Here is a 55648-nt window from a genome sequence, read left to right as displayed (position 1 = left end):
CAACGAAGTCGCGCGTTACCGGCGCGTCCACATCCGCGCCGGCCGCATCGAAGGCATAGGCCGTCATCCCCGCCCAGCCGACAGCGGCGACGACGCCGGCGAAGATGACGAGGCGTGGCTCGAAGCGCAGCGCCCTGATGGCGATGAAGAGGAAGACCAGGAGGAAGGTCGGCGCCTTGAGATAGAAGGCCGCCGGCTGCTGGTACTGCAGGTGGAAGGACCAGATGAGGCCGTAGAGCAGCGTGAAGTCGATGACGGTAAAAGCCGGCACCAGCCAGCCGTGCATCCGCCCGCGACGGGCGAGCGCGACACGGATGAGGCCCAGAACGAGAAAGATGCCGCCGACGACAGGCACGGGCCGGAAGGCGCCGATGGCGTCGAGCGCCTTGGGCGAGACAGCGTAGAGCACGTTGAAGAAGACGGCGATGGCCACGACGAGCCAGGCCGAGAGCACCTCCGCCTCGCGCGTTTCGCCGTCGACGATGCGCTGCGCGCGCTCCGGCAGGCGCCCGAAAGCACCGAGCGCGCCGAGCCGTCGCCCGGCGGAACGCGTGCTGGCTGTGCCAAGATCACCGACGGCCATGCGTTCGTTCCGCCCGTTGCCCTCGCCGGTTCCATGTTAGCGCCAGCGGATGCCGAGGCGAACGGCCGGCGCCTTCAGGAATTGCTCTGCGCGAGGCGCGCGTTGGTGCGTTCCAGCCGCTTGGCGAGCTCCCGCATGACGGCGATCGACATCTGCGGGAACTGGTTGAGCAATTCGAGAAAAACCCTCTTGTCGATGCGCAGGGCGACGATGGGCACCGCCGCCGTCACGGTCGCCGAGCGCGGCGTGTCGGACAGGATGCCCATCTCGCCGACGATGTCGTTGCGGGCGAGCTCCGCGACCTTCAGCGGCCCCGACGGCGTGTCGAGCGTCACGTCCGCCTGGCCGTCGAGGATGACATAGGCGGCATCGGCCGCATCCCCCTGCCGGAAGAACGGCTGGCCGGCGGAAAAATGCACCCGCTCGCCGGTGAAGGCGAGGAGCTTGAGCCGCGCGGGATCGATGTCCCGGAACATCGGCACCTGCCGCAGCGATTGAACTTCCGAATCCAGTGTCATCCATGTCCCCCTGCAACATTGGCCGCGGCGGCATCGGCCTCCCGTCCCTCCCGTCCGGCTGCCGGGCTGCGGCGGAGTTCCGCCCTCGCCCCATCGAAGACGATGAGCGCATCGAACCCCTCGGCCTGTTCTTCGTCCCGCAACACCGCGACGAAGCAGCGGTTCTCGAAGGTGGCGAGCAACCCTTCGCGGATATGCCGCGCCTGCTCCTCACCATAGGCCGCAAGCCCGCCATCGAGAATGAATATGTCGGGTTTCTTGACGAGACAGCGCACCAGATTGACGCCGGCCCGCTGATGCGGTGCGAGAAGCCGCCCGCCGGGCCCCACCTGGAAGCCGAGTCCTACCTTCTCCACCTCCTCGCGCAGGCCCAGTTCGTCGACGACGGCGCTGACCACGCGCATGACGCGCGACTGGGCATCGGCGATGCCGTGCGCGATGCGGCCGAAGAGCAGATTCTCCCGCAGGGGCGCGGCATCGCATACCGACTCGGGATCGTAGAGATCGAGCTGGCGCGCCCAGACGGAGCCGTCCAGCGCCGTGCGGAAGATGACGCGCGCCGCGACAATGGCCTGCCTGAGACGATCGTCGAGAAGGCCGAGGCGGTGGCGCGGCTCGATATAGTCAAGCGCGAGCGCGAGGAGCCGTGCGCGGTCCTCGCTGTTGAGAGCCTTCAGCCCCTTGGCCGCGACACGCCGCAGAATGTCCTCGAACTCCGGCAACTCGTCGGCATCGATGAAGGAGAACTGCTCGAAGAGGGGATGACCGGGCGGCAGGTCGCGGAAGATCTCGGTCATCGTCTCGGTGATGCGTGCGCCGATGGCGACGAGATCGTCCATCAGCGCACCCCGGTCAAGCGCCTTGCGCACCACCGGATTGACCGCCCGCCCCCGCCCCGTGAAGGCCGGCCCCACGGCGACGCCGAACAGGAGGTTCTCGCCGATGCTGGCCTGGGCATTGTAGCGGCCGGGATCGAACGGCTCGACCAGGTTCTCGAGGCCCTGCTCGGCAAGCATGCTGCGCAGGCGGCGGCGGGCCTCGACCACCTTCTCTGCAAGATCGGGCATACGCTGGCTGGATACGCGGCCGAGTAGGCCGAAGCGATAGACGTCCTCGCGCATGCCGATCCGGCCGAGCGCCCCGAGCAGCAACCCGTCGAGACCATCGGCATCCTCGACGCCCAGCCGCTCGTAGTCGATCCATTCGTCCTCAAGCCGGTCGATGGGATTGCCCGTGCGCTCGGCCTCCATGCGCCGCCGGCGCGCCTGCGGTCCGTCGTCGGTCAGGCGCCTGATAGGCCGGTTGCGCAGGCCATAGATGAGGTTTTCCCGCAGCGAGCCGGGGAAGAGGGCCGGTTCCGGCCCCGCATAGGCGAGGTGCCGGCCGAGTTGGCCCTCGGAAATGCGGCCGAGGTCGCGCCCGCCGATCGTGACACGCCCGGCATATTCGTCGTGCCGGCGGGCGAGCACCCGCGCGAGTGTGCTCGGCCCCGGGCCGCCGTCGCCAATGATGGCGAGCCGCACCGGGAAAGGCAGTGTGAAGGAGAATTCCTCGACGATCGGCGAGCCGTGGGGGTCGGCGATGCGCAGCCGCTCCGCGGCGATCGGTCCCGCGAGCGGCCCGTCCTCCTTCTCCTGCGCCACGAAGACGTCGAGCGGCACGAGCTTGTCGGGCAGGAACTGCTGGATGATCTGGTCGTACTTGATCTGCACGTCGAGGCGCTGCTGGTCCCAGTCGATCAGCTCCTTGAGTGGCGGCGGCAGGTCGCGGTAGGCGCCGATGACGGCGACCAGCTGGCCGATGTCCAGCTGGCCCTTAAGCGCGAGATAGCCGCCGATGGCATAGAAGAGGAAAGGCGTGATCTGCGCGAGAAGATTGTTGATGAACTTGACCATGAACTTCCACTTGTAGATGCGGAAGCGCAGGTCGAAGAGATGATGAAGCCGGTCGCCAATCTCCGCCTTCTCCCAGGCGGTGGCGTCGTGAACGTGCACGGCTTCCATGCCATCGACGATCTCGGCGATGCGCCCGGCGAGCTTGCGCGAGGCGATCTGGCGCTCCTTGCCGAGGCGCAGCTGGACCCGCCGCATGCGCGGTATGATAACGAATTGTACCCCCACCACGGCCGCTGCGAGCAGGCCGAGCCAGACGTTCTGGATGAGGATGAAGGCCATCGCCGTCGCGGCCTGGGTGCCAAGAAACAGCGGCTGGACGAAGGCATCGCCGATGAAGCCGCCGATAGGCTCGACCTCGTCCTTGATGATGGTCGCCGTCTCGGATGATTTCACCGTGCGCAGGGTCGAGGGCGTGAAGCGCAGCGTCGTCGCGAAGAGATCGAATCGCAACCGGCGCAGCATCCGCTCGCCGAGTGCCCCCTTGGCGACGTTGATGACGTATTTGAAGGCGCCGTTGATGAGGACGAGGGTGAGGAACAGCGTCGACAGCCCGAAGAGCAGGCCGAGTTGATCGACCGAGAAGCCCTCGAACAGCTCGATCGTGCCCCCTCCCATGAGGGGCGGCAGGTCGAAGGAGATGATGAAGAAGCGGGCTTCGGTCCTGCCTTCCGTGAAGGCACCGCCCTGAATGGCCTCGTTGACGATGCGCTTCGGCAGTTCCAGCGACCAGAAATAGAACGGCAAGGAGGCGATGACGACCGCGAAGATCGCGAGCTGTTCACGCTTGGAAAATCGCCAAATGTAGCGAAACAGGCTCTTGTCCAAGCCTTTCTCCTTGATTCAAGGCGCGGGCGTTGCCACTGTCGAGGACGGGGACGCGCGCCCGGCTGCATGCTAGAAGAAAGAGATGAGGGCGCAAACGGCCCTTATCCCCCATGGCCACATTAATCGAGACTGATCAGGAGGCTGCCGATGCGGGCAGCAGAGACGGGCACCTTGTCGCTGAACTCCGGGCAAGATGGGTACAGCCCGCGTGCCGATCAAGACGGCCAGCACGCGCGTGTCCTCATCTACAGCCATGACACGTTCGGCCTCGGGCACCTGAGGCGCTCGCGCGCCATCGCCAATGCGCTCGTCGCCGAGCGGCCGGGCGTGTCCGTGGTCATCATCTCGGGCTCGCCCGTCATCGGCAATTTCGAGTTCGGCTCCGGCGTCGACTACGTGCGCGTGCCCGGCGTCGTGAAGCAGCCGGACGGGGACTACCGCAGCCTCAATCTGCATGTGCATCTCGAGGATGCCATCGGCCTGCGCAGCGCCATCATCGAGCAGACGGCGCGCACCTTCAGGCCGGACCTCGTCATCGTGGACAAGGAGCCGACGGGATTCCGCGGCGAGATCGTGCCGGCGCTGGAGCGGCTGCAGGGCACTGGTGCGCGTATCGTGCTCGGCGTGCGCGACGTGATGGACGAGCCCGCCCTCCTCGTGCCGGAGTGGGAGCGCAAGGGCGCCGCCGAGGTGCTGGAGCGCTATTACGACGAGGTGTGGGTCTACGGCCTGCGCGAGATCTACGAGCCGCTTGCAGCCCTGCCGCTCGCCAACGATATCGCCGAGCGCATCACCTATACCGGCTACCTGCGCCGCAGCGTGCCGCAGGAGCCCGGCCTGACGCGCTATCCCAAGATGACGAAAGGCCCTTTCGTGCTCGTCACGACGGGCGGTGGCGGCGACGGGGACGACCTCATCGACTGGGCGATCTCCGCCTATGAGAGCTCGACGCCACCGGAAATCCCGGCGGTTGTCGTCTTCGGCCCCTTCATCAACCGCGACACCCGGCGCGGCTTCATGGAGCGCATCGCGCGCAACCCCAAACTCGACGCCATCGCCTTCGACACCAAGCTCGAGGTGCTGATGAGCCGCGCCACGGCCGTCGTCGCCATGGGGGGCTACAACACGTTCTGCGAGGTGTTATCGCTCGACAAGCCGACCCTGATCGTGCCGCGCACCAGCCCGCGGCTCGAGCAATATATCCGCGCCGTCGAGGCCGAGCGGCTCGGCCTCGTCAACATGCTCGTCCATGAGAATGGCCATCGCGACCCGGACCGCATGGCGCGCGCCATCGACCGGCTCGCCGACCAGAAGCGGCCGTCCGAGGTGACTGTGCCCGGCCTTCTCGACGGGCTCGACGTCATCCAGCAGCGCTTCTCCTCCTGGTTGGAACGGCGCGCCGCGCGGGCCATGACCCAGGCCGCCGAATAGCCCCGCATGACGATGTCCGGTTCTTCTCGCGGCGTCTCGCCGCCGGCGCGCATCGCCATCGTGGTGAAGGGCTATCCCCGCCTGTCCGAGACCTTCATCGCCCAGGAAATCCTGGGGCTCGAGCAGCGCGGCCTTGCCCTCGCCATCTGGTCGCTGCGCCATCCGACCGAGCGCATCAGCCATCCGATGCACCGGCAGATCGCGGCGCCTGTCACCTACCTGCCCGAATATCTCTACCAGGAGCCGCTCAGGGTCCTGCGCGGCGCCCTCACCGCTCTCGCCAATCCCCGGCTCGGGAAGCTGATCGTCGCCTTCTGGCGCGACCTGAAGCGCGACTTCACGCCCAGCCGCGGCCGACGCCTCGGGCAGGCACTCGTCATGGCCCGCGAACTGCCGGCCGACATCCGCCACCTGCATGTCCACTACCTGCACACGCCCGCCTCGGTCGTGCGCTATGCGAGCCTGCTCCGCGGCCTGTCCTTCAGCTTCTCGGCCCATGCCAAGGACATCTGGACGACGCCGGACTGGGAAAAGCGCGAGAAGATCGCCGACAGCACTTGGGGCGTCACCTGCACAGAGACGGGGCACAGCCACCTCGCCGCGCTCGCGCCGGACGACGGGCGTGTCCACCTTGTCTATCATGGGCTCGACCTATCGCGCTTTCCCGTCCCGCCGGCCGAACGCCCGGCACGCGACGGCAGCGATGCAGCCGACCCTGTGCGGATCATCTCCGTCGGGCGGGCGGTGGCGAAGAAGGGCTATGACGACCTCCTTTCCGCTCTCGCCGCGCTGCCGGAGGGGCTCCACTGGCGCTTCGCCCATGTCGGCAGCGGCGACATGCTCGCGAGCCTCAAGCGGCAGGCGGCGGCCAGGGGCATCGCCGACAAGGTCATCTTCCTCGGTGCCAAGGCGCAGCCCGATGTGATCAATCTCATGCGCGAGGCCGACATCTTCGTGCTGCCGGCCAAGGAGGCGAAAAGCGGCGACCGCGACGGGCTGCCCAACGTGGTCATGGAAGCGGCGAGCCAGGGCCTTGCCGTCATCGCCACCGATTTTTCCGGCATTCCCGAATTCATCCGCCACGACCGGGAAGGCTGGCTGACGCCGCCGGGCAACTGGGAGGCGCTCGCCAACGCCCTCAACCTGCTCGCGCGCGACCCTGAGGCGCGCCATCGGCTGGGGACGGCCGCCTTCAACCGCCTGCGCGACGACTTCTCGGCCGATGGCGGCATCGACCAGGTCGCGGCGCTGCTGCGCAGGAGCCTCGGCGAGAGGCCTGCCGAGGTCCCCGTCGCCGAGGAGGAGGCGCGGCCGTGAGCGGCGGGCCCGTGGCCTTCTACGCTCCGCTCAAGGCGCCGGACGATGCGACGCCGTCCGGCGACCGCCGCATGGCGCAGCTCCTTCTCGCAGCGCTGGAACGGGCCGGCTACGGGCCGGAAATTGCCTGTCGCCTCAGAACCTTCGACGGGGCGGGTGACAAGACGATTCAAGAGCGGCTGCGGGCCGAGGGCGAGCGCGAGGCGGAGCGGCTCGTCGCGGACTATCGAGTGCTCCCACCGGCTGAGCGGCCACGCGTCTGGTTCACCTACCACATCTATTACAAGGCGCCCGACTGGACCGGGCCGCGCGTGGCCGCGGCACTCGGCATCCCCTATGTCGTCGCGGAAGGCTCACGAGCGGCCAAGCGCGCCGGCGGGCCGTGGGCGCTGGGGCACGAGGGGGCCGAGCGTGCCCTCGACGCCGCGCGCCTCATCTTCGTCATGACGGAGAACGACCGGCCGTCGCTGGAGGCCCTGCGTCCTGCCGGACAGGAGTTGGTCAACCTGCCGCCGTTCGTCGATGTCGCTGCGGGGCCAAGCGCCGATGCGCACGGTCACCCGATCCTCCCCCGCGAGGGGGAGGTGGCGGCGAAGCCGACGGGGGGGGCGCCTCGCGCAGGCCGAACCCCACCCGTCTCGCCCCAATGGGGCGAGACACCCTCCCCTCGAGGGGAGGGATCAGCCAGGCCTGCCCGCCTGCTCACCGTGGCGATGATGCGGCCCGGCGACAAGCTGGCGAGCTATCGCCTTCTCGCGGAAGCGCTCGGCAGGCTCGGCGAGCGGCCGTGGCAGCTCACAATCGTCGGCGACGGCCCCGAGCGAGCCATGGTCGAAGCGCTCTTCACGCCCTTCGGCGAGCGGGTGCGCCTTGCCGGGCGCGTGGACGATGCGGGCACCCTCGCCCGCCTCTATGCCGGTGCCGACCTCTTCGTCTGGCCGGCCGTCAACGAGGCCTACGGCATGGTGCTCCTCGAGGCGCAGGCCGAGGGCTGTCCGGTCGTCGCGGGTGACGAGGGCGGCGTCGCAAGCGTCGTCCGCCACGGCGAGACGGGCCTTCTCACCCCGGCGCGCGATGCGGATGCCTTCGCGGCCGCGATCGCCAGCCTCATCGACGACCACGCGCGGCGCAGGCAGATGGCCGCGGCGGCGCGCCGTTTCGTGCATGGCGAGCGCTCCCTCGGCCATGCCGCCGTGATCATTGCGGATGCCCTTTCCGCCATCGGAGTGCGGCCTTGAAGCGCCACGTCCTCATTGCCGTCACCCATCTCCTCGGCGCCGGGCATCTCACCCGCATGGCGGCGCTCGCCCGCGGCCTCGCCCGTGCCGGCCACCACGTCACCCTCGCCTCCGGCGGCATGCCGGCGCCGCTCGTGCGGCTCGACGGCGTCACGCTGCTGCAATTGCCGTCGCTGCGCTCGGACGGTGTCGATTTCCGCACCCTGCTCGACGCCGAGGGCAACAAGGCCTCGCCGGCCCTGATGCAGGAGCGGGCCGAGCGTCTGGCAAAGGCAGTGACGGAGGGGCGGCCAGACGTCGTCATCACCGAGCTTTTTCCCTTCGGCCGCAGGATGTTGGCGGCGGAATTCATCAGATTGATTCAAGCGGCGCGCGCCCTCAAGCCGGCGCCGCTTCTGCTCGCCTCGGTGCGCGACGTGCTGGTGGCGCCGGCGCGCGCCGAGCGCATCGCAGAGGCCGAGGCGCGGCTTCTCGCGGCCTATAACGGCGTGCTCGTGCATGGCGATGAGGCCGTCCTGCCGCTCTCGGCATCCTGGCCGGAGAGCGACAGACTGCGACCGCTCCTCCATTACACCGGCTATGTCGACGAGGGCGCCGACCGCCCGCAGGCGCCCGCGACGGATGCCCTGCCGGAGGGCGATTTCATCCTCGTCTCCGGCGGCGCCAGCGCCGCGGCCATGCCGCTCTACCGCGCGACGATCGCGGCGGCCGGCCTCCTGCCCGAGCACCCCTTCCGCCTGCTCATCGGCCAGAGTGTGGCCCCGGCGCTGTTCGACGAGCTTGCAATGGCCGCCCCGGCCAATTGTACCATCGAGCGCGCCCGCCCCGATTTCAGGACCCTGCTCGCGCGCTGCGCCGCCTCGGTGAGCCTTGCCGGCTACAATACGGTGACGGATCTCATCCGCACGCGGGCGCGGGCCGTGCTCGTCCCCTTCGAGGAAGGCAACGAGACCGAGCAGCGCCAGCGGGCCGAGCACCTCGCCGCCTCGGGCATCGCCGAGCTGGTGCCGCAAGCGGCGCTCAGCGGCGAGCGACTGGCGGAGGCCATCGCCCGAGCGCTCTCGCGGCCACGGCCCCAGGCGCTCGCCGTCGCGCTCGACGGGGTCGAACGAACGACGACGATCATCGAAAGGCTCTGCGCAGGCAGAAGTCGGGCCGCTGCGCCCGCCATCGTCAGCCGTGACGAGAACCGTGCTTGGGCCGAACTCGACGAGGCGCTCGATGTCCTCGCGCGCACCGGGCGGCGCGTCGGGCTGTGGTGGCGCGACGATGACGCGGTCCAACCCTCACAGGCCCTCGACAGGCTGCTCGTTCTCTCCGCGCGAACGGGCGTGCCGGTGGCGATCGCCGCGATCCCGTCGCAGGCGGGGCACGACCTTGCCGTGCGCCTCGCGGCGGCCCCCCAGGCAAGCGTGTTCGTGCACGGTTTTGCCCATGCCAACCATGCCCCGGCGGGCGAGAAGAAAGCGGAATTCGGGCCGCACCGCGACCGGGCTGAGATGGAGCGCGAATTGCGCAGCAGCCTCGCCATGGCGCGGGCCATCTTCGGCGAGAAGCTGGTGCCGGTCTTCGTGCCGCCCTGGAACCGCTGCGTCCCGGCACTCGCCCCCACCCTCGCCCACACGGGCTATGCGGGCCTGTCCCTCTTCGGCGATCGGACGGCACCGGACATGGCCGGCCTGCCGCTCGTCAACACTCATCTCGACCCCATCGACTGGCACGGTTCGCGCAGCCTCGCGGAGCCGGCGCGCCTGCTTGCCGGTCTCGCTGAGGCTATCCGGCGGCGTGCCGGCGGCATTGCCGATGCGGATGAGCCCATCGGTCTCCTCACCCATCACCTGGTGCACGACGAGGCCGTCTGGGCGTTCTGCGAGCGGCTTCTGACCAACTTGCGGAACAGCAGTGCCGTCGAACCCGTTTCAGCGCTTGCCCTCTTCGGCCACACGCCGCGACGCTGAACGGTGCCGCAGGCCTGAGGGACCTTGTCCGCAGCGGGTATATTTCCGTGGCGCAGCCGGCCTCACGCAAGAAAGACGTTTTCACTTTTGCGCGTGGCGCTTTAGTGTTGAAACCTCCCATGCTGGGAGGGGGCATCGGGAGGAGCTGCGTGACGCCGGGACGGGAGCACGGGAACCGCATACTGCTCAGTGTCCGCGATCTCGCCGTGGATTTCGCGGGTGACGGCGGCGGACGCTTTCGCGCGCTCGACGGTATCTCCTTCGACATCCCGGCCGGCAGCACCGTCGCCCTCGTTGGTGAATCCGGCTCCGGCAAGTCGGTGACGGCCCAGGCGATCATGCGCATCCTGCCCAGGAAGGGGCGCATCGCAACGGGCAGCATCCTCTTGGGCGAAGCGCAGCGCGGCGCCCCCGTCGATATCGCGCAGCTCGATCCTCGGGGCGACACGATGCGCGACCTGCGCGGCGGGCGCATCGCCATGATCTTCCAGGAGCCGATGACGTCCCTGTCTCCCCTGCATACCGTAGGGGACCAGGTGAGCGAGGCGCTGCTGCTGCACCGCAACGTCACGGTGCAAGAGGCTCGTGCCGAGGCCGAGCAGGTCTTCACCCGCGTCGGCTTTCCCGACCCGAAGCGCACCTTCGTCACCTATCCGTTCGAGCTGTCGGGCGGCATGCGCCAGCGGGCGATGATCGCTATGGCGCTCATCTGCAAGCCTGCGCTCCTCATCGCCGACGAGCCGACGACGGCGCTCGACGTGACGACGCAGGCGCAGATCCTCGATCTCATCCGGGAATTGCAGGCCGAGACCGGCATGGCGGTGCTGATGATCACCCATGATCTCGGCGTCGTCGCCAATGTCGCCGACGAGGTGGTCGTGATGTATCGCGGCCGCATCGTCGAATCCGGCCCGCGCGACGAACTCTTCCGCAACCCGCAGCACCCCTATCTCAAGGCGCTCATGCGGGCGGTGCCGCGCTTCGACATGGCTCCCGGCGAGCGGCTGACGCCGCTGCGCGAGGTGGCGAGCGGCGACATCATCGCCTCCGCCCCCCGCATAGAGCGCCCGGCGCCGCGCGGGCCGGTGCTCGCCGTTGACGAGGTGTCGAAGACCTTCACCCTGCGCAGCGGCTGGTTCTCGGGCGCCACGCGCAAGGTCCACGCCGTCAATCACGTCAGCCTCACGCTGACGCCTGGCACGACGCTCGGCCTCGTCGGCGAATCCGGCTGCGGCAAGACCACCCTGTCGAAGATGATCATGCGCGCCATCGCACCCGACGAGGGACATGTCTTCTTCGACGACGGCAATGGCCCGCGCGACGTGCATGCGCTCGCGGGCGACGATCTCTTCGCCTATCGCCGCGCCGTGCAGTTCGTTTTCCAGGACCCGTTCTCGTCGCTCAACCCGCGCATGACGGTCTACGAAATCCTGACGGAGCCGCTCGTCATCCACGGCATCGGCTCGCCGCAGGAGCATTTCGCCAAGGCGAAGATGCTGATCTCGCTCGTCGGCCTCGAGAAGCAGCACCTGCGCCGCTATCCGCATTCCTTCTCGGGCGGACAGCGCCAGCGCCTCGGCATCGCGCGCGCGCTTGCGCTGTCGCCACGGGTGCTGCTGTGCGACGAGCCGGTGTCGGCGCTCGACGTCTCGGTGCAGGCGCAGATCCTTAACCTGCTCAAGGACCTGCAGGCAGCGCTCGGCCTGTCCTATCTCTTCGTCTCGCACAATCTCGCGGTCGTCGACTACATCGCCGACGACATCGCCGTGATGTGCCGCGGCCGCATCGTGGAGCAGGCGCCGAAGCAATCGCTCTTCAGGCGTCCGCTGCATCCCTACACGCAGGCGCTCTTGGCCGCCGTGCCGAGCCCGGACCTGAACCATCCGCTCGATTTTGCCAAGCTGCGCGGCGACCGGTTCTCGCATCCCTCCGAGTGGCCGGAGCCCTACCGGCTGACGGCGGACGGCCCCGGCGAGATGGTGGAGGTCGAGCCCGGCCACCTCGTGCGCGTGACCGACGCCGGCGCGAGGATTGCGGCATGACGGCGCTCGGGCTCATGTCCGCCCCCCTGTGTCGCACGATGGCAGGCCTCGCCTTATGCCTCGCCATGATTGCCGCCGGCGCGGGCGCGGGCCAATCGGCCCCGGCTTTGAAGGAAACGCCGTTCTTCGAAGAGGCGGTGGACAATGGCCAAATGCCTCCTGTTGCGGAACGGGTGCCGCTGGAGCCGCTCGTGGTCGACCTCGAGGCGCGCGGTCGCGTCACGGGCCGGCCGGGCGGCGCCATCACGACGCTCGCCGCCAAGGCGCGCGACATCCGCTATCTTTCGGTCATCGCCTATGCCCGGCTCGTCGGCTATGATGAACATCTCAATCTCGTGCCGGACATCCTCGCCTCCTACGAGGTGGAGGACGGGCGTCGCTTCACCCTCCACCTGCGCAAGGGGCACCGCTGGTCCGATGGGCACCCTTTCACCGCCGAGGATTTCCGCTACTGGTGGGAGGATGTGGCGCTGAACCGCTACCTGATGCCGGCGGGCCCGCCCGATTTCATGCTCGTCGACGACGAGCAGCCGACCTTCGAGGTGCTGGACGAGACCACCGTGCGCTACACATGGTCGAAGCCCAATCCCCGCTTCCTGCCGACCCTCGCCAAGCCGCTCGACCCGCATATCTACCGGCCGGCCCATTACCTGAAGCGCTTCCACGCGCGCTATACCGACCCGGAGACCTTGGCGCAGGCGGCTTCTCGGCAGAAGCTCAAGTCCTGGGCCGCGCTGCACAACCGCGTCGATTCCATGTCGGACTTCTCCGACCCCGAGTTGCCCACCCTCGACCCGTGGAAGGTCGACAACGCGGGACCGACGAGCCGCTTCGTCTTCTCGCGCAACCCCTATTACCACCGCATCGACGCGGCCGGGCAGCAGTTGCCCTACATCGACAGGGTCTATGTCGACATCGCCTCAAGCGGGCTACTCGCCGCCAAGGCCAATGCCGGCGAGGTCGACGTGCTCGCACGGGGCCTGACCATGGCCGACATTCCGGTGCTCAAGCAGGGGGAGAAGGCCAAGGGCTATCGCACACTGCTGTGGCCCATCGCCCGCGGCTCGGAAGTGGTGCTCTACCCCAACCTCAATGCGACCGATCCGGTCTGGCGGGACCTCAACCGCGACGTGCGCTTCCGCCGCGCGCTCTCGCTCGGCATCGACCGGCGCACCGTCAACAATGCCCTGTTCTTCGGGCTCGGCATGGAGGGCAACAACACCGTACGCGAAGGCTCGCGCCTGTTCGAGGAATCGTTCCGCAAGCTCTACGGCACTTACGACCCGGACGAGGCCAACCGCCTGCTCGATGAGATCGGCCTCGACCAGCGCGACGGCTCGGGCCTGCGCCTTCTGCCGGACGGGCGCCTGCTCGAGATCGTCGTCGAGGTCGAGGGCGACATGACCATGCTTGTCGACACCCTGCAGCTCATCGGCGAGTTCTGGCGCGAGATCGGGGTCAAGCTCTTCATCAAGCCGCAGGACCGGACCGTGCTGCGCAACCGCGCCTATTCCGGCCTGCCGGTAATGACCGCCGCTCCGGGCCTCGACAACGCCATTCCCACCCCTGCGATGCCACCGGGAGAACTGGCCCCCATCAGCCAGTATCACCTGTCCTGGCCCAAGTGGGGCCAATATGTGGAGACGCACGGCAAGGTCGGCGAAGCCTGCGACATGGACGAGCCGAAGGAGCTGCTCGCCCTCTACAAGGCGTGGCTGCACACGACCGATTCTGCCGAGCAGGCCCGCATCTGGCGCGAGATGCTCGCGCTGCACGCGGAGAACCAGTGGACGATCGGCACGGTGGCGGGCGCGATCCAGCCCATCGTGCTGCGCAACGGCCTCGCCAACTTTCCGGACAAGGCGCTCTACAGCTGGGAGCCGACCTCGCTCGTGGGCATCTACCGTGTCGACGAGATATTCTGGGACCGCGCCGACCGGCGCGTGGCGTCCGCACAATGATCGGCTTCATCGCCCGCCGGCTGGTCACGATGGTGCTGACCCTGCTCGTCATCAGCCTCCTCGTCTTCCTCATCATCAAGCTGCCGCCGGGTGACTTCCTGACCAACCAGATCGCCGAGCTGCGCGCCCAGGGCGAGGCGGCGGCCATGGCCAAGGCCGAGTTCCTGATCAGGCAATACGGCCTCGACAGGCCCGTCTTCGAGCAATACCTCGTCTGGATCGGCGTCTGGCCGGGCCCCAACGGCTTCTCCGGCCTGCTGCAGGGCGACTGGGGCTGGTCCTTCGAGTATGATCGGCCAGTCAACCAGGTCGTCGGCGATGCGCTCTGGCTGACGCTGCTCGTCAATTTCACCACCGTCATCTTCGTGCATGTGGTGGCCATCCCCATCGCCATTTATTCGGCGACGCGGCAATATTCCTTCGGCGACTATCTCGCCACCTTCGTCGGCTATATCGGCCTTGCCACGCCGAACTTCCTGCTGGCGCTCGTGCTGCTCTACTACATGAACCGCTGGTTCGGCATTTCCATCGGCGGCCTGTTCGACGCCCACTACGCCAACGAGCCGTGGAGCCTCGCAAAGGTAGGCTCGCTGCTGCAGCACCTCATCGTGCCGACCATCGTCATCGGCCTGTCCGGCACGGCGGCGATGATCCGGCGCATGCGCGCCAATCTCCTCGACGAATTGTCGAAGCAATATTACGTCACCGCCACGGCCAAGGGCCTGCCCCAGACGCGGGCGCTGCTGAAATATCCCTTCCGCATGGCCCTCAACCCCTTCATCGCCGACATCGGCAACCTCCTGCCCAACCTTGTCTCCGGCTCGGTGCTGGTGTCGCTGGTGCTCAGCCTGCCGACCGTCGGCCCGATCCTGCTCGCGGCCCTCAAGTCGCAGGACCAGTTCCTCGCCGGCTTCATCCTCATGTTCGTCGCGGTGCTCACCGTCGTGGGCATGCTGATCTCCGACCTCCTGCTCGCGTGGCTCGATCCGCGCATCCGCCTCGGACAGCGCTGAGATGACGAATGTGAGCGAAATGCCCTCCCGCCGCCGCAGTGCGCATTTCGTCGACGACGCACCCTTCGATCCCGGCGCGAGCGAGCCCGGTGGCCGCGAGGACGAGCGCTTCTTCCGCGCCTCCTCGCTGACCCTCATCTGGTGGAAGTTCCGCCGGCACAGGCTGGCCGTCATCTCGGCCTTCGTCCTCATCGCCCTCTATGCGGCCATTCCCTTCGTCGAGGTGATCGCGCCCTACGGGCAGGCGCAGCGCAACGGCGACTTCCTCTATGCGCCGCCGCAGCGGGTGCATCTCTTCCACGAGGGGGCGCTCGTCGGCCCCTTCGTCTATCCCTACAGCTTCAGGTTCAACCTCGAGACCTTCACCCGCGACTACGACATCGACACGAGCCGCCCGCAGCGACTGCGCTTCTTCTGCTCCGGCGAGCCCTACCGCTTCTGGGGGCTGTTCGATGCGCGCTTTCATCTCGTCTGTCCGCCGGAGGACGGCACCTTCTTCCTGCTCGGCACCGACAGGCTGGGACGCGACGTGTTCTCGCGCATCGTCTACGGGGCGCGCATCTCGCTCACCATCGGCATCGTCGGCATCGCGGTGTCGTTCGCGCTCGGCCTGTTCTTCGGCGGCATCGCCGGCTATCTGGGCGGCTGGGTGGATAACGCCATCCAGCGCCTCATCGAGATCCTGCGCTCGCTGCCGGAGCTGCCCCTGTGGCTCGCGCTGTCGGCCGCCCTGCCGCCGAACTGGAGCCCGCTGCTCGTCTTCTTCGGCATCACCATCATCCTCGGCCTGCTCGACTGGCCGGGCCTTGCCCGCGCGGTGCGCTCGAAGCTGCTCGCCCTGCGCGAGGAGGATTTTGTCAAGGCGGCGGAGCTCATGGGGGCGTCGCGGGCCCGCATCATCGGACGCCACCTCATCCCCAACTTCATGAGCCACCTCATCGCCTCGGCGACGCTATCGATCCCCTCGATGATCCTGGGCGAGACGGCCCTGTCCTTCCTCGGCCTCGGCCTCAGGCCACCGATCACGAGCTGGGGCGTGCTGCTCAACGAGGCCCAGAACCTCGCGGCGGTGAACCTCTACCCATGGCTGCTGTGGCCGATCGCCCCCGTCATCATCGTCGTCCTCGCCTTCAACTTCATGGGCGACGGGCTGCGCGACGCGGCCGATCCATATCATTAAGGCGGCAGTCGGCGGTCGGCATCAGGCAGTCGCTTCGACGGACAGCCGATTGCCTACGGCCGCACCAGTTCCATCCTATCCACGTCCACCAGGCCGAAGTCGCTGATCTTGAGATGCGGGATCACCGGCAGGGGCAGGAAGGCGACCTGCAGGAACGGCTCCGGCAGCGTCACGCCGAGCGCCTTGGCCGCTGCGCGCAGGGGACCGAGGCCGGCATGCACCTCCTCGTACGGCCGGTCGCTCATCAGGCCGGCAACCGGCAAGGGCAGTTCCGCGCGCACCGCCCCGCCCTCGACGACGACGAAACCGCCGCGGATGGCGCCGAGCCGGTTGACGGCGAGCGCCATGTCGGCGTCGTCGACGCCGACGACGCAGATGTTGTGGCTGTCGTGGCCGACCGATGAGGCGATGGCCCCGCGCTGCATGCCGAAGCCCGAGACGAAGCCGAGGCCGATGTTGTCGTTGCGACCGTGGCGGGCGACGACCGCGACCTTGGCGATGTCCGCGGACGGATCGGCAACCAAGGCGCCGTCGCGCTCGGGCATGGTCCGGCTCAGCCGCTCCGTGATGATCTTGCCGGGGACGACGCCGATGACCGGACGCTCGCCCGCTGTGCCGGCGATGGAGAAGTCCGCAGAGGCGACCTCGCGCGCCTTCATGCTGGCAAGGCCGATCGGCGCCACCGGCTCACGTTCCGCAAATAGCTCCGGCCGCACGAGCCGCCCACCGACGATGACGTCCGACACGCGGCATTCCTCGAGATGGTCGAGAAGGACGATGTCCGCCCGTCTGCCGGGCGCGATCATGCCACGGTCGACGAGTCCGAACGCGGCCGCCGCCGTCAGCGAGGCGGAGCGATAGGCGGCGAGCGGCGGCACACCGAGGGCGATCGCGCTGCGGATGAGGAAGTCGATATGCCCCTCCTCCGCGATGTCCAGCGGATTGCGGTCGTCAGTGCAGAAGGCGAGAAACGGCGACGTTGCAAGGGTGAGCAGCGGAGCGAGCGCATGCAGGTCCTTCGACACCGAGCCCTCGCGGATGAGCACGGTCATGCCCTTGCGGATCTTCTCGAGTGCCTCTTCCGCGCTCGTCGCCTCGTGCTCGGTGCGGATGCCCGCGGCGCAATAGCCGTTGAGATCCTTGGCGCTGAGCAGGGGCGCATGGCCGTCGATATGGCCGTTGGCGAAGGCCTGCAGCTTGGCCGTGCAAGCCGGATCGAGGGCGAGGACGCCGGGAAAGTTCATGAACTCGGCGAGCCCGATCACCTTCGGATGGGCCCAGTAGGGCACGAGGTCGTCGGCGTCGAGCCGCGCCCCCGACGTCTCCAGTGCCGTCGCCGGCACGCAACTCGACAGTTGCACGAAGAGGTCCATCGCCATACGCTCGGCCGAGGCGAGGAAGAAATCGAAGGCCGGGGCACCGAGCACGTTCGCCATCTCGTGCGGATCGCAGATCGCGGTCGTCACCCCGTGCGGCAGCACGCAACGCTCGAACTCCTGCGGCATCACGAGCGAGGATTCCACGTGGCAGTGGGTGTCGATGAAGCCGGGAACGGCAATACGCCCGCCGCCCTCGATGATCTCGCGTCCGTCGTAACGATCGTAGGTCCCGACGATCGTATCGCCGCAGAGCGCGATATCCGTCGGGACGAGATCACCCGTCACGAGATCGAGCATCCTGACGTCGCGCACCACGACATCCGCCGCCGTGGCGCCCCTGCCCTGCGTCACCCGCTCGCTCAAGCCAGCCCGCAACATCGCTCCCCCCGCTCGCCGCAACCGTTCTGACCATCCTAGACGCGCTCCCGACCGGCGCAACGCCCGCCGGACGCAAAAAGGCGGCCCGCATATGCGGGCCGCCTTGTCCGACGCGTGCGGCCGCACGCGCCCTCAGCTACGCGGCGCTCACTGCTTGGGCGCCGTCGTGGCCGGCGGAGCGGTCGGATCGGCTGGGCGGGTCGAGCCCGTGCTCATGCGGTCCTGCTCGGAGCGAATGTCCGCGAGGGTCTTGAAGGCCGGAGCCTGCTCAAGCTGCTCACGGGTGGCCGACAGCATGATCTTCTCGACCTCGCCTTCGGCGTTCTTCGACACCTGCAGTTCCGAGAACGGGATGGCGACATTCTTCTGGCCAATGCCGAGGAAGCCGCCGACACCGATCACGGCCGCGTCGGCCTTGCCTTCCTGATCGAGCACGACGTCGTTGATCTCACCGATCGTCTTGTCGTCCGTGCCGACCACCGACTTGCCCATCAGGTTCGAGACCATCCACTGGGCCTCGCCCTGGGCAGTCACAAAGCCGGCTGGGGCGCCAATGGCGGGGGCTGCGGCCGATGTATCCGGCGCCTTCATTTCCGTGCCGCCCTGCATGTTCGGCGCCGTGCTCGGCGCGCTCTCAGGCGCAGCGCCAGGCGCTTGCGGCTGAGTTACCGGCGGAGTCGGCTCGGGCGTCGCCGGAGCCGTGGTCTGCGCGACCGCCGGCACGGCCAGCAGCAGGGCTGCGGTTGCAACAGTGATACCGAACTTGGTTCGCATGACGGAGATCCTCTTTTCTGCCGACCATCGTCAGGACGCACGGTCCCTGCACGCAACGCCGCCATGGGCGTACGCGCTCAGGTCGGCCTGGTTCGCGTGCTTTCCGTTTTCGAACCGTGGATGCATGTTCACGCCTCGCTATCCACGTTCGCCAGATCAACATCCGAACGGCGCCGTTGGTTCCGGCGGATCGACGAAAAGTTGTCGGTATGGCGCCGGGCGGCTGCGCTAGAGATCAAGCGGGCGCGAAGACAGCCACCAGCCGTCTCCCAGAGCGACCGCCGGATCGGAGCCGGACGGCACCCCCCGGTGCAGAGCCCGGACGGACATGAGCCTGCCGGCTGCCGAAGCCTCGGCGAGCCTTCCATCGACGCCGGCACTGACCGGCAAGGCCGGTGGCGCGACGGTGACGCGGGCAAGCGGCGCGACGGCGAAAACATCGCCCCGTCGCGACAGGCAGACGAGCGCGCCGCGCCCGAAGGCATCGGTCAGCGGAAAGACGATCCGCCCACCGTCCTTCACCGCCGCAAGCCACGCCTCGTCGGGGCCGGTTCGGGCCGCCTCGCAATAGACCGCGTCACAGACACGCAACGGCCCGGATGGCTTTTCCGTCACGCTCGCCTGCGGCCACGGCGCGAGAGCAGATCTTGCCCGCTCGGCAAGCACGCGATCGCCCTCATGAGCGTCCACACGACCCGTTCCGCCCACGAGTTCCGCCATGACGGCGCTGTAATAGCCGGTGCCGCAGCCCATGTGGGCGACCGTCTGGCCAGCGCGAAGGCCGAGCGCTGCAATGCCAAGGGCGTGCCGCGAGGGTTCGCCATCATCCCTTCCGCGCACCGGCTGGCACTCGATCGCGATGTCGGAATAAACGTGCCGCAGATCGGAATCAGGCGTCATCTCGCTGCCGAACGGCGTCACGAGGCGCCAGGGGCCAGGCCCCAGGAAACGCTCGCGAGGAACCGCCGCGAAGGCGTCGCGAAGCCGCGGGTCACTCACGACGAGGCGCATCGTGACCTGCCGGGCGTAGCGGTGCCTCAGACGGACGACGTCGGCCTGCACCTTGCCTCCGGTCGGTTGCGGCATCTTCTGCCATGAGGGGCCGGGCGAGGCGCTGCTCATAGCCCGACATTCTGACAGTCTGATGAAGCTGCCCGCCGTGGCAAGGGCGATCCGCCACGAAGAAAAGGCGCGGCACCCGGATGCCGCGCCTTTCGCTCTCAGCCGCTGCCCGGGCTCAGCGCGCCGCGACCACCATGATCTCGACCCTGTAGGCCGGCGTCGCGAGCTTGGCCTCAACGGTGGCGCGGGCCGGCGTATTGCCCTGCGGCACCCAGGCGTCCCACACCTCGTTCATCTTGGCGAAATCGGCCATGTCGGCCAGCCAGATGTTGGCCTTGAGGATCTTGGTCTTGTCGGTACCAGCCTTCTTCAGCGTCTCGTCGATCTGGGCGAGGATCTGGCGGGTCTGGCCGGCCGTGTCCTGCGAGGTGTCGTCGGCGACCTCACCCGAGAGAAAGACGAGATTACCGTAGGCCACCGCCTCGCTCATGCGTGGGCCGACGCCGATGCGTTCGATCGAAGACATGTTCACTCCTGAGGGTCAGACAAACGGACGCCTCCGCTTACCCTGCCCCGCCCGCCGCGGGAAGCCCCCGGTGGGTACAACGGGCCCCGTGCCGCCTCAGCCGCGGCCGACGAAAGGCATCTTCGTCGCCATCACGGTCATGAAGAGGACATTGGCCTCGAGCGGCAGGCTCGCCATGTGCAGCACCGCATTGGCCACGTGGGCCACGTCCATCAGCGGCTCCTTCCTGATGGAGCCGTCCGCCTGTGGCACGCCTTCGGCCATCTTGGCGGCCATGTCGGTCGCCGCATTGCCGATGTCGATCTGCCCGCAGGCGATGTCGTATTTGCGCCCGTCGAGCGAGGTCGAGCGCGTGAGACCGGAGATCGCGTGCTTCGTCGCCGTATAGGGCGCGGAATTGGGCCGCGGCGCATAGGCCGAGATGGAACCGTTGTTGATGATACGTCCGCCACGCGGGTTCTGATCCTTCATGATCCTGAAGGCCTCCTGCGTGCACAGGAAAGGCCCGGTGAGATTCGTATCCACCACCGCCTTCCACTGCTCGAAGGTGAGATCCTCGAGCGGCAGGCCGGGCGCCGAGACGCCGGCATTGTTGAACAGCACATCGAGCCGCCCGAAACGCTCCTTGCAGGCGGCGAAGAGAGCCTTGACGGACGCCGGATCGGTCACATCCGTCGAAACGGCCAGCGCCTGCTCGGCGGGGGCGCCCGCGAGGCGGATCGTCTCTTCCAGCGCCTCCTTGCGGCGGCCGGCGAGGACGACGCTGTAGCCGTCCTTCAGGAAGGCGAGCGCCACCCCCCGCCCGACGCCGGAGCCCGCCCCCGTGATGAGTGCCACCTTGCCCTTCGATGCCATGCGACGTCTCCCTGTCCCCGGCCGCCCCGCGGCGCTGGTCCGATCTGAACCGGTTTAATGGGGAAAGACTAGCCCGTGCCTGCGGCAATGTGGAGGCCGACGGGCGGCATGCCGGCAATGTGGAGAGGGAATGCTACGAGGCTGCCTCGAACTGGCATGGACATGCCGAGTCACAAAGCAAAACGGCGATCCCGCAGGGGATCGCCGTTTTGGAGCCACCGGCTCGAAATCATGGTGCGGTCGAGAGGACTCGAACCTCCACTCCTCTCGGAACTACCACCTCAAGGTAGCGCGTCTACCAGTTCCGCCACGACCGCAACCGCTTCATGGAGACGCCCGTCTCCGGAAGCGGGCTGGGATGTAACAGATCGGTGTCGGCTCCACAAGTACCCCATTGCGGCCTGTGCAAAACGCCTCGCAGCACCGCAGAGGCCCCGTCCCGGCCGACGCCTGCTCCGTCGTTTCCCTGGCTCTTCGGGCACTCCGTCGGGGTTACGGGGCCGTGCCGCCACTTTCGAACTTGTCGAACGCCAAATCCCGCCCCACTTTCTGCGGCGGAGCCGCGCGGTCGCGTCGGCTTGCCACGGGATGGGGACGACTTCGTTGCTGAAGGCGAGAGACGAGTTGGGCGGACTGATGCTGCCGCAGGCGGGCGCGCCGCCCGTGGAGTGGCGCATCAGCGACGGCCGTGTCGGCTACGAGGAGGCCGTGGCGGCCATGGAGACCCGCGTCGCGGCGATCGCGGCAGGCGAAGCACCCGAATGCGTCTGGCTCCTGGAGCATCCGCCGCTCTATACCGCTGGGACCTCGGCCAACGACGCCGATCTCGTCGAGCCGGGGCGTTTCCCCGTCTTCCGCTCCGGCCGCGGCGGCCAGTTCACCTATCACGGGCCCGGCCAGCGCGTCGCCTATGTCATGCTCGACCTCTCGCGGCGCACGCCCGATCTTCGGGCCTTCGTCGCGGCCCTGGAGGCCTGGCTGATCGCCACGCTCGACGGCTTCAACGTGCGCGGCGAGCGGCGCGAGGACCGTGTCGGCGTCTGGGTGCGTCGCCCTGAGAGGGGGCCGGCCGTCGAGGACAAGATCGCCGCCATCGGCATCCGCGTGCGCCGCTGGGTCACCTTTCACGGCATCAGCCTCAACGTCGAGCCGGACCTTTCGCATTTCTCCGGCATCGTGCCCTGCGGCGTGCGCCAGCACGGCGTCACGAGCCTCGTCGATCTCGGCATTCCCGTCACCATGCCGGAGGTGGATGCCGCGCTCAGGGCGAGCTTCGAAGACATCTTCGGGCCGGCCATTCCCGTTCCGGCCTGAAGCCGGCCCGCTCGTCAATCCCGGAAACACCCTCTCCAAATGCGCCTTGGTATCGGCGCACGTTGCCGGATGGCGGGCACAGCGCCATAGTCCGCGCAACGGCCCGCAACGCGGGCGAATAGCTGTTGGGGAGGGACGCGTGCCGGCCATCGAGAGCGCGATCGATTCGACATCCGCCGATTTTCGCGCCAATGCCGCTGCCTGGGCCGAGCTCCGGGCGGAACTCGACGCCCGGCGAGCCGCCGTAGCGGCCGGCGGGCCGGCGAAGGCACGCGAGCGGCATCTGGCGCGCGGCAAGCTCCTGCCGCGCGAGCGCGTCATGCGTCTCATCGATGCCGGTTCGCCCTTCCTTGAAATCGCGCCGCTCGCGGCCTTCGGCATGTATGGCGATGCCATCCACGGGGCCGGACTGATCGCCGGCATCGGCCGGGTCGAGGGCCGCGAGGTCATGATCGTTTGCAACGATTCGACCATCAAGGGCGGCACCTACTATCCGATGACGGTGAAGAAGCACCTGCGCGCGCAGGAGATTGCGCGCGAGAACAGACTGCCCTGCATCTACCTGGTCGACTCAGGCGGCGCCAACCTTCCGCACCAGACCGAGGTATTCCCCGACCGGGAGCATTTCGGCCGCATCTTCTACAATCAGGCGACGCTGTCCTCGCTTGGCATCCCGCAGATCGCCGTCGTCATGGGCTCGTGCACGGCCGGCGGCGCCTATGTGCCCGCCATGTCCGACGAGACCATCATTGTGCGCCGGCAGGGCACCATTTTCCTCGGCGGCCCGCCGCTGGTGAAGGCTGCGACCGGCGAGGTCGTCTCGGCCGAGGATCTCGGCGGGGCCGACGTGCACGCCCGCCAGTCCGGCGTCGCCGACCACTATGCGGTGGACGACGTGCATGCCCTGGCGCTCGCCCGCCGCATCGTCGCCAACCTCAATACGGTGAAGAGGAGCGACATCGCCCTGACGACGCCGGCCGAGCCCGTCTACGACCCGGCCGAGCTCGAGGGCCTCGTGCCCACCGACCTCAAGAAGCAGTATGACATCCGCGAGGTCATCGCCCGGCTCGTCGACGGTTCCGACTTCGACGAATTCAAGCGCCTCTACGGCACGACGCTGGTAACCGGCTTCGCCCGTATCTGGGGCATTCCCGTCGGCATCATCGCCAACAACGGCATTCTCTTTTCCGAATCGGCGCTCAAGGGCGCCCATTTCATCGAATTGTGCTGTCAGCGGCGCATTCCGCTCCTCTTCCTGCAGAACATCTCCGGCTTCATGGTGGGACGCCAGTACGAGGCCGGCGGCATTGCCAAGGATGGGGCGAAGCTCGTCACGGCGGTGGCCTGCGCCCGCGTGCCCAAGATCACAGTGCTCGTCGGCGGCTCCTTCGGCGCCGGCAACTACGGCATGTGCGGGCGAGCCTATTCGCCGCGCTTCCTCTTCTCCTGGCCCAACAGCCGCATCTCGGTGATGGGTGGCGAGCAGGCGGCGAGCGTGCTCGCCACCGTCCGGCGCGACAACATCGAGGCCGAGGGCAAATCGTGGAGCGCCGAGGACGAGGAGGCCTTCAAGGCGCCCGTCCGCGAACGCTACGAGGAGGAAGGCAGCCCCTACTACGCCACCGCCCGCCTGTGGGATGACGGTATCATCCTGCCTTCCGAGACACGCCGCGTCTTGGGTCTCGCCTTCTCGGCCTGCCTCAATGCCCCGGTGGAGGAAACGCGCTTCGGCGTCTTCCGCATGTGAGGACCAGCGAAACGTCCCGCAGCCAGACGGGCAAGCAGCAGCGCCGGAAGAGCCGGAGTTTTCCGGCCCTCTTTGAACGGAAAATGGCCGCGGCCGCGGCATCATGGGCGTCTCGCGCCATATTTCCGCCGGGAGCGGGGCGGACAAGGCGCTGTCCCACCTGCCGAAAACCTTCATGAAAACCCCTGTCCTCCTCGTTTCGCTCGCCCTGGCGCTCGGTGCCTGCACTCTGGCGGGCGCCAGGCGCCAGAGTGTCGATTTGATCTCTTCCGAAGCTGCCCCGGCCGCGGCCGGGGCCGTTTCGCGCTTCCGGGCCGCAAGTGGCCTGGGGCCGGTGATGCCCGACGAGACGCTCAATGCGGCGGCGCGGCAGCAGGCCCGCGCCATGGCAGAGAAGGACGTGCTCTCGCATGATGCCGCCGGCTCGTTCTGGAGCCGCATGAACGGCACCGGGCAACGCTTTACGCACGGGGCGGAGAACATCGCGATGGGGCAGCGCTCGCTCGACGAGGTGATGGACGACTGGCGCCGTTCGGCGGAGCACCGCCGCAACATGCTACAGAACCCCGCCTCCCACATCGGCTTTGCCCACGCCCGGGCGGGCGGGCGCGACTATTGGGTGCTCGTCGTCGGCGGCACGGCGCCGCGCGGGCCGCAGCTCGGCCTGTGAGACTTCGTCTTCGCCCCTGAGGCGATCGGGCCACAGCGTCGGCATCGTGCAACAAAGCCGCGCGTGGGCGGTTGTCTTCCGCAAGGACGGCACCTAGAAGGGCGTCGAACCTCACACAGCGGGCGGATCAGCATGGTGAACGTCGAGCACGAGACGGCGCCCGAGGCGCTCGCGTTCCGGGACGAGGAAGGCAACGTCAATCCGACCTTCCTGGCGAGCGTCTCCGAGGCCATTGCCGATGGCAATGCCGAGAATCTGCGCCGCCTCGCCGCCCCGCTCCACGAGGCCGATCTGGGCGCCCTCATCGAGGCGCTCGACTATGACGACCGCCCGCGGCTCGTCGCGCTGCTCGGCAGCGATTTCGACTTCGCAGCCCTCACCGAAGTCGACGACGCGATCCGCGAAGAACTGCTCGAGAGCATCCCCAACGCCAATATCGCCGAGGGGGTGCGCGAGCTCGACGTCGATGATGCCGTCTACATCCTCGAGGATCTCGACGAGGCCGACAAGGCCGAGGTTCTCGAGCAGTTGCCGCCGCCCGAGCGCGTGGCGCTGCAGCGCTCGCTGGACTATCCGGAGGATTCGGCCGGGCGGCGCATGCAGACGGAGTTCATCGCCGTGCCGCCCTTCTGGACGGTGGGGCAGACCATCGACTACATGCGCGAGACCGAGGACCTGCCCGACACCTTCTATGAAATTTTCGTCGTCGACCCCGCCTACCAGCTGATCGGCACGGTGCCGCTCGACCGTCTCCTGCGCACCAAGCGCCCGGTGAAGATCAGCGACATCATGAACGAGGACCAGCATCTCATCGAGGCGACCGACGACCAGGAGAAGGCGGCACGGCTGTTCCAGCGCTACAACCTCGTCTCCTGCGCCGTCGTCGACGAGGCCAAGCGCCTCGTCGGTGTGATGATGGTCGATGACATCGTTGACGTCATCGAGGAGGAGGCGGACGAGGATTTGAAGGCACTCGGCGGCGTCAAGGGCGACGAGGAGCTGTCGGACACCATCTGGTACACGGTGCGCAGCCGTTTTCCCTGGCTCTTTGCCAATCTCGTCACGGCCATCGTGGCCGCCAACGTCATCCACCTGTTCGAGGGCTCGATCCAGCAGATGGTTGTGCTTGCCGTCCTGATGCCGATCGTCGCCTCCATCGGCGGCAATGCCGGCACCCAGACGATGACGGTGACGGTGCGCGCGCTTGCCACACAAGAGCTGCGCCGCTCCAACACCTGGCGCATCATCCGCCGCGAGGTCGCGGTCGGCATCTGCAACGGCGTGGGCTTTGCCATCATCCTCGGCACGGTGGCCGTGGTGTGGTTCGGCATCCGCGACCTCGGCTTCGTCATCGGCCTCGCCATCCTCACCGTCTTGTCGGTGGCGGCGCTGGGCGGCATCCTCATCCCGCTGACCCTGAATCGGCTCGGGGTCGACCCCGCCGTATCGTCAGGCCCCTTCGTGACGACGACGACGGACGTGATCGGGTTCTTCGCCTTTTTGGGGATCGCCACCCTGTGGTTCGGGCTTTCGTAAAGGGTTCGTCAATCTATTGAAACGAATCGTCGCGGCATGTCCCTTCCAATGAGCGCCCGCCGCCCGATGCTCCGCCGCCTCGCCGTCACCTCCCTCGTCGCCCTCGCCCTCGTCGCCTGCTCCTCGATCGACACGTTCTATCCCGACAAGGGTGACCGCAAGCCGCATCCAGGCGTCGCCAAGGCGCATCGCTACCCGATCCAGGGGATCGACGTCTCCCGCTGGCAGGGCGATATCGACTGGGCGGCCGTGCGGCGCGCCGGCACGCAATTCGTCTTCATCAAGGCGACCGAGGGTGGCGACCACATCGACCCGAGCTTCTACAAGAACTGGGCGGGAGCGCGTGCGGCCGGTATCCCGCGCGGCGCCTATCACTTCGTCTACTGGTGCCGTCCGGCACACGAGCAGGCGCAGTGGTTCCGCCAGCACATACCGAACGACCCGGACGCGCTGCCGCCCGTCCTCGACGTCGAGTGGAACGGCCATTCCAAGACCTGCCCGCAGAAGGTGCCGCGCGAGGTCGCGCTCGAAAAGATCCGGCTGATGCTGGCCGAGCTCGAGGCGCATACCGGCAAGCGGCCCATCATCTACACCGACATCACCTTCCACCAGGAGGTGCTGGAGAACGAGCTGCCCGGCTATCACTTCTGGCTGCGCTCCGTCGCCGCCGAGCCGGAGGAACGCTACAACAATCGGCGCTGGAGCTTCTGGCAGTTCACCACCACGGGCCGCGTGCCGGGCGTGACGGGCGACGTCGATCGCAACGCCTTCTACGGCACGGCCGACATGTGGGAGAAGTTCAAGAAGGGCGAGCTCTGAGGACCGGCCGGCGGGCGCTCGCGGGCCGGGGCACCGGCCCGTCTTCCGTCGCCTACTGCCAGAAGCGCTCGATCAGCTCCCTCGCCTGCTCGCGCAGACGCCGTGTCTGGCGCACGGTGAGGAGCATCATGTCGAAATACCAGCGCGGCGTGCTCGCCGTCGTGGCGAGGAACACGGCACCGACCTCCTGCTCCTCCAGCCAGTAGGCGGCGAGCGGATGGTTGGGCTGGGCGCAGGAATCGAGCCGCGTATAAGCCTTCTCGTCCAGCGTGCGGCGCAGGAGGTGAAGATCGAGCAGCGTGCCCGGGCTCGCCTGCGAGAAGCTCTCGTCATAGGCGCTCTTGGCGGCATAGACGACGCCGCTACGCACCAGATTGACGTTGATCGCCACGGCCCGGCCGGCGACGGCCAGAACATCGAAGGCGACGCCATCGGTGACGCGCTGCGGCCCGAACAGGCGCTCGCCGAACCCTTGAGTGGCTTCGCTCTTGGCAAGGGCGGTGCCCGCGGCTCCCTTCCAGCCGGCCACCTCGAGGGCGAGGAAATCCGCATAGGCGCGCGCCGCCTCGGGGCCCGGCCCCGGAACACTGTGGAAGGTCACATCGCCGTGGGATGCCAGAAGCTGCTCGGCGCGGCGCAGGTTGCGCCGTCTCTTGGACGAGTAGCGAGCAACATAGGCATCGTAGGAAAGGTCGCTCTCGACGGCCGGCCGCGCGTATCCGTACAGCCATGCGTGACTGAGGCCCTGCCTGGCCATGACGTTCTCAAGTGCGATCGACACGCCGCGCCCACGCGGCAGGCGGGGGCACTTGAGGACCGCGCCGCCCCGGCAGAGGTTGCCGAGATCGCCGAGGAAAGCCTCCCACACGCCTTCCGGATCGCTTTCGCAGATCAGGGGCGCGCTGGTGGCGGAGAACATATGGTTGACGTAGAGGCTCGGCAACGGCCAGAGGACGCCCTGCCTGAGCGCGCCGAACTGCAACGGGAACAGCCCGGCGAGCTCGCCCCCTTCCCTCCCGTCGCGCCAGATGGCGACGACCCAGAGCGTGCCCCCCTCGAGATGGCGGGCGGCCGCCAGCAAGGCGTCCGGCTCGTAGAACGGATTGGGCTCGATCGCCGACTTCGCCAGCCGCTCCCAGGCCTCGCGATGCGGCAGCAGGTCCGCCACCGTGGTCATGACGCAGCGATAGGTGGCATTGGGTGGATGCACGCTCCCGTGAATTGCGATCCTCATCGTTCCCTTCCCCCGAACCTGGTATGCTCTTGAGATCTGCTCCCCGATCACGATTGGCCTCTCGTTCCGACGCCATCGCCCGAGGCCGTCGCCGCGCGCAGGTGACCGCCAAGGAGGAGCCACGCACCGATGCCGAGGATCGCCGTCGTCGCCGCCATGGCGGCAAGGGAGGCGAGCCCCGCCCCCACGATGCCGAGGATCGGCACCAGGGCGAGCCCCGTCGCGACATTGACGACGAGCCCTGCGAGCTGGCCGACGAAGGTCCAGCGCTCGCGCCCGAGCACGTTGAGCAGGTCGTCGGCCGGCCCGACCGCGGCGCGGAGCACCTGCGCGGCGATGAGCAGCGGCAGCACCGCCGTGCCGGCGACGAAGGCCGCGCCGAAAAGGCCGAGGACGAAACCGCCGATGAGCCACAGCACGAGGCCGCCGACGAGCACCGGCACCAGCGTGACGATGGCCGCATGGACCGCGCGGCGCGCGAGCGCATGCCGGTCGCCGCTCGCTGCCATGGTGGCGAAGCGATAGCCCATTGCGGCACTGACCGAATATTCGACGAAGCCCAGCACCGAGGCGACACGGGTCGCGGCAAAATAGATGCCGACGGCCGCCGGCGGCAGAAAAGCGCCGAGCACGATGGTGTCGCCATAGGTGCGCAGAAGCCGCGCGCCGTCAGCGAGAAAGAGGAGGCCGCCCGAACGCAGCCATAGCGGCAGCACACGGCGCAGGTTCTTCTTCGGCCCATCCGCCCGAGGCAGCCGGCGCATGAGAAGGACGTGCTGGACGGCAGCCGCGATGACGAGGGCGACGAAGGTGGCCGCCATCGCCGTAACGGCCGTGCCCGGCCAGCCGAGGCCATGGACGCCAGCGACCAGGCCGAGCACGAGAAGCTGCCGCAGGATGTAGGGCGGGATGAAGGCGAGGCCGAGCCAGCCGCGCGAGCGTGCCGTGCCCTCGAGCAGGTCGGCATAGGCGAAGACGGGCACGCAGGCGGCGGCGATGAGGAAGGGCGCAACCCCGCCGGCCCAGCCGCCGGCAAGAAACGTCACAGCGGCGCCGACAAGGGCGAGAACGCCGGAGACGAGGGCGACGACCCGCCGCCCGACGGTGAGGAAGGCGTCGTGCAGGGCCATGTCGCCCTTCTGCCGGTAGCGCGGCAGGAAGCGCACCACCGTCTGACTGAAGCCGAAGCAGCCGGCGAAACCGCCGATCGTCACCCAAAGCCACGCCAAGGCGAAGATGCCGTATTCGGACGCGCCGAGGGCCCGTGCCAGCGCGAATTGCACCACGTACCCGATCCCCGCCGAGGCGACGCGAATGGCGAGCGTGGTCGCCGCCGATAGCACCTGACGCGAGGCCAGCCTTTGCGCCGCGCGGCGCCATCCCGCGGGAGCCTTCGGCTCGAGATGCTGCGGGGACGGTTGCAAGGGCGCTCCGGGGGCTTTCGGCACAAGGATGACCTCGAGGCTAGCCGCTCTCGCTTAACGACGGGCTAATGGGTGTGCGCGGGGCCGAGGCACCGGCTTGGCATCGACGCACGGCAGCATGCGCTGACAGGGTTCCTCCCAAACGCGTATAAGGGATTTAAGACGAGAGGAGGAAGCCGCCATGCTCAGCAACCGTCCGCAGGACTTCAACTTCGACCTCGGCGAGACGGCCGACGCCATCCGCGAGACGGTACACGCCTTCGCGCAGGACAAGATCGCCCCGCGCGCCGAGGAGATCGACCGCACCAACACCTTCCCGCGCGACCTGTGGCCCGAGATGGGCGCGCTCGGCCTGCACGGCATCACCGTGGAGGAGGAATTCGGCGGCGCCGGCCTCGGTTATCTGGAACATTGCGTGGCCATGGAGGAAGTCTCGCGCGCCTCTGCCTCCGTCGGCCTCAGCTACGGCGCCCATTCCAACCTCTGCGTCAACCAGATCCGCCGCAACGGCACGGCCGAGCAGAAGCGTCGCTACCTGCCCAAGCTCATCTCGGGCGAGCATGTCGGCGCGCTGGCGATGTCCGAGCCCGGCGCCGGCTCCGACGTCGTCTCGATGAAGACGCGAGCGGAAAAGCGCGGCGACCGCTACGTCCTCAACGGCAACAAGATGTGGATCACCAATGGGCCCGTCGCAGAGACGCTCGTCGTCTATGCCAAGACGGACCCCGAGGCCGGGCCGCGCGGCATCACAGCCTTCCTCGTCGAGAAGGGCATGAAAGGCTTCTCCACTGCCCAGAAGCTCGACAAGCTCGGCATGCGCGGCTCCGACACCTGCGAGCTCGTGTTCGAGGATTGCGAGGTGCCGGAGGAAAACGTGCTCGGCACGGTCGGCAAGGGCGTCAACGTGCTCATGTCCGGCCTCGACTACGAGCGCGTGGTGCTGGCGGCCGGGCCGCTCGGCATCATGCAGGCCTGCCTCGACGTCGTCATGCCCTATGTCCACGAGCGCAAGCAGTTCGGTCAGCCGATCGGCTCGTTTCAGCTCGTTCAGGGCAAGCTTGCCGACATGTACGTGACGATGAACGCCTGCAAGGCCTACGTCTATGCCGTGGCCAGGGCATGCGACAGGGGCGAGACGACGCGCGAGGACGCGGCCGGCGCCATTCTCTATGCCGCCGAGAAGGCGACGCAATGCGCCCTCGATGCCATCCAGCTTCTCGGCGGCAACGGCTACATCAACGACTACGCGACGGGCCGCCTGCTGCGCGACGCCAAGCTCTACGAGATCGGCGCTGGCACCAGCGAGATCCGCCGCATGCTCATCGGCCGCGAGCTGTTCGAGAAGACGAAGTAACCGCCGGCGGGCGCGAATCATAACCGCGGCGCTGCAATCGGCCATGACGTGCGACGGCTCCCCGTGTCATGCCCGCACTTGTCGCGGGCATTCACGCTTTTAAGAAAAAGAACAACGTCAAAGACGTGGATGGCCGGGACGAGCCCAGCCATGACCTTGCAGAGTGGACCACGAGCGCTTTCGAACTAGTGATGGTGCTTTCAAAAGTATTGGTTGATCTTCAGCCTGCATCAGCGCGCAGCTCTCCCGCCATAAAATCGCCATCGCCGACAATCGAACTGCCCGCGGCCGCAGTGACGGGCGCGCGCGCTCGCTGCTGTTTCGAACGGCTCCAATCTGCTGTCGACCCCGCTTCTCTTGCATGGAGTGGGCGATAGGATCGCATCCAGGACCGTTGCGGCCGTCGGCGGCTATCATTAGCTAACTACGGTTGAGCGCGGTTGAAACCGCAAGACCATATGCGCGGGGCACCCAGGAGCGGGAGCAGGAACTTTGAAGCAGGAAGCCCACAATCCCACGGCCACGGCCGGCGGCGCGACACAAACCTTCGGCACCGAGGGCATCGCTCCGATGGACCGGCCGAGCCTCGTCACGCGCGTGCTCATGGGCATCGTCGCCTGGGCCGAGAAGCTCAACCTCAAATATTCCAAGGTCGGCAACCCGCCCGTCTACGACAACGCCACCTTTCCCTGGGTGGCCGAGATCGAGCGCGAGTGGCCCCTCATCCGCGCCGAGCTGGAGAAGGTCCTGGTGCGCCAGGCGGACCTGCCCTCCTTCCAGGACATCTCCACGGACGTGAAGACCATCAGCACGGACACGGGGTGGAAGACCTTCTTCCTCGCCGGCTACGGCCTCACGTCAGAGCAGAACATCAGGCAGTGCCCCGAGACCTGGCGCATCGTGCAGAAGATCCCGGGCCTCAAGACGGCGATGTTCTCCATCTTCGAGCCCGGCAAGCACCTGCCGGCGCATCGCGGGCCCTACAACGGCGTGCTGCGCCTGCACCTTGGCCTCATCGTGCCCGAGCCGCGCGACAAGCTCGCCATCCGCGTCGACAAGCAGATCTGCCACTGGGAAGAGGGCAAGGCGCTCGTCTTCGACGACGCCTACAACCACGAGGCCTGGAACCACACGGACAAGACGCGCGTCGTGCTCTTCGTCGATTTCGTCAAGCCGCTGCGCTTCCCGGCGAACCTCGTCAACTGGCTGCTGCTCAACATCGCGGTCTTCACGCCTTTCATCCGCGAGGGGCTCGACAATCACAAAGAGTGGGAAAAGCGCTTCTATGCCCAGGCCGAGGCGCTGCGCAACAGCAAGGCCGCCGGCTGAGTTGCGTCCGCGGCTGGCCCGGCAACCGACGTCCCAACGAACGAGGTAATCCGCATGACAGCTCCGCTCGTCGAAGCCAATGGCGCCGCCATTCCCGCTCTCGGGCTCGGCACCTGGGAAGCAACGAATGACGCCTGCATCGCCGCCGTGCAGTGGGCGATCGAGGCGGGCTACCGCCACATCGACACCGCCGCCCGCTACGGCAACGAGGAGGCGGTGGGACAAGGCATCCGCGCCTCCGGCATCTCCCGCGACAAGCTGTTCGTGACGACGAAGGTCTGGTACGAGGACCTGTCCGAGAGCAATCTGATGCGCTCGGCCGAGGCCAGCCTCAGACGCCTCGGCCTCGATGCGGTCGACCTGCTGCTCATCCACTGGCCGAATGCCAGCATCCCGCTCAAGGAGACGATCAAGGCGCTCGGCCGGGCGAGGCGCGACGGGCTCACGCGCCACATCGGTGTCTCCAACTTCCCCGTCGCGCTGCTCGACGAGGCGGTGGCGCGCTCGGACGAGCCCCTGGTCGCCAACCAGTGCGAGTATCACCCCTACCTCGACCAGTCGAAGGTTCTCGATGCCTGCCGCCGTCACGGCCTTGCCTTCACGGCCTATTGCCCGCTCGGACGGGGCCAGTTGCTTGACGAGCGCGCGGTGGTCGAGGTCGCCGAGCGGCACGGCAGGACGCCGGCCCAGGTCGTGCTGCGCTGGCACGTCCAGCAGCCGGGGGTCGTCGCCATCCCGAAATCCGCCAATCGCGAGCGCATCGCGCAGAACATCGACATCTTCGACTTCGCGCTCGACGAGGACGAGGTGGCGCGGATCAGCGGGCTCGCCCGGCCCGACGGGCGCATGATCGATCCCTCCTGGGCGCCTGCCTGGGACAAGGCTGCATGAGGTCGCTAGCGGCGGTTGCCCTAGCCTTCCTCCGCCGGGCCGTGGCAGACACCGCCGCCCGACGGCGGGCTGCGGTCTGACGCGATGGTTCCACCAAGCAGGAACGCGATTCGATGCAGCAGCCTCCCATGCCGAGATCCGGTCGCCGTGCCGCTGCGGTGGCGACGGGCCTTCTCGCGATCGCCGTCGCGGGACTCGCCACCCTCTCCTCGGCGGCGGAGCCGGAAGGCACCGGCGGCACCATCGCCTCCGACCGCGACGCGATGGCCCAATGCCTCGGCGAGAGCGGCCGCGCCCCGTCCGCCTGCATCGGTTCCATCGCGCTCGTCTGCGCCCGGCGCGACGGCGGTGACCGTCATGCGGCGGAGATCGCCTGCTCACGCCGTGAGGTCGCCGTCTGGCGCGAGCGCATGACGAGCGCGATCGCCGCCCTCGACGGCAAGCTCGACGGGGCGGCACGCACCCACTTCACGGCCGTGCAGCAGGCCTGGGAGAGCTATGCGGACCTCAACTGCAGCTTCATCTCGCAGGCCTTCCCCGCCTCGCCGCGCGCGGCGGTCTTCGAGGCGGGCTGCGAGCTCAGGGAGGTGGCCGAGCGCACCATCCATGTCGAGCGACTGCTGCGGCGGCTGAGCGAGGCCCGCTGATCGGGGGCACCAGGCGGGCAATACGGGGCAGCCATGTTTTTCTATCTCTCGAAGATCTTCTGGTTCTTCGTCACGCCGAGCAACGTGCTGACCGTCATCGCGCTTGTCGGGCTCTTGCTGCTCTTCTCGCGCTACCGGCGCCTCGGCCACGGCCTCGTGGCCATCGGCATCGTCGGCTTTCTGATCGTCGGGGCCTCGCCGCTCGCCCGCATCTCGATGCGGGTTCTGGAGGACCGCTTCGCGGCCGTGCCGCGCCTCGATGGCGAGCCCGTCGCCGGCGTCATCGTGCTCGGCGGCGCCATCGGCATGAACCGCCATCAGATCAAGTTCACCGACGCCGCCGCGCGCATGACAGCGACGATCGAGCTTGCGCGTCGCCTTCCCGAGGTCCGCATCGTCTTCACCGGCGGCTCGGCCAGCCTGCTGACGGAAGAGGAATATACGGAGGCCGATGCGGCGCGGGCGCTGTTCACCGCGGTCGGCATGCGGACGGAGAATGTCCTCTACGAGGACCGCTCCCGCAACACGCGGGAGAATGCGCTCTTCACCCGCGACCTGGTGCAGCCGCAGCCGGGCGAGCGCTGGCTGCTCGTCACCTCGGCCTATCACATGCCACGCGCCGTCGGCTGCTTCAAGGCCGTCGGCTTCGATGTGGTGCCTTATCCGGTCGACTTTCATGCCGACGGCAAGCCGGACGACTTCTACCGCCCCTTCCGCACCTTCTCGGAGGGGCTGCGCCTCGCGGACCTCTCCACCAAGGAATGGGTCGGCCTCGTGGCCTACCGCCTGATGGGCTACACGCCGACGCTGCTGCCGGGCCGGTGAGCGGCTTCATTCCACATGCGGCAGGCCGATGCGGTAGATGCCGCGGAAGTCGTCGGGGTCGACCGGCTTGCCCTTGCGGTAGATGACGAGGCGTCCCTCGTGCGCGAGGGCCACGGCGACGCGCCGGACGGGCTGCATCAGCGGGCCCCAGCCATCCGGATGCGGGCCTGCGTAGGCACGGGCAACCACGGTCGGATCCAGCGTCTTGCCCGGTCCGCATGCAGCGGCGAGCGTAAGCATGAGGGTGGCGATTTCGGCGTCGCGAGTCGCATCGGCTTTCATCGCTCCTGCCTGCCTGTCCGGGGTCGCCGCGTCAATCGCGTTCGCGCACGTCGAGGGCGGCCCGCGCCTCCGACGAGAACTGGCGCCGCGCCATGACGACGAGCACCGCGGCCGTCGAGAAAAAGAAGAGATAGGGGCTTAGGAACCAGCCGAGATAGGCGAGCGCGAAGAAGAAAGCGCGCTGGCCGCGGTTGAAGTGGCGCCCCGCGACGACTGCCATCTGCCCCGCTCGCGCGGCGGCCGCCCGCGCCGGGACGTCCGGCGCGCGGCCCTTCTCCGCCGCCGGCGTCGCGCCGATGAGGATCGCGGCATAGTTGAACAGACGGTACGACCAGGAAAACTTGAAGAAGGCGTAGCCGAAGATGATGACGATGCCGATCACCTTCAACTCCCAGGCAAGGCGAGTGGTCTGCAGGCCAAAGGGCAGATCGGCAACGAGATTGAGCACCTCGTCAGTGGACCGCAGCAAGGCGAGCGCGCCACCGATGACGATGAGCGACGTGGAGGCGAAGAAGGCGGTGCCGTTCTGCAGCGTCGCCATGATGGTCGTGTCGACGATGCGCAATTCGCGCTCGAGCATCCGCGCCATCCAGACATGGCGATAATTGTTCATCATCACGTTGAGGCTCTGATCGGCCCAGCGCGAGTGCTCGACGACGATCTTGTAGCCGATCCAGGCAGCGACGAAAAAGCCGAGGGCGACATAATCCGCCGGGCTGAAAACCTCCACGTGCCATCCCCATATAGATGTCCAATCACGAATATCGTGCCCGATGGCCGGTGCGGGAACAATCGGCACGCCGCGATCTCCCCAAGGAAGAGGCGGTCGCGCTAGCATGGCCTGCCAGCCGCGGGCAGCGGGAGGATCAAGACGATGCCGCAGACCATCACCCTGGGATTCAAAACGATGCTCGCCGAGGCCGAGCGCGCCATCGAGACCATCGACGCGGCGGCAGCCATCGCCCTGCATGGCCGCGACGATGTCGTTTTTGTGGACTTGCGCGACCCGCGCGAGCTGGAGCGCGAAGGCACCATCCCCGGCGCTTTCCATTGCCCGCGCGGCATGCTGGAGTTCTGGATCGACCCGGAGAGCCCCTACCACAAATGCATCTTCTCGCAGGACAAGCGCTTCATCTTCTTCTGTGCCGGCGGCTGGCGCTCGGCGCTCGGCGCGGCGACGGCCGCGCGGATGGGGCTCAAGCCCGTCGCCCATCTCGGCGGCGGCTTCGCCGCCTGGCGCGAGGCCGGCGGGCCGACCGGGCGCTTCGAACTGCGGGAGCAACGGCCGGTGGCCGCGAAGTGATGCGGCAGCGATAAAGGCAATGTGAGCCGGGCAGCCGATGAGCCTGCGTCCCCCTCGCCTCACCTCCCGCGCCGATGCAACCGGCATGGCCAATGACGCCCTGCAGCAGGAGATGCTGCAAGAAAGCGCCTCCGCCCTCGGGCGTCTGGGGCGGGCGCTCGAAGCCGCGCTCGCCGCCATCGAGGCCTGCGATGCCGGCAGAGGCACCGACGCCGACCGGAAACGGCTGGTGCGGCAGGCGGGCACCGCGCTGTGGCACCTCGTCGTCCAGCGCGAGGCCTGCGGCCTGCGCTCGAGCGCCCAGCTCTACCGCGACTACCGGGTGCCGCAGGAGGTGATCAACGCCATGGGCATCGGGCCGCCGGCGGATAGGCGATAGTGGCCCGGTGCGCCCAGGCGAGAGCCGAAAACAAAAGGGCGGCCCGAGGCCGCCCTTTCGCGTGGAAAGCGTGAAACCCGAGGCGATCAACGCTTCGAGAACTGGAAGGAACGGCGGGCCTTGGCGCGGCCGTACTTCTTGCGCTCGACGACGCGGCTGTCGCGCGTCAGGAAGCCCTGCTTCTTGAGGACGGAGCGCAGCTCAGGCTCATAGTAGGTCAGCGCCTTGGCGAGGCCGTGGCGTACGGCACCGGCCTGGCCGGAGAGGCCGCCGCCGGTGACGTTGACCATCACGTCGTACTGGCCGACGCGCTCGGTCAGCACGAGCGGCTGCTGCAGGATCATGCGCAGTACCGGACGCGCGAAATAGACGTCGAGTTCGCGGTCGTTGACGACGATCTTGCCGGCGCCGGGCTTGATCCAGACGCGCGCGATGGCGTCCTTGCGCTTGCCGGTGGCATAGGCGCGGCCGAGCTTGTCGAGCTTCTGCTCGTGCACGGGCGCCTCGGGCGCGGCCTGCGGGGCGACGGCCTGCCCGAGATCGGAAAGGCTCTGGAGGGTCTCGGCCATGATCAGGCGCTCCTCACGTTCTTCGAATTGAGCGCGGCGACGTCCAGCGCCTCGGGCTGCTGAGCCTCGTGCGGATGCTGCGAACCGCCGTAGACGCGCAGGTTGCCGAGCTGCTTGCGGCCGAGCGGGCCGCGCGGGAGCATGCGCTCCACCGCCTTCTCGACGACGCGCTCGGGAAAGCGGCCCTCGAGGATGAACTTGGCGGTGCGCTCCTTGATGCCACCCGGATAGCCGGTGTGGTGGTAGTACACCTTCTGCTCACGCTTGCGGCCGGTGAACACCACCTTGTCCGCATTGATGACGATGACGTTGTCGCCGCAGTCGACGTGAGGCGTGAAGGACGGCTTGTGCTTGCCACGCAGGCGCATGGCTACGATCGAAGCGAGGCGGCCGACGACAAGGCCCTTCGCATCGATGAGCACCCACTTCTTCTCGACGTCGGCCGGCTTTGCCGAATAGGTCTTCATGGGTCTCTTCCGAGATGATGCAGAGACCTTCGCGAGGCCCCCGCGGGAACACTGCAACGGCGCCGCACAGGGCAGCGCCGTTCAAGGTGGGCGTGCTCTACATGAGGCCGGCGCCCGCGTCAAGCGCGGCGGCAAGGCGCCGACGCGGACAAACCGTTAAATATCAATTACTTACCTATAAAGGTATTATAATACCGCAATTTTCTTCACCGCGGCGGGATGGAATAGGTCCCTGTCGCATGGGCGACGGGCTCCTCCTCCCCGTCCGAGAAGATGGTGACCTCGCCGACGGCGAGGCGCTTGCCGAGCTTGAGCAGGCGGCAGTCGGCGAGAAGGTCGCGCCGGCCGGGCTTGCGCAGGAAGTTGAAGGACAGGTTGGTGGTGACGGCGAGGCCGACCGGGCCGATGGCGCCGAGGATGGCGACATAGAGCGCAAGATCGGCGAGCGCCATGATGGTCGGTCCCGAAATCGTGCCGCCCGGGCGGACGTGGCGCTCGTCGTAGGCGCAGCGCAGGCGCGCCGACATCGGCCCCACCGCCTCGACGCCATAGATGCGCCCGCCGGCGTGAACCTGGGGGAATTCCCTGTCCAGGAACGCCTCGAGCTCGGCCACGCTCATCACCGGCTGCAACTCTGCCCATGCCGCCATGCGCACATCCCCCTTCCCGTTTCATGGATCTCGACCATATTGCCTTGGTTGCAGCATGCGGTGATGCCGCCGACAATAGGCAGATCGGCAAACCGGCCTTCGGCGCCCGCGCCCGGCGAGGAATGCATGAATACCGAGACGACGATCGACACGCCCGTGCTCCTCGTGGAGGAGCCCGAGGAGGGCATCGCACTCCTCACGCTCAACCGGCCGAGGGCGCGCAACAGCCTGAGCGAGGCGCTAATGGCCGCCGTCAGCAAGGCGCTCGACGGCATCGCCAGCCGGCCGGACGTGCGCGTCGTCGTCCTTGCGGCCGCGGGCCCGGTCTTCTCCGCCGGGCATGACCTCAAGGAGATGACCGCCCACCGCGCGGACCCGGACCGCGGACGCGCTTATTTCAGCGACGTGCTCGGCACCTGCTCGGCCATGATGCAGCGTATCGTGCGCCTGCCGCAGCCGGTGATCGCCGCCGTCGAGGGCGTCGCCACCGCTGCCGGCTGCCAGCTGGTGGCGAGCTGCGATCTCGCCGTCGCGGGAGCGGCGGCGCGATTCTGCACGCCGGGCGTCCACATCGGCCTCTTCTGTTCGACGCCGATGGTCGCGCTGTCGCGCAACATCTCACGCAAGCACGCCATGGAAATGCTGCTGACGGGCGAGATGGTCGACGCGCAGGACGCGGCGCGCTTCGGCCTCGTCAACCGCGTCGTCGCCGAAGGCGAGGCGCTCGCGGCGGCGCTCGCCATGGCGCGCACCATTGCCGCCAAGTCGCCGCTGACGCTGAAGATCGGCAAGCGCGCCTTCTACGAACAGCTCGAGATGGGCCTGAGCGACGCCTACCGGCACGCCAGCGCCGTGATGGTGGAGAACATGCTGGCACGCGATGCCGAAGAGGGCATCGGCGCCTTCATCGAGAAACGCGAACCGAACTGGCAGGGCCGATGATCCCGAACGCCCCCTCCTCCACCCGGGCCGCGGCGCCCGGCGCCGTGGAGCATGACAATTATCCCGATGCCTATATCCGCGACATCCTGAAGAGCGTGAAGACGATCGCGCTCGTCGGCGCCTCGGCCAATCCGGCCCGGCCGAGCTATATCGTCATGAAATACCTGATCGAACGAGGCTACGACGTCATCCCGATCAACCCGGGCCTCGCCGGCAAGACCCTGCTCGGCAAGACGGTCTACGGCCGGCTCGCAGACATTCCCCACCCGGTCGACATGGTGGAGATCTTCCGCAACTCCGAGGCCGCGGGCCCGGTGACGGACGAGGCGCTGGCGCTCTCGCCGCGGCCCCGGGTCATCTGGCTGCAGCTGTCGGTGCGCAACGACGCGGCCGCCGAGCGGGCCGAGGCGCGCGGGCTCAAGGTCGTCATGAACCGCTGCCCCAAGATCGAATACGGGCGCCTCTCCGGCGAGATCGGCTGGCAGGGCATCAATTCGCGTATCATCTCGGCCAAGAAGCCGGCCATGGCCGACAAGGGCTTCCAGAAGCGCACCATCTTCAAGCCGGGCGATCAGTAAGCCGTTCGTTCGAGCGAACGGCGGAACACTTCGGCAGAACCTTTCTTTTCTCCTGCCTTTCTGATCATCGACGACCCGCCCGGACCGTTGCCAGCGGACCGACGGCGCTTGCCTTCGCTATTTCCATCGAGCACGCGCAGCATCGCCGGCAGGAAGCCCATTGACTCACCCATAGCTCGCCAGTTATGGATTATTCATAGCTGGAAAGTTATCGATCGTGACATCGCAAGCCCACGACCTCCTCTTCAGGACGCTCGCCGATCCGACGCGGCGCGCCATTTTCGAGCGGCTGTGCCGCGACGGCGACCAGACGGTCGCCGCGCTGACGGCCAAGGCGGGGGTCTCCCAGCCGGCGGTTTCGAAGCATCTCGGGATCCTGAAGCGGGCGGGGCTGGTGCGCGACCGTCACGAGGGCCGCCAGACGCATTACAGCGCACAACGTGCCGCCCTCGCCCCGCTGATCGACTGGACCAGGCAGATGTCGGGCTTCTGGCAGGCCAGGTTCGATGACCTCGAAGACCTGCTCAAGAGAATGGACCAATGAGCGACACAGCCACCGAACGCCTCCTCGTCGTCGTCGAACGGGAATTCCCCTACCCGCCGGAAAAGCTTTGGCGCGCCCTCACACAGCCGCACCTCATTGAGGAATGGCTCATGAAGAACGACTTCAAGCCGGTGGTGAACCACCGCTTCAACCTCACCGCCGACTGGGGCGCGGTCGACTGCCGGGTCGAGATCGTCGAGCCCGACAAGCGGCTGTCCTATCGGTGGGATACCAAGGACCTCGAAAGCGTCGTCACGTGGACACTGACGCCAACGGAGACCGGCACCCACCTGCGCATGGAGCAGACGGGTTTCCGGCCGGATCAGCAGTCCTATTACCGGGGCGCCATGGCGGGCTGGCCGCGGTTCCTCTCGGCGCTGGACGATGTTCTGTCGCGGATCGATTGAGGCCGCCGGTCGTCGAAGCCATTCCGGAAGGAAGAAAAGGACCTCCCGATGAATTGGAGCGCGTCGATCCGCCGTTTCCACCGGTGGCTGTCGGTTGCTTTCACCGTGGGCTTCATCGCCAACGTCGTCGCCACGTGGGGCGGCGCGGAGCCGCGCTTCTGGGTCCATCTCCTGGCGCTCGTCCCGCTCTTCCTGCTGATTCCCACGGGCCTCTACATGTTCGCGCAGCCTCATGCCGCGCGGTGGCGTACCATGCGCCACATCCCGCAGGAACAGTGAACGGATGACGAAGCTGCCCGCCAAACCTGCGAAAGCGGTCAAGCCTGCGAAAACGGCAAGGACGAAGGCCGCCACCGGGGCTGCAACGGAAGCGGCGCAGCCGGGCGGAGCCGTTCTTCTCTCCGGGGGCAATCCCCAGATCCCCAAGGGATACGGCGATGCCCCCGTAGAGGCCTATATCGCGGCCATGCCGGGCTGGAAGAGCGAGCTCGGCCGCCGCCTCGACATGCTGATCGTGCGGACGGTTCCGGGCGTGATGAAGGCCGTCAAATGGAACTCGCCCTTCTACGGCGTGGAGGGCCAGGGATGGTTCCTGAGCTTTCATTGCTTCACGAAATACGTGAAGGTGACATTCTTCCGCGGCACCTCGCTCGATCCCGTTCCGCCCGGCGCGTCCAAGCACAAGGACGTCCGCTATCTCGACATCCACGAGGGCGGTCTTGACGAAGGGCAGTTCGCGGACTGGGTGAAGCAGGCCAGCCGCTTGCCCGGCGAAAAGATCTGAGCAGCCGGCACACGCAGGTCCCTTCCTCCCTCCTCCTCGTTGACGGCAAACGCGTCGTTCTTTATTACGAACGAACGCCTTTTAAAGCGAATGCCGGAGGAGATGTTCCATGGCCGACCGTGTGCCCGGGTTCAATACGCTTGCCATCCATGCCGGTGCCCAGCCCGATCCGGCGACCGGCGCGCGCGCCACGCCCATCTACCAGACGACTTCCTTCGTCTTCGACGACGTCGACCACGCGGCCTCGCTCTTCGGCCTGCAGGCCTTCGGCAACATCTACACGCGCATCGGCAACCCGACCTGCGCGGTGCTGGAGGAGCGCGTGGCGGCGCTCGAGGGCGGCACGGCGGCGCTCGCCGTCGCCTCCGGCCATGCGGCGGAGTTCCTCACCTTCCACGCCCTGCTGCAGCCGGGCGACGAGTTCATCGCGTCGAAGAAGCTCTACGGCGGCTCGATCAACCAGTTCAACCATTCCTACAAGAGCTTCGGCTGGAACGTCGTCTGGGCCGACCCTGACGACCTGTCCACCTTCGAGCGGGCCCTGACGCCCAAGACCAAGGCGATCTTCGTCGAGTCGATCGCCAATCCGGGCGGCGTCATCGTCGATATCGCCGCCATCTCCGCCATCGCCAAGCGCGCCAACATCCCGCTCATCGTCGACAACACGATGGCGACGCCCTACCTGTGGCGCCCCTTCGAGCACGGGGCCGACATCGTCGTCCATTCGGCCACCAAGTTCCTCGGCGGGCACGGCAATTCCATCGCCGGCCTCATCGTCGACGGCGGCACCTTCAACTGGGTCGGCGACGAGCGCTATCCGATGCTGTCGAAGCCGCGGCCGGAATACGGCGGCATGGTGCTCGGTGAGACCTTCGGCAACTTCGCCTTCGCCATCGCGACGCGGGTGCTCGGCCTGCGCGACCTCGGCCCGGCTTTGTCGCCCTTCAACGCCTTCCTCATCCTCAACGGCATCGAGACCCTGCCGCTGCGCATGCAGCGCGCCTCGGATTCGACGCTCATGGTGGCAAAGCACCTCGCCAGCCATCCGGCCGTCGCCTGGGTGAGCTACCCCGGCCTCGAGGGCGACCGCTATTACACGCTCGCCAGGCGTTACTGCCCAAAGGGCGCCGGCGCCGTCTTCACCTTCGGCCTCAAGGGTGGTTACGAGGCGGGCGTCAGCCTCGTCTCGAAGCTGCAGCTCTTCTCGCACCTCGCCAACATCGGCGACACGCGCTCGCTCGTCATCCACCCGGCCTCGACCACCCACCGCCAGCTCAGCGACGAGCAGAAGGTGGCCGCCGGCGCCGGGCCGGACGTGGTGCGCCTGTCCATCGGCCTCGAAGACCCGGCCGATCTCATCGCCGATCTCGACCAGGCCCTGTCGGCCTGAGCCTGCCGTTGCGGAGCCTGACCCATGAGCGATCATTGTAACAAGACGGGCTTTGCCACGCGGGCGGTGCACGCGGGGGCGGCGCCCGACCCGGCGACGGGGGCTCGCACCACGCCGATCTATCTGACGAACGGCTTCGTCTTCGACGATCCCGAAGAGGCGGCCGACATCTTCGCCCTGCGCAAGATCGGCTTCTCCTATTCGCGCGGCAGCAACCCGACGACGGCGGCGCTGGAGCGCCGCGTCACGGATCTCGAGGGCGGCACCATGTCGGTCGCCATCGGCTCCGGCCAGGCGGCCCTTCTCGTCATCCTGCTCACGCTCATGGAAAGCGGCGACGAATATGTCGCTGCCAGCCGCCTCTTCGGCGGCTCGCTCGGCCTCATGCGCCGTCTCGAGCAGCGCCATGGCCTGAAGGTCCATTTCGCCGACCCGACCGATCCGGCCAGCGTCGCGGCCGCCGTGACGGAGAAGACGAAGGCGATCGTCGTCGAATCCATCGTCAATCCCTGCGGCAGCGTGGTCGATCTTCAGGCGATCTCGGCCATCGCCAGGCGCCACAAGGTGCCGCTCATCGTCGACAACACGCTGGCGAGCCCCTATCTTATCCGGCCGTTCGAGCACGGGGCCGACATCGTCTTCCATTCGACGTCGAAGTTCCTCGGCGGCCACGGACAGGTCATCGGCGGCATCATCACCGACGGCGGCAGCTTCGACTGGGCGGGCGACGCGCGTTACCCGCTCATCTCGGCGCCGTGGGGCGACTACGAAGGCATCGTGCTCGCCGAGGCCTTCCCGAAGAACGCCTTCGCCGTCGCGGCCCGGCTCTATGGCCTGCGCGACCTCGGCCCGGGCATCTCGCCGGCCACCGCCTTCCTGACGCTGACCGGCATCGAGACGCTTCCGCTGCGCATGGCGCGCCACTGCGCCAATGCCAAGGCCGTGGCGCAGCACCTTGCCGGTCATCCGGCCGTGGCGGCGGTGAGCTATCCCTCCATCGAGGGCCATCCCGGCAAGGCACTCGCCGACCGCTACAGCCCGGAGGGGGCAGGCTCCGTCTTCACCGTGGCGCTCAAGGGCGGGGACCAGGCTGCGACGCGCTTCATCGCGGCGCTCAAGCTCTTCTCGCACATCGCCAATATCGGCGAGACACGCTCGCTCGCGATCCATCCGGCGACGACCACGCACCGCAACATGCCGCCGCAGGAACGGGCGAAGGCAGGTGTTGCCGGCAATGTGGTGCGCCTGTCGATCGGGCTGGAGGATGCGGCGGACATCATCGCCGACCTCGATCAGGCGCTGGCGGCGGCCTCCTGAGCCGCCGCTCCCCTCAGCAGTGATAGCTCGAATCCGCGGGCGGCCGAACGCGGCGGCCCGCCTCGGACACCGTGGCGACAACCGGCCGCAGTTGGAAGAGTTCGCGTGCAGCTGAATGCGTGCGGCGCGCGCGCCGACGCGTCGCGCCGTCCGCGAGCTCGGCCATGCAGATGCAGGATGCAGCGATCCCCGGCCACAAACCCGCGTGGAAGATCGTCACCATGCCCGCCATCGACGTGCCCTCCATCAGCGCCAGCCGTCGTCCGCCTGACGCGAACCTTAACGCAGCTTTATGCTGAGCGCGACCGGCGCCCGTCGAGGTGCGCGAACGCACGACTCACCCATTCGGACTAAAGCGTCGACATCCGGTGGGACGCGGCCCGAGGATTAACGGGACAAGGCTTGCGCCGGCCTGCCGGTGCCGGGGCGTACCGAGGAAAAGGCCAGCGGCCTCAGGCCCGAGCCGGTACCGCGAGCGGCGCCGGCTCGGCCAGCCGGCGCCGGTGGTGGACGCAGGCGCCGAGCAGCAGAACGGCGAAGCCCTGGTGCAGCAGCGCGGCCCATAAAGGCACGACGAGCAGCAGGGTGGTGATGCCGACGAGCGCCTGGGCGAGGACGAAGGCCGCGAGCAGCACGGCCCGTCGCGCCGTCGCGCTCCCCGGCATGCTACGCAAAGCGTTCACCGCATGCCACAGGGCGAGAGCGAGCAGCACATAGGCACCCAGGCGGTGGTTGAACTGCACGAGGGCGATGCTCTCGACGAAGTTCTCCGCCCACGGCGTGATCGGGAAGAGCGTCCCGGCGGCGGGCACGAGGCGCCCGTCCATCAGCGGCCAGGTGTTGTAGGAGAGGCCCGCGTCGAGCCCGGCGACGATCGCGCCGAGGGCGATCTGCAGCACGGTGAAACCGATCAACAGCGAAGCGGTGCGCCTGAGGCGCGCCGGCGCATGCTCCGGCGCAAAGCGGCCGAGGCCAGTCGCGACCCAGACGAGGGCGCCGAGAATGCCGCAGGCGATGAGCATGTGCAGCATGAGCTTGACCGGCGCGACCGCCGTCATGCCCGGCTTCAGGCCGGAGGCGACCATGATCCAGCCGACGGTGGCCTGCAGCCCGCCCATGGCGCCGATGGCGGCGATGGTCAGCAGCAGGCGCCCGCGCACCTGCCCGCGCCAGGCGAAGAACGCGAGCGGCAGGAAGAAGGCGAGCCCGATGAAGCGGCCAAGCTGGCGATGCCCCCACTCCCACAGGTAGATCGACTTGAACTCGGCGAGGGTCATGCCCTTGTTGACGAGCTCGTATTGCGGGATCTGGCGGTAGAGGTCGAACTCGCGCTGCCAGGCTTCCTCGCTCATCGGCAGGAGGGCGCCGGTGACCGGCTTCCATTCGGTGATCGACAGGCCGGAATCCGTGAGGCGCGTCGCGCCGCCAACGAGGATCATGACGAGCACGAGGCCGGCGAGCAGCCAGAGCCATGCCCGGACCGGCGCCATGCGGCGCGAGGCCTCCCGGTCGACCTGCGGAGCGGAAATGGAAACGGCACTGTTCATGGCGCGCGAAACTGTCTACTTCCTGCGGCAGCAAGGCCCTTGCGGGCCCGTTCGTCCCGCGAGACATAGGCCTTTGCAGGCGGCGGCACAACGAGCCGCACCGCCGCACCCCGGAACCTGATGAGGAGCCCCCATGCAACGGCGCACACGCAAGCTCGTCGGCACCATCGCAATGCTGATCTTCGTCTGCGTCTATGCGCTCGTCGTCATGGCACTCGCGCAGAGCCGACTGCCCGAGATGGCGAAGGGCGTCGAACTCCTCTTCTACGCCATTGTCGGCATCGGCTGGATCATCCCGCTGCTGCCGCTGGTGCGGTGGATGGAGCGCAAGGACAAAGGCGAGACTTGAGAATCCCTTACGCAGGCCTGTTCAAGCGACGTCGAGCTTGCGCCCCCGGTTCCACAAGAGGAATGGCACGCCCGACAAGAGCGCCCGCGCCGCCGCCCTCGTCTGGTAGAGGCCGTTGAGGGACACGCGCGGCAGTGCCGTCAGATGCTGTGCGTGCGCCACGAAGAGATGACCCGGGCGCGTCGTCACGGCGGTCGCGAAGCCGGCCTCTCGGGTGATGGCGAACTCCCGCGGTCCCGCCGACGTCGGATCGCCGACGGGATAGGCGAAGTGCCGCACCGGCTGCCCGACACGCTCGGCGATGATGGCCCGGGAGCGCTCGATCTCATCGCGCGCCCGCGCCGCGTCGTGCTTCGCCAGCATCGGATGGGTCAGGGTGTGGGCGCCGATGGTGACGCCCGGCACGCGCGCCAGCGCCGCGATCTCCGCCCAGTCGAGGCAGAGCTCCTCGACGAGCGCACGGCCATCGACGCCCGCCCGCTCGGCAAGACCCGCGATGACGGCGAGCAGCCGCTCTTCCGGCCCGCGCCGCAGCGCCCAGTAAAGCTGTTCGAAGGCCGCGCTCTTCTCGGTATCGGTCCGGGCCGGATGGGCGATGGCGAGGTCGCCGTCGTCGACCGCCACATGGTCGAGCCGACGCACGGCCTCCTCCAGCTCCAGCCACCACAGGCGCGCCGTGCGGTCGGCGAAACCGGTAGTGACGAAGACCGTCCAGGGGGCTCCGTGCCGTTCGAGGACGGGCTGCGCATGGACGACATTGTCGCGGTAGCCGTCGTCGAAGGTCAGCGCCAGGAAGGGCGCCGCGCCCGGGCGCGGATCGGCGAGCCGCTCCGGCACCTCGTCGAGCGGCACGAAGACGAAGCCCTCCGCCTTCGCGAGCGTCAGCACCTCGTCGAGAAAGCCGGGCGTCACCTCCAGAAGGGCGTTGGGCGCAAAGCCGCGGCCGGCATCCGGGCGCACATGGTGCAGCATCAGGATCGCTCCCCTGCCCCGCGCCGCGCTGGCCAGCCAGCGGTCCGCCCCAGTCAGGCTGATCGCCTGCATACCGAAGCGGATGATCGTGCTGCGTAGATTCATGCTTCCTTGGCCGTTTCCTTGCTAGGAGAGGATCAGAACCGCCCGTGCAACGGCGCGGACGCTAAACGCTGCGTCATTTTGAAACAGGTCTTTGCAGGAATGGGAGCGATGACGACCAATCTCGACGTCTTCGACGATGCCCCGGTGGCCGTGCAGGACGCAAGCGTTGGCCTTGTGGTCGACGTCCTCGACGATCCGGCGGCCATCGCCTCCTGCTGGCGCGACTTCGAGCGCAAGGCGCTCATGTCGCCCTACCAGTCCCATGCCTGGGTCAGCGCCTACGACCATTGCTGGCAGGACAGACGGCGGCCGAAGCGGATGCTGCTGCGGGTGCGCAACGAAGCCGGTGCGGTGCGGGCGCTGCTGCCGCTCGACGTCTTCTCCCGGCGGGGGCTGACGGTGGCGACCATGCCAGGCGCCGGCCATGCCAATTTCCACATGCCGCTCCTGGCCCATGGGGGCGCGCCCTCCGCGGACGAATGGGCAGAGGCGCTGCAGCGGGCCGGCCGGGCTGCCGGCATCGACCTCTTCATCTTCCGCCATCAGCCGCAGGCCTGGCACGGAGAGGAGAATGCGCTCGCCGCCGTCATGTCGCAGCCGAGCCCGAGCAACGGCTATCAGCTCACGGTCGACTTCCCGGCCGCCGAGGCGCGCACGCACATCCTCAGTCCCAAGCGCCGTCGCGTCTTCAAGTCGAAGGAACGGGCCCTGTCGGAGCGGGGGACGTTCGTTGCCCGCCTGATGGAGAGCAAGGAGGACGTGCGGCGCGCGCTTGCCGCCTTCCTCGCCCAGAAGGCTGAGCGCTTCGCCGCGCAGAAGATCGCCAATCCCTTCGCCGATCCGGGCATCCAGGCCTTTCTGCTTGCCGCCTGCCTGCCGCAGCCCGACGGCAGCCCGCCGCCGCTCAGGCTCTACGCCCTTCTGGTCGGCAACGAGATCGTCGCAACGCGGGCGGGCACCGTCTGGGGCACGCACATGAGCGTCATGTTCCACTCCTTCGACCAGCGGCCGGAGATCTCGCGCTCGAGCCCGGCGGAGGTCCTGTTCATCCACATGATCGAGGCACTGACCGCGGAAGGCTTCACCCATTTCGATCTCGGCGTCGGCGACCTGCCGTACAAGCGCGTCTTCTGCAAGGAGGTCATGGAGCTGCGCGACGGCATCGTCCCCGTCTCGGCGAAGGGACGGCTCCTTGCTCCGCCACTCAAGGCCGCGGTGTGGGCCAAGCGTCGCGTCAAGCAGTCGGAAAGGCTGTCGGCGCTCTATCAGCGGCTGAAGCCCGCCCCCGCGGCCTGACGGAGGCGGCTCAGGCTGCGGCGCGCGCGCCGTCCGCCTGCGGCACCACGACGATGATGTCGCGCGCCTTCGCCTCCGCAAGGCGGGCGTAAGCCGCGCGTGTGGCCTCGGCCTGCTCGGCCTCTTCCGACACGAGTACCACGTGGTCGACGTGTGGCAGGACATGCGGGGCGAGCGCCTCGAGACCTGCGGCATCGACGACGAGGATCACCCACTCATAGGTCTGATCGAGGGCGAGCAGCGGCAATTCGAGCGCGCCCGACTTTTGGGCGAGTGCGTCGGCGAGATTCGTGCCCGCCGAGACACGGTGCAGCCGCGTGCCGGCATCACGCCCGATGACGTCGGAGAAGGAGGCGCTGCCCAAGGCAAGCTCGGCGAGGCCCGGACGTCGGGCGCCGCGCATCGCTTCGCCTGCCGTCAGGTCGAGCAGAATCGTGCGTTCGGTCCTGACGCGGTCATCGGCCAGGGCGCGCGCCAGCGGAACGGCGCCGGCACCGGCCGCGGCCTCCGTCACCAGCAAGCGCCGGCCTCGTCCCTCCGCGGGACGATCGCCGAGCCGCGCCATCAGCGGCGCCAGCGCATCGGCAGCCGTCGTCGCCGCCGGCACAGCCTCTCGTTCGTCGCGGGGCTGAGCCGGCGCCTGCGCTTCGACCACTGCCGAGACCGGCGCGTCTGTAACGGGCGACGGGGGAGGAGCGGGCTCGACGCGCGACGGCTCGGAGACGGCCTGCGCCGGCGGCAGGTGGGCCGGCGGCGCGGCCGCCGGAACGAAGGCCCGTCCGGACAGGAGTTCCAGCGCGATGACGAGCGTCGCCGCCAGCGAGAAGGCCACCAGAGTGACGATGGCGATGATCGGCACCTTCTTGGGGAAGTTCGGCGTGCCCGGCACCACGGCGCGCGAGACGATGCGCGCATCGGCCGGACTCGCGTTCTCCACTTCGCGCGCCTGTGCCTCGCGATAGCGGGTCAGGTAGGTCTCGAGCTGCTCGCGCTGGGTGCGTGCCTCGCGCTCGAGCGCACGCAGCTCCACCTCCGATTCCTTGGCCTTCGCGGCCACGGCGCTCTGGGTGTCGAAGGCCTTCTGCACGCTTTCGACGCGCGCAGCGGCGAGGCTCGCCTCGTTCTCCAGCGAACGAACGGTGCGCTGGGCCTCCTGCCGGAGCTGGTTTTCCAGGTCCGCGATCTGGGCGTTGAGCTGCTTGATGCGCGGATGGGCTGGCAGAAGCGTCCTCTCCTCGAGGGCAAGTTGCGCCCGCAGCGCGATGCGCTGTTCCAGGAGGCGACGGATGAATTCGTTGTTGGCGACATCGGGAATGTCGAAAACGCGGCCGGAGGCGATCATATCGCGGATCAGACGCGCCTTCGCCTCGGCCTCGGCCTGGGCCGAGCGGGCAGCGGACAGCTGCGCCGAGAGCTCGGCGAGCTGCTGCGCCGGCAGCGTCACCTCGCCGGCATTGCCGCTCATGAGGCCGTGGCGGGCGCGAAAATCCTCCACCTTCGCCTCGGCCTCGGCGACCTGCTTGCGCAGCGGCTCGATGGTTTCGGCGAGCCATTGGGATGCGGCCTGCGTCGCGCTCTGCTTCACGGCGCGCTGGAAATCGAGATAGGATTCGGCGATCGTGTTGGCGGCGCGAGCCGCGAGGTCGGGGTCGGCCGACGAGAACTCGATGGCCACGACGCGCGAGCGCGGCAGCGGAAAGACGTTGAGGCGCTGGTAATAGGTGGCGAGCACGCGCTCCTCAGGCGGGCGCACCTTGCCGGAACCGCTAAGGCCGATCCACTGCATGACACGCTGGCTAAGGCCGAGCACCCGCGCATCCGGATCGAACTCAGGATTGCCGACGAGGCCGAGCTTGCCGATGACGTCGCGCGCCAGATCGCGCGACATGATGACCTGCACCTCGCTCTGCACCGCTTCCTCGTCGAACTGGGAACCGGCGCCTGCCCCGCCTTCGGGGCGCGTGTAGAAAGTGTCGCCGCTGACGAGAAGAACGCTGGTCTCGGCCTTGTAGCGCGGCGTGATGAGATTGACGATCAGGAACGCCCCGACAAAGGCGAGAAGGGTCGGCAAGGCGATCCACATCCGGCGCCGCACCAGCGCGCGCCAGATCACCCCCAGATCGAGATCGTCCCCGGCGGCCGGAGCCCCCCCGGCCGCGACTTCCTTCGACATCGGCGCCTCAAAATACGAAAAACAACGCCTCAACCTTGCACACAAGGCGTTGCCGGCAGGTTAAATCGGCCTGATGGACGGCAAGGGCCGTCGGCATACGCAAAAATCAACCTTTGTTAACCATAACGGCGTTAGATGCGTCTCGTCCTGCAGTTTCCGATGACGGTCACATGTCGCGCTTTCCGGCCATCGCCCTCGCCCTTCTCTACGCCGCGCTCGGCGCCTGCACCCAGACGTCGCGTGCACCGATGACGGTGGAGGCGGTGCCCCGCCCGCAGGTCTACACGCTCGACAGCGGCGACCGCCTCCGCATCATCGTCTTCGGGCAGGACAGCCTGTCCAATATCTATACCGTGGATGCCTCGGGCAAGATCGCGATGCCGCTCGTCGGCGCCATCCCGGCGCGCGGGCTGACGACGCAGCAGCTCGCCAAGGCCATCGAGCGCAAGCTCGCCGCCGGCTACGTGCGCGAACCGTCGGTGAGCGTGGACGTCGAGGCCTATCGGCCGTTCTTCATCCTCGGCGAGGTGCGCAATCCCGGCCAATATCCCTTTGTCGCCGGCATGACGGTGCAGACCGCCGCCGCCATCGCCGGCGGCTTCACCCCCCGCGCCGTGGAGAGCGAAGCGCTCGTCACCCGTCAGGCGCCGGGCAAGGCCGTCACCGGGCCGCTGCCGGCGACCTATCCGATCAAGCCGGGCGACACCATCGTCATCAAGGAGCGGTGGTTCTGAGCCACCGTCGGCCCGGACGACACGTCATGCCCCATCCCGAGTCCCTGCGCATCCTGCACGTGCTGCGCGCACCCGTCGGCGGCCTGTTCCGCCATGTCGTCGACCTTGCGCGCGGACAGGCGCAGCTCGGCCACCGGGTGGGCATCGTCTGCGACGCCACGACCGGCGGCGAGCGGGCGGAAGCAACCCTCGCCGCGCTCGGTGGGGATCTCTCGCTTGGCGTTACGCGCCTGCCCATGGCGCGCCTGCCGGGGCTTGGCGATCTTGCGAGTGCCCTGCGCGTGCGTGCGCTGGTGTCCCATCTCGGACCCGACGTGGTGCACGGCCACGGCGCCAAGGGTGGCCTCTACGCCCGGCTGGCCGCGCGGACGAACGGGCGTCGTCCCGCCCGCATCTACACGCCGCACGGCGGCAGCTTCCACTACCCGCCGGGCACGGCGCAGCACCGGCTCTACATGGCTGCCGAGCGCGTCCTGGCCCGGAGGACCGACTTCTTCCTGTTCGAGAGCGCCTATATCGCCCGGCTCGCCGCGGGGGCGCTCGGCTCCCTCGCGGCGCGCTCCGCGGTCGTCTACAACGGTCTGCACGAAGCCGAGTTCGATGAGGTGCCGCGGTCCGACCCGCAGGACGTGCTCTATATCGGCGAGTTGCGCCACCTCAAGGGTATCGACACGCTGATCGACGCGTTGGCGCTGCTGCGCGCGGAAGGCCGCGAACTCACTGCCGTCTTCGTCGGTGCCGGCCCGGAGGAGGAGACCATCCGAGCCCATGCGGCGCGCCGGGGTCTTGAAGCGGCCGTGACCTTCCAGCGACCCATGCCGATCCGGAAGGCGCTCGCGCTGGCGCGGGTGATGGTGGTACCGTCGCGGGCCGAGTCCCTCCCCTATGTCGTGCTGGAAGCTGCGGCTGCCGCGATGCCGCTCGTCGCGACCTCCGTCGGCGGCATCCCCGAGATTTTCGGGCCGCAGGCGTGCCGCCTGATACCTCCCAATGCACCAGAGGCCCTCGCCGGCGCGCTGCGCCGCCGCCTCGACCTGCCGGAGGCGGAGGCCCGCGCCGAGGACGCCACACTGCGCGCCTTCGTGCGCCAGCGTTTCTCGCTGCCACAGATGGTCGCCTCGGTGCTCGGCGCCTATCACGCAGCACTGCGTTAAGACATTCGCCAGACGGCCGTGCTAGGCCATTGCAGCGGGAACGGGACCCGCCTGCGCCATGGCATGGGCCTTGCGATTGCCTTGGCGAGACTTCCCTTTTGTCCCGCCGAAGTTCGAACATGTCCAATTTTGACATTCGCGATCTGCTCGACCACGCCGCCGCGGCCGAACCCGCCCAGCCTGCGCCTGCTTCCGCGGACGAGAAAGAACCGCGCCTGTCGCCGCTCGCCGAGCGCATGGCGGCGCTGCCCGTGCGGCCCACCTATTCGCCCGTGATCATCACGGGGGCGGCCCGCCTCGCCGACATCGCGGTGGTTCTCGCCACGGGCTACGCCGCGCTCGCGATCTATATCGCGCCGAACCACGGCTATCCCCTCTCCTACCTCGGCCTCCTGCCAGTCTTCGCCCTGGCGACGGTCGCGGCGCTGCAGGCGGCGGGCTTGTATCATATCGGCGCGATGCGCTCCGTCCTCACGCAGGCCTTCCGGGTTCTCGCAAGCTGGAGCGTCATCTTTCTCCTCGCCCTCGCCGCGCTCTTCTTCACCAAGACGAGCGAGGAGTACTCCCGGGTCTGGCTGCTCGGCTGGTACGTTTCGGGACTTGCTGGGCTCTTCCTGGTCCGGCTCGCTCTTGGCCTCGCCGTGACGCGCCTGACGCGCGCCGGCCGGCTCGACCGGCGCACCGTGATCGTCGGCGGCGGCGAAGCGGCGGAACGGCTCATCGAGGCTCTGGCGGCACAGCGCGATACGGGAGTGCGAATCTGCGGCTTCTTCGACGATCGCAGCGACGACCGCTCACCTAACGTCTTGGCCGGCTATCCCAAGCTCGGCACAGTCGACGATCTCGTCACCTTCGCGCGGCGCACGCAGGTCGACCTCATCATCTTCACGCTGCCGATCACGGCCGAGGCGCGTATCCTGCAGATGCTGCGCAAGTTGTGGGTGCTGCCGACCGATATCCGTCTTGCCGCTCACATGAGCCAGCTGAGGTTGCGTCCGCGGGCCTATTCCTACATCGGCTCGGTGCCGGTACTCGACGTCTTCGACAAGCCGATTGCCGACTGGGACCTGGTGCTCAAGTGGCTCTTCGACAAGCTGGTCGGAACAATCCTCTTGGTGCTGCTGTCGCCGTTGCTCCTCCTCACGGCCCTCGCGGTTAAGCTCGACTCCCCAGGGCCGGTGCTCTTCCGCCAGAAGCGGTACGGCTTCAACAACGAGCTCATCGAGGTCTTCAAGTTCCGCTCCATGTACGTTGACCAGAGCGACGCAACGGCGGCGCGTCTCGTGACCAAGGGAGATCCGCGCGTGACGCGCGTCGGCCGCATCATCCGCAAGACCTCGCTCGACGAACTGCCACAGCTCTTCAACGTGGTCCTCAAGGGCAACTTATCCCTCGTCGGGCCGCGTCCGCACGCGCTGCATGCCAAGGCCGAGAACAGGCTCTACGACAAGGTCGTCGACGGCTACTTCGCCCGCCACAAGGTCAAGCCCGGCATCACCGGCTGGGCGCAGATCAACGGCTGGCGGGGCGAGACCGATACCGAGGAGAAGATCCAGCGCCGTGTCGAGCATGACCTGTTCTATATCGAGAACTGGTCGGTGCTCTTCGACCTCGTGATCCTCCTGAAGACGCCGCTGGCGCTTCTCAAGTCGGAGAACGCCTATTGACGGCCGCAGGCGACATCGCCGACACCGTCGCGAGCGGCCTTCGCATCCCGACGCGCCGGCTGCAACATGCGCTCCTGTGGCTGCTCGCCTTCTCGGGCTCGCTCGCGATCATCGAGCCGTCGCCCTATGAGGCGATGTTCCTCGTCGCCCTCTTCGGCTTCATGATCACGGGCGGCATCCGGCTGCCGCGCCTCGTCGTGCCGCTCATCGTGCTGCTGCTCGCCTTCAACCTCGGCGGCGTCTTCTCGCTCATTCCCTATCTCGACCAGCGCAAGTCGGTCACCTTCGTAGCCATCTCGATCTATCTGATGGTGACCGCGATCTTCTTCGCCACGATCCTCTCGCAGGACGGCGAGGAGCGGCTGAAGGCGATCCGCAGCGGCTTCGTCGCTTCCGCCTGGGTGGCGGCGATTGCCGGCATCGCCGGGTATCTCGACATCGCCGGTCTCGGCTCGATCTTCTCCCTCTACGGCCGCGCCTCCGGCACCTTCAAGGATCCCAACGTTCTCGGGCCCTATCTGACGCTCGCCGTCGCCTTCATGGTGCAGGACATCATGACGGGCCGCGGCCGGCTCGTCATGAGCCTCGCCAAGCTGTCGGTGCCGATGCTCGCGCTGCTGCTGACGCTGTCGCGCGGTGCATGGATCAACGCCGTCGGCAGCGTCGGCCTGCTCGTTCTGCTCATCTATCTCACGAGCCGCAGCAACGGCCAGCGCTCGCGGCTCGTCGGCCAGGTCGCAGCGCTCTCGGCGGGCGTGATCATCGTGCTGCTCGCTGCCCTCTCCAGCGGCGAGATCGGGGAACTCGTCGCCCAGCGAGCGGGCCTGCAATCCTACGACATGGGCCCGACCGGCCGCTTCGGCGGGCAGATCCGCAGCCTCCCGCTCTTGCTCGACCTGCCGAACGGCTTCGGCCCCCTGCGCTTTTCCTCCGAGATGTATGGCGCCGCGCCGCACAACGTGTTCCTCAACGCCTTCGCTTCCTATGGCTGGCTCGGCGGCATCGCCTATCTCGTACTGATCGTGACGACCTTCTTCGTCGGCTGGCGCACGGTGCTGCGGCGCGGGCCCTTGCAGCGCCATTTCCTGCCGATCTGGAGCGTGTTCTTCGTCACCGCGCTGCAGGGCATCCAGATCGACAGCGACCACTGGCGCCACTTTTATCTGCTTCTCGGGCTCGTCTGGGGCATGGCGGCCGCAACGCCACGGCGGGAAACAGGGCCCCGCGCGCTCGCATCCTGATTCCGCTTCTGCGGCTAACGCCCCGGCATTGCGACCGTTTTCCCGTTCACATCCGCCTGAACGGATGTTCCCC

Annotated in this window: 56 protein-coding genes and 1 tRNA gene (2 of these 57 only partly in view); 34 read left to right on the top strand and 23 right to left on the bottom strand. The window is 67.9% G+C overall.

Features of this window, described 5'->3' with window-relative positions; translation table 11 throughout:
• The 3 genes from BOQ54_RS08570 to BOQ54_RS08560 all read right to left on the bottom strand — a co-directional run.
• Positions 1-583 carry the 5' end (the start) of an adenylate/guanylate cyclase domain-containing protein gene (locus BOQ54_RS08570; RefSeq protein WP_083585938.1) on the bottom strand. 818 nt of this gene lie to the left of the window's left edge, so 583 of the gene's 1401 nt are visible here — the first part of the coding sequence; its start codon is at positions 581-583; the stop codon falls past the left edge of the window.
• Between the two features lie 74 nt (positions 584-657).
• Positions 658-1101 (bottom strand): Crp/Fnr family transcriptional regulator, encoded by a 444-nt coding sequence (locus tag BOQ54_RS08565; RefSeq protein ID WP_019401287.1) that lies wholly within the window; start codon positions 1099-1101, stop codon positions 658-660.
• Positions 1098-3821: an ABC transporter ATP-binding protein/permease gene (locus BOQ54_RS08560; RefSeq protein WP_055458436.1), complete on the bottom strand. Its 2724-nt coding sequence runs from the start codon at positions 3819-3821 to the stop codon at positions 1098-1100. Before BOQ54_RS08560 ends, BOQ54_RS08565 begins: the two co-directional genes overlap by 4 nt.
• A 147-nt stretch (positions 3822-3968) precedes the next feature.
• On the opposite strand from BOQ54_RS08560, the gene BOQ54_RS08555 reads away from it, so the two are divergent.
• The 8 genes from BOQ54_RS08555 to BOQ54_RS08520 all read left to right on the top strand — a co-directional run bounded on the left by BOQ54_RS08555 (position 3969) and on the right by BOQ54_RS08520 (position 15961).
• Positions 3969-5252 (top strand): glycosyltransferase family protein, encoded by a 1284-nt coding sequence (locus BOQ54_RS08555; protein ID WP_063186145.1) that lies wholly within the window; start codon positions 3969-3971, stop codon positions 5250-5252.
• A 12-nt stretch (positions 5253-5264) separates the two neighbouring features.
• On the top strand, positions 5265-6569 hold the full coding sequence (locus tag BOQ54_RS08550) for a glycosyltransferase family 4 protein (protein ID WP_145979807.1): 1305 nt from the start codon (positions 5265-5267) through the stop codon (positions 6567-6569).
• Positions 6566-7807, top strand: coding sequence for a glycosyltransferase family 4 protein (locus BOQ54_RS08545; protein ID WP_071923704.1), 1242 nt, complete (start codon positions 6566-6568; stop codon positions 7805-7807). The genes BOQ54_RS08550 and BOQ54_RS08545 overlap by 4 nt, the downstream gene beginning before the upstream one ends.
• Positions 7804-9765, top strand: a complete 1962-nt coding sequence (locus BOQ54_RS08540) for a glycosyltransferase (protein ID WP_071923703.1) — start codon at positions 7804-7806, stop codon at positions 9763-9765. Before BOQ54_RS08545 ends, BOQ54_RS08540 begins: the two co-directional genes overlap by 4 nt.
• Before the next feature lie 149 nt (positions 9766-9914).
• Positions 9915-11807, top strand: coding sequence for an ABC transporter ATP-binding protein (locus tag BOQ54_RS08535; protein WP_083585937.1), 1893 nt, complete (start codon positions 9915-9917; stop codon positions 11805-11807).
• Complete coding sequence (locus BOQ54_RS08530; RefSeq protein ID WP_055458440.1) at positions 11804-13768, top strand: ABC transporter substrate-binding protein; 1965 nt, start codon at positions 11804-11806, stop codon at positions 13766-13768. The genes BOQ54_RS08535 and BOQ54_RS08530 overlap by 4 nt, the downstream gene beginning before the upstream one ends.
• Entirely contained in the window at positions 13765-14781 is a 1017-nt protein-coding gene (locus BOQ54_RS08525; protein ID WP_055458441.1) for an ABC transporter permease, read from the top strand. Before BOQ54_RS08530 ends, BOQ54_RS08525 begins: the two co-directional genes overlap by 4 nt.
• A gap of 19 nt (positions 14782-14800) precedes the next feature.
• Positions 14801-15961 carry an ABC transporter permease gene (locus tag BOQ54_RS08520; protein WP_071924444.1) on the top strand — a complete coding sequence of 387 codons (1161 nt, stop codon included), beginning with the start codon at positions 14801-14803 and terminating at the stop codon, positions 15959-15961.
• Positions 15962-16014: 53 nt separating this feature from the next.
• Here the strand turns inward: BOQ54_RS08520 and ade are convergent, their stop codons facing one another.
• The 6 genes from ade to BOQ54_RS08490 all read right to left on the bottom strand — a co-directional run bounded on the left by ade (position 16015) and on the right by BOQ54_RS08490 (position 21252).
• Positions 16015-17718 carry an adenine deaminase gene (gene ade / locus BOQ54_RS08515; protein WP_096335189.1) on the bottom strand — a complete coding sequence of 568 codons (1704 nt, stop codon included), beginning with the start codon at positions 17716-17718 and terminating at the stop codon, positions 16015-16017.
• 147 nt (positions 17719-17865) lie between these two features.
• Positions 17866-18492: a PRC-barrel domain-containing protein gene (locus BOQ54_RS08510; protein WP_063186135.1), complete on the bottom strand. Its 627-nt coding sequence runs from the start codon at positions 18490-18492 to the stop codon at positions 17866-17868.
• A 228-nt stretch (positions 18493-18720) separates the two neighbouring features.
• Positions 18721-19614 (bottom strand): protein-L-isoaspartate O-methyltransferase family protein, encoded by an 894-nt coding sequence (locus BOQ54_RS08505; RefSeq protein ID WP_083585936.1) that lies wholly within the window; start codon positions 19612-19614, stop codon positions 18721-18723.
• Between the two features lie 115 nt (positions 19615-19729).
• The gene (locus BOQ54_RS08500) at positions 19730-20080 is read right to left on the bottom strand and encodes a RidA family protein (RefSeq protein ID WP_055458444.1); all 351 of its coding nucleotides are present in this window, start codon (positions 20078-20080) and stop codon (positions 19730-19732) included.
• Positions 20081-20176: 96 nt separating this feature from the next.
• Positions 20177-20935 (bottom strand): SDR family oxidoreductase, encoded by a 759-nt coding sequence (locus BOQ54_RS08495; RefSeq protein WP_055458445.1) that lies wholly within the window; start codon positions 20933-20935, stop codon positions 20177-20179.
• A gap of 232 nt (positions 20936-21167) precedes the next feature.
• Positions 21168-21252 (bottom strand) — tRNA-Leu (locus tag BOQ54_RS08490).
• 319 nt (positions 21253-21571) lie between these two features.
• Here BOQ54_RS08490 and lipB point away from each other — a divergent pair.
• The 5 genes from lipB (at position 21572) to BOQ54_RS08465 (ending at position 27021) form a co-directional block, all read left to right on the top strand.
• Positions 21572-22249, top strand: coding sequence for a lipoyl(octanoyl) transferase LipB (gene lipB / locus BOQ54_RS08485; protein ID WP_096335188.1), 678 nt, complete (start codon positions 21572-21574; stop codon positions 22247-22249).
• A 139-nt stretch (positions 22250-22388) separates the two neighbouring features.
• Positions 22389-23996 carry a carboxyl transferase domain-containing protein gene (locus BOQ54_RS08480; RefSeq protein ID WP_071923702.1) on the top strand — a complete coding sequence of 536 codons (1608 nt, stop codon included), beginning with the start codon at positions 22389-22391 and terminating at the stop codon, positions 23994-23996.
• A gap of 175 nt (positions 23997-24171) precedes the next feature.
• Complete coding sequence (locus tag BOQ54_RS08475; RefSeq protein ID WP_157672318.1) at positions 24172-24666, top strand: CAP domain-containing protein; 495 nt, start codon at positions 24172-24174, stop codon at positions 24664-24666.
• 132 nt (positions 24667-24798) lie between these two features.
• Positions 24799-26202: a magnesium transporter gene (gene mgtE / locus BOQ54_RS08470; protein WP_055458449.1), complete on the top strand. Its 1404-nt coding sequence runs from the start codon at positions 24799-24801 to the stop codon at positions 26200-26202.
• A 36-nt stretch (positions 26203-26238) separates the two neighbouring features.
• Entirely contained in the window at positions 26239-27021 is a 783-nt protein-coding gene (locus BOQ54_RS08465; RefSeq protein WP_245316328.1) for a glycoside hydrolase family 25 protein, read from the top strand.
• Between the two features lie 52 nt (positions 27022-27073).
• Here the strand turns inward: BOQ54_RS08465 and BOQ54_RS08460 are convergent, their stop codons facing one another.
• Positions 27074-28255 carry a GNAT family N-acetyltransferase gene (locus BOQ54_RS08460; protein WP_083585935.1) on the bottom strand — a complete coding sequence of 394 codons (1182 nt, stop codon included), beginning with the start codon at positions 28253-28255 and terminating at the stop codon, positions 27074-27076.
• 47 nt (positions 28256-28302) lie between these two features.
• Positions 28303-29598: an oligosaccharide flippase family protein gene (locus BOQ54_RS08455; RefSeq protein WP_055458452.1), complete on the bottom strand. Its 1296-nt coding sequence runs from the start codon at positions 29596-29598 to the stop codon at positions 28303-28305.
• A 262-nt stretch (positions 29599-29860) separates the two neighbouring features.
• On the opposite strand from BOQ54_RS08455, the gene BOQ54_RS08450 reads away from it, so the two are divergent.
• The 5 genes from BOQ54_RS08450 to BOQ54_RS08430 all read left to right on the top strand — a co-directional run bounded on the left by BOQ54_RS08450 (position 29861) and on the right by BOQ54_RS08430 (position 34725).
• Complete coding sequence (locus tag BOQ54_RS08450; RefSeq protein WP_055458453.1) at positions 29861-31033, top strand: isovaleryl-CoA dehydrogenase; 1173 nt, start codon at positions 29861-29863, stop codon at positions 31031-31033.
• Between the two features lie 492 nt (positions 31034-31525).
• Complete coding sequence (locus tag BOQ54_RS08445) at positions 31526-32362, top strand: aspartyl/asparaginyl beta-hydroxylase domain-containing protein (protein WP_082831534.1); 837 nt, start codon at positions 31526-31528, stop codon at positions 32360-32362.
• Positions 32363-32416: 54 nt separating this feature from the next.
• Positions 32417-33253 carry an aldo/keto reductase gene (locus BOQ54_RS08440; protein WP_071923700.1) on the top strand — a complete coding sequence of 279 codons (837 nt, stop codon included), beginning with the start codon at positions 32417-32419 and terminating at the stop codon, positions 33251-33253.
• Positions 33254-33381: 128 nt separating this feature from the next.
• Positions 33382-33900: a lysozyme inhibitor LprI family protein gene (locus tag BOQ54_RS08435; RefSeq protein WP_157672593.1), complete on the top strand. Its 519-nt coding sequence runs from the start codon at positions 33382-33384 to the stop codon at positions 33898-33900.
• A 33-nt stretch (positions 33901-33933) separates the two neighbouring features.
• The gene (locus BOQ54_RS08430; RefSeq protein ID WP_063186067.1) at positions 33934-34725 is read left to right on the top strand and encodes a YdcF family protein; all 792 of its coding nucleotides are present in this window, start codon (positions 33934-33936) and stop codon (positions 34723-34725) included.
• Between the two features lie 6 nt (positions 34726-34731).
• Here BOQ54_RS08430 and BOQ54_RS08425 read toward each other — a convergent pair whose 3' ends face one another.
• Positions 34732-35007, bottom strand: coding sequence for a DUF3253 domain-containing protein (locus BOQ54_RS08425; RefSeq protein WP_055461054.1), 276 nt, complete (start codon positions 35005-35007; stop codon positions 34732-34734).
• Between the two features lie 31 nt (positions 35008-35038).
• A complete protein-coding gene (locus BOQ54_RS08420; protein WP_083585934.1) occupies positions 35039-35737 on the bottom strand; it encodes a DUF599 domain-containing protein in 699 nt (232 codons plus the stop codon).
• Between the two features lie 144 nt (positions 35738-35881).
• Here BOQ54_RS08420 and BOQ54_RS08415 point away from each other — a divergent pair, with 144 nt between their 5' ends.
• Both BOQ54_RS08415 and BOQ54_RS08410 read left to right on the top strand, forming a co-directional pair.
• Positions 35882-36310 (top strand): rhodanese-like domain-containing protein, encoded by a 429-nt coding sequence (locus BOQ54_RS08415; RefSeq protein WP_055461056.1) that lies wholly within the window; start codon positions 35882-35884, stop codon positions 36308-36310.
• Between the two features lie 37 nt (positions 36311-36347).
• Positions 36348-36689 (top strand): DUF6665 family protein, encoded by a 342-nt coding sequence (locus BOQ54_RS08410; RefSeq protein ID WP_071923698.1) that lies wholly within the window; start codon positions 36348-36350, stop codon positions 36687-36689.
• 86 nt (positions 36690-36775) lie between these two features.
• Here the strand turns inward: BOQ54_RS08410 and rpsI are convergent, their stop codons facing one another.
• The 4 genes from rpsI to BOQ54_RS19725 form a co-directional block, all read right to left on the bottom strand.
• Positions 36776-37258: a 30S ribosomal protein S9 gene (rpsI, locus tag BOQ54_RS08405; RefSeq protein WP_055461058.1), complete on the bottom strand. Its 483-nt coding sequence runs from the start codon at positions 37256-37258 to the stop codon at positions 36776-36778.
• 2 nt (positions 37259-37260) lie between these two features.
• Positions 37261-37725: a 50S ribosomal protein L13 gene (rplM, locus tag BOQ54_RS08400; protein ID WP_055461059.1), complete on the bottom strand. Its 465-nt coding sequence runs from the start codon at positions 37723-37725 to the stop codon at positions 37261-37263.
• Between the two features lie 206 nt (positions 37726-37931).
• A complete protein-coding gene (locus BOQ54_RS08395; protein WP_071923697.1) occupies positions 37932-38375 on the bottom strand; it encodes a PaaI family thioesterase in 444 nt (147 codons plus the stop codon).
• Positions 38345-38527 carry a hypothetical protein gene (locus BOQ54_RS19725; protein WP_145979747.1) on the bottom strand — a complete coding sequence of 61 codons (183 nt, stop codon included), beginning with the start codon at positions 38525-38527 and terminating at the stop codon, positions 38345-38347. The genes BOQ54_RS08395 and BOQ54_RS19725 overlap by 31 nt, the downstream gene beginning before the upstream one ends.
• Here BOQ54_RS19725 and BOQ54_RS08390 point away from each other — a divergent pair.
• Together BOQ54_RS08390 and BOQ54_RS08385 are read left to right on the top strand one after the other, a co-directional pair.
• Entirely contained in the window at positions 38502-39317 is an 816-nt protein-coding gene (locus BOQ54_RS08390; RefSeq protein WP_063186059.1) for an enoyl-CoA hydratase, read from the top strand. The genes BOQ54_RS19725 and BOQ54_RS08390 overlap by 26 nt on opposite strands.
• A complete protein-coding gene (locus BOQ54_RS08385; protein ID WP_071923696.1) occupies positions 39314-39895 on the top strand; it encodes a CoA-binding protein in 582 nt (193 codons plus the stop codon). Before BOQ54_RS08390 ends, BOQ54_RS08385 begins: the two co-directional genes overlap by 4 nt.
• Here the strand turns inward: BOQ54_RS08385 and BOQ54_RS20030 are convergent.
• On the bottom strand, positions 39889-40056 hold the full coding sequence (locus BOQ54_RS20030) for a hypothetical protein (protein WP_157672362.1): 168 nt from the start codon (positions 40054-40056) through the stop codon (positions 39889-39891). The two genes, BOQ54_RS08385 and BOQ54_RS20030, sit on opposite strands and share 7 nt — an antisense overlap.
• A 56-nt stretch (positions 40057-40112) precedes the next feature.
• On the opposite strand from BOQ54_RS20030, the gene BOQ54_RS08380 reads away from it, so the two are divergent.
• The 6 genes from BOQ54_RS08380 (at position 40113) to BOQ54_RS08355 (ending at position 44337) form a co-directional block, all read left to right on the top strand.
• Entirely contained in the window at positions 40113-40439 is a 327-nt protein-coding gene (locus BOQ54_RS08380; RefSeq protein WP_055461063.1) for an ArsR/SmtB family transcription factor, read from the top strand.
• Complete coding sequence (locus tag BOQ54_RS08375) at positions 40436-40846, top strand: SRPBCC family protein (RefSeq protein WP_071923695.1); 411 nt, start codon at positions 40436-40438, stop codon at positions 40844-40846. The genes BOQ54_RS08380 and BOQ54_RS08375 overlap by 4 nt, the downstream gene beginning before the upstream one ends.
• A 48-nt stretch (positions 40847-40894) precedes the next feature.
• Positions 40895-41125: a hypothetical protein gene (locus tag BOQ54_RS08370; protein ID WP_055461065.1), complete on the top strand. Its 231-nt coding sequence runs from the start codon at positions 40895-40897 to the stop codon at positions 41123-41125.
• A gap of 4 nt (positions 41126-41129) precedes the next feature.
• Complete coding sequence (locus tag BOQ54_RS08365; RefSeq protein ID WP_055461066.1) at positions 41130-41630, top strand: DUF1801 domain-containing protein; 501 nt, start codon at positions 41130-41132, stop codon at positions 41628-41630.
• Between the two features lie 109 nt (positions 41631-41739).
• On the top strand, positions 41740-43020 hold the full coding sequence (locus BOQ54_RS08360) for an O-acetylhomoserine aminocarboxypropyltransferase (protein ID WP_071923694.1): 1281 nt from the start codon (positions 41740-41742) through the stop codon (positions 43018-43020).
• Positions 43021-43044: 24 nt separating this feature from the next.
• A complete protein-coding gene (locus BOQ54_RS08355; RefSeq protein ID WP_071923693.1) occupies positions 43045-44337 on the top strand; it encodes an O-acetylhomoserine aminocarboxypropyltransferase/cysteine synthase family protein in 1293 nt (430 codons plus the stop codon).
• Between the two features lie 13 nt (positions 44338-44350).
• Here BOQ54_RS08355 and BOQ54_RS08350 read toward each other — a convergent pair whose 3' ends face one another.
• Together BOQ54_RS08350 and BOQ54_RS08345 are read right to left on the bottom strand one after the other, a co-directional pair.
• The gene (locus BOQ54_RS08350; RefSeq protein WP_141659736.1) at positions 44351-44560 is read right to left on the bottom strand and encodes a hypothetical protein; all 210 of its coding nucleotides are present in this window, start codon (positions 44558-44560) and stop codon (positions 44351-44353) included.
• A gap of 229 nt (positions 44561-44789) precedes the next feature.
• Positions 44790-45884, bottom strand: a complete 1095-nt coding sequence (locus BOQ54_RS08345; RefSeq protein ID WP_071923692.1) for a COX15/CtaA family protein — start codon at positions 45882-45884, stop codon at positions 44790-44792.
• A gap of 133 nt (positions 45885-46017) precedes the next feature.
• On the opposite strand from BOQ54_RS08345, the gene BOQ54_RS08340 reads away from it, so the two are divergent.
• Positions 46018-46233: a DUF2842 domain-containing protein gene (locus tag BOQ54_RS08340; RefSeq protein WP_071923691.1), complete on the top strand. Its 216-nt coding sequence runs from the start codon at positions 46018-46020 to the stop codon at positions 46231-46233.
• A 21-nt stretch (positions 46234-46254) separates the two neighbouring features.
• Here the strand turns inward: BOQ54_RS08340 and BOQ54_RS08335 are convergent, their stop codons facing one another.
• Positions 46255-47310 carry a polysaccharide deacetylase family protein gene (locus BOQ54_RS08335; protein ID WP_071923690.1) on the bottom strand — a complete coding sequence of 352 codons (1056 nt, stop codon included), beginning with the start codon at positions 47308-47310 and terminating at the stop codon, positions 46255-46257.
• A 108-nt stretch (positions 47311-47418) separates the two neighbouring features.
• Here BOQ54_RS08335 and BOQ54_RS08330 point away from each other — a divergent pair, with 108 nt between their 5' ends.
• A complete protein-coding gene (locus BOQ54_RS08330) occupies positions 47419-48606 on the top strand; it encodes a GNAT family N-acetyltransferase (RefSeq protein WP_071923689.1) in 1188 nt (395 codons plus the stop codon).
• Positions 48607-48616: 10 nt separating this feature from the next.
• On the opposite strand, the gene BOQ54_RS08325 is transcribed toward BOQ54_RS08330, so the two are convergent.
• Positions 48617-50779, bottom strand: a complete 2163-nt coding sequence (locus BOQ54_RS08325; protein WP_083585932.1) for a GumC family protein — start codon at positions 50777-50779, stop codon at positions 48617-48619.
• 170 nt (positions 50780-50949) lie between these two features.
• Here BOQ54_RS08325 and BOQ54_RS08320 point away from each other — a divergent pair, with 170 nt between their 5' ends.
• From BOQ54_RS08320 to BOQ54_RS08305, 4 genes are all read left to right on the top strand, one after another.
• Positions 50950-51513, top strand: coding sequence for a polysaccharide biosynthesis/export family protein (locus BOQ54_RS08320; protein WP_055461075.1), 564 nt, complete (start codon positions 50950-50952; stop codon positions 51511-51513).
• Positions 51514-51539: 26 nt separating this feature from the next.
• Positions 51540-52667 carry a glycosyltransferase family 4 protein gene (locus BOQ54_RS08315; RefSeq protein ID WP_071923688.1) on the top strand — a complete coding sequence of 376 codons (1128 nt, stop codon included), beginning with the start codon at positions 51540-51542 and terminating at the stop codon, positions 52665-52667.
• A 119-nt stretch (positions 52668-52786) separates the two neighbouring features.
• Positions 52787-54334 carry an undecaprenyl-phosphate glucose phosphotransferase gene (locus BOQ54_RS08310; RefSeq protein ID WP_071923687.1) on the top strand — a complete coding sequence of 516 codons (1548 nt, stop codon included), beginning with the start codon at positions 52787-52789 and terminating at the stop codon, positions 54332-54334.
• Complete coding sequence (locus BOQ54_RS08305) at positions 54331-55575, top strand: O-antigen ligase family protein (protein WP_083585931.1); 1245 nt, start codon at positions 54331-54333, stop codon at positions 55573-55575. The genes BOQ54_RS08310 and BOQ54_RS08305 overlap by 4 nt, the downstream gene beginning before the upstream one ends.
• Positions 55576-55589: 14 nt before the next feature.
• Here BOQ54_RS08305 and BOQ54_RS08300 read toward each other — a convergent pair whose 3' ends face one another.
• Positions 55590-55648: the 3' end of a hypothetical protein gene (locus tag BOQ54_RS08300; RefSeq protein ID WP_145979746.1), read on the bottom strand. It continues 148 nt past the right edge of the window; only the last 59 of its 207 coding nucleotides appear in the window; its start codon lies beyond the right edge, outside the window; it ends in the stop codon at positions 55590-55592.

The sequence above is a fragment of the Chelatococcus daeguensis genome (assembly GCF_001887265.1).
Taxonomy (GTDB): Bacteria; Pseudomonadota; Alphaproteobacteria; order Rhizobiales; family Beijerinckiaceae; genus Chelatococcus_A; species Chelatococcus_A sambhunathii.
This window is presented reverse-complemented; position numbering and strand designations above follow the sequence as displayed.

Bases quoted from the DNA above. Each gene is read 5' to 3' on its own strand.
- BOQ54_RS08460 (WP_083585935.1), bottom strand. From the start codon at position 28,255: ATGAGGATCGCAATTCACGGGAGCGTGCATCCACCCAATGCCACCTAT.
- ade (WP_096335189.1), bottom strand. From the start codon at position 17,718: ATGTTGCGGGCTGGCTTGAGCGAGCGGGTGACGCAGGGCAGGGGCGCC.
- BOQ54_RS20030 (WP_157672362.1), bottom strand. From the start codon at position 40,056: ATGGGCTTCCTGCCGGCGATGCTGCGCGTGCTCGATGGAAATAGCGAA.
- rpsI (WP_055461058.1), bottom strand. From the start codon at position 37,258: ATGGCCGAGACCCTCCAGAGCCTTTCCGATCTCGGGCAGGCCGTCGCC.
- BOQ54_RS08315 (WP_071923688.1), top strand. From the start codon at position 51,540: ATGCCCCATCCCGAGTCCCTGCGCATCCTGCACGTGCTGCGCGCACCC.
- BOQ54_RS08340 (WP_071923691.1), top strand. From the start codon at position 46,018: ATGCAACGGCGCACACGCAAGCTCGTCGGCACCATCGCAATGCTGATC.
- BOQ54_RS08525 (WP_055458441.1), top strand. From the start codon at position 13,765: ATGATCGGCTTCATCGCCCGCCGGCTGGTCACGATGGTGCTGACCCTG.
- BOQ54_RS08555 (WP_063186145.1), top strand. From the start codon at position 3,969: ATGCGGGCAGCAGAGACGGGCACCTTGTCGCTGAACTCCGGGCAAGAT.
- BOQ54_RS08350 (WP_141659736.1), bottom strand. From the start codon at position 44,560: ATGGTGACGATCTTCCACGCGGGTTTGTGGCCGGGGATCGCTGCATCC.
- BOQ54_RS08335 (WP_071923690.1), bottom strand. From the start codon at position 47,310: ATGAATCTACGCAGCACGATCATCCGCTTCGGTATGCAGGCGATCAGC.
- BOQ54_RS08440 (WP_071923700.1), top strand. From the start codon at position 32,417: ATGACAGCTCCGCTCGTCGAAGCCAATGGCGCCGCCATTCCCGCTCTC.
- BOQ54_RS08475 (WP_157672318.1), top strand. From the start codon at position 24,172: ATGAAAACCCCTGTCCTCCTCGTTTCGCTCGCCCTGGCGCTCGGTGCC.
- BOQ54_RS08450 (WP_055458453.1), top strand. From the start codon at position 29,861: ATGCTCAGCAACCGTCCGCAGGACTTCAACTTCGACCTCGGCGAGACG.
- BOQ54_RS08370 (WP_055461065.1), top strand. From the start codon at position 40,895: ATGAATTGGAGCGCGTCGATCCGCCGTTTCCACCGGTGGCTGTCGGTT.
- BOQ54_RS08360 (WP_071923694.1), top strand. From the start codon at position 41,740: ATGGCCGACCGTGTGCCCGGGTTCAATACGCTTGCCATCCATGCCGGT.
- BOQ54_RS08425 (WP_055461054.1), bottom strand. From the start codon at position 35,007: ATGAAAGCCGATGCGACTCGCGACGCCGAAATCGCCACCCTCATGCTT.
- BOQ54_RS08320 (WP_055461075.1), top strand. From the start codon at position 50,950: ATGTCGCGCTTTCCGGCCATCGCCCTCGCCCTTCTCTACGCCGCGCTC.
- BOQ54_RS08375 (WP_071923695.1), top strand. From the start codon at position 40,436: ATGAGCGACACAGCCACCGAACGCCTCCTCGTCGTCGTCGAACGGGAA.
- lipB (WP_096335188.1), top strand. From the start codon at position 21,572: ATGCTGCCGCAGGCGGGCGCGCCGCCCGTGGAGTGGCGCATCAGCGAC.
- BOQ54_RS08505 (WP_083585936.1), bottom strand. From the start codon at position 19,614: ATGAGCAGCGCCTCGCCCGGCCCCTCATGGCAGAAGATGCCGCAACCG.
- BOQ54_RS08395 (WP_071923697.1), bottom strand. From the start codon at position 38,375: ATGGCGGCATGGGCAGAGTTGCAGCCGGTGATGAGCGTGGCCGAGCTC.
- BOQ54_RS08355 (WP_071923693.1), top strand. From the start codon at position 43,045: ATGAGCGATCATTGTAACAAGACGGGCTTTGCCACGCGGGCGGTGCAC.
- mgtE (WP_055458449.1), top strand. From the start codon at position 24,799: ATGGTGAACGTCGAGCACGAGACGGCGCCCGAGGCGCTCGCGTTCCGG.
- BOQ54_RS08500 (WP_055458444.1), bottom strand. From the start codon at position 20,080: ATGTCTTCGATCGAACGCATCGGCGTCGGCCCACGCATGAGCGAGGCG.
- BOQ54_RS08530 (WP_055458440.1), top strand. From the start codon at position 11,804: ATGACGGCGCTCGGGCTCATGTCCGCCCCCCTGTGTCGCACGATGGCA.
- BOQ54_RS08550 (WP_145979807.1), top strand. From the start codon at position 5,265: ATGTCCGGTTCTTCTCGCGGCGTCTCGCCGCCGGCGCGCATCGCCATC.
- BOQ54_RS08385 (WP_071923696.1), top strand. From the start codon at position 39,314: ATGATCCCGAACGCCCCCTCCTCCACCCGGGCCGCGGCGCCCGGCGCC.
- BOQ54_RS08435 (WP_157672593.1), top strand. From the start codon at position 33,382: ATGCCGAGATCCGGTCGCCGTGCCGCTGCGGTGGCGACGGGCCTTCTC.
- BOQ54_RS08410 (WP_071923698.1), top strand. From the start codon at position 36,348: ATGAGCCTGCGTCCCCCTCGCCTCACCTCCCGCGCCGATGCAACCGGC.
- BOQ54_RS08465 (WP_245316328.1), top strand. From the start codon at position 26,239: ATGTCCCTTCCAATGAGCGCCCGCCGCCCGATGCTCCGCCGCCTCGCC.
- BOQ54_RS08520 (WP_071924444.1), top strand. From the start codon at position 14,801: ATGCCCTCCCGCCGCCGCAGTGCGCATTTCGTCGACGACGCACCCTTC.
- BOQ54_RS08510 (WP_063186135.1), bottom strand. From the start codon at position 18,492: ATGCGAACCAAGTTCGGTATCACTGTTGCAACCGCAGCCCTGCTGCTG.
- BOQ54_RS08330 (WP_071923689.1), top strand. From the start codon at position 47,419: ATGACGACCAATCTCGACGTCTTCGACGATGCCCCGGTGGCCGTGCAG.
- BOQ54_RS08345 (WP_071923692.1), bottom strand. From the start codon at position 45,884: ATGAACAGTGCCGTTTCCATTTCCGCTCCGCAGGTCGACCGGGAGGCC.
- rplM (WP_055461059.1), bottom strand. From the start codon at position 37,725: ATGAAGACCTATTCGGCAAAGCCGGCCGACGTCGAGAAGAAGTGGGTG.
- BOQ54_RS08415 (WP_055461056.1), top strand. From the start codon at position 35,882: ATGCCGCAGACCATCACCCTGGGATTCAAAACGATGCTCGCCGAGGCC.
- BOQ54_RS08565 (WP_019401287.1), bottom strand. From the start codon at position 1,101: ATGACACTGGATTCGGAAGTTCAATCGCTGCGGCAGGTGCCGATGTTC.
- BOQ54_RS08365 (WP_055461066.1), top strand. From the start codon at position 41,130: ATGACGAAGCTGCCCGCCAAACCTGCGAAAGCGGTCAAGCCTGCGAAA.
- BOQ54_RS08430 (WP_063186067.1), top strand. From the start codon at position 33,934: ATGTTTTTCTATCTCTCGAAGATCTTCTGGTTCTTCGTCACGCCGAGC.
- BOQ54_RS08390 (WP_063186059.1), top strand. From the start codon at position 38,502: ATGAATACCGAGACGACGATCGACACGCCCGTGCTCCTCGTGGAGGAG.
- BOQ54_RS08310 (WP_071923687.1), top strand. From the start codon at position 52,787: ATGTCCAATTTTGACATTCGCGATCTGCTCGACCACGCCGCCGCGGCC.
- BOQ54_RS08325 (WP_083585932.1), bottom strand. From the start codon at position 50,779: ATGTCGAAGGAAGTCGCGGCCGGGGGGGCTCCGGCCGCCGGGGACGAT.
- BOQ54_RS08495 (WP_055458445.1), bottom strand. From the start codon at position 20,935: ATGGCATCGAAGGGCAAGGTGGCACTCATCACGGGGGCGGGCTCCGGC.